The following is a 57,671-nucleotide window of genomic DNA, read 5'->3' as shown; positions in this document are numbered from 1 at the left end:
GTAGCACAAAAAGAATTGCTGTTAAAGGCTTACCGTGCTGCGGGTATCGATCCTAGAGACATTTCATACATAGAAGCGCACGGAACAGGAACACCTTTGGGTGACCCTATAGAAGTCGAAGCGCTCAAGCTGACGTTTAAGGAACTATATAAAGATCATCAATTAGCCATGCCACAACAGCCACATGTTGGTTTGGGCAGTGTAAAAACAAATATTGGTCATTTAGAATCAGCGGCTGGTGTAGCCGGTGTTATGAAGGTGTTATTGGCTATGAAACACCAGACGTTGCCTGGCAATGTGCACCTGAATGAGTCGAATCATTATTTGCAATTAGAGGGTTCGCCATTCTATTTATGTCAAGATACGGCAGCATGGACCAATGAGACAGGAAAATCACGCATAGCAGGTATCAGTAGTTTTGGATTTGGAGGAGCCAATGCCCATGTGATTATTGAAGAATACCAGCCTAAGCCTAAAGCGCAATACACTGGTAATTCTACTATGATTATTCCATTGTCAGCCCGAAATGAAGACCGTCTTAAAGCTTCGGCAAGTCAATTGAAATCATACTTGCAAAAGTATGATGTGAATATTGCTCAGCTGGCTTACACACTACAACAAGGTAGAGAAGCCATGGAAGAACGATTGGCTTTAGTGGTGAGCAGTGTTGATGATTTAATCGAACAATTGACACAATATGTAAGTGGTAATACTTCCGGGTTGTTACTTGGTAATATCAAAAAGGATAAAACCGACTTGCTTTTAGAAGGCGGTGCAGGAAAAGCCTATATCAATTATGCTATCGAAAATAAAGAAAGCAAGTCTCTGGCTCAGCTTTGGGTTAAAGGAGTTTCGTTAGATTGGAATTTGCTATATGAAGGCCAAAAACCTTCAAAAATAAGCATCCCAACTTATCCTTTTGCAAGACAGCGCTATTGGGTTCCTGAGTTTGAAAATGCCAAAGCGATACAAATTCAATCTAAAATACACCCATTGTTGCATACCAATGATTCTGATCTTGAAGAGCAGAAGTATGCTAGTATTTATACCGGAGAAGAGATTTTCTTGCAAGACCATGTGGTGCGTAACGAGAAAATTTTACCAGGTGTAGCTTATCTTGAGTTGGCCAGAGTAGCAGGAGCTACAGCGGCTAAGAAAAAGGTCACTCGACTGAAAGGGGTTAGTTGGTTGGCGCCTATTGTAGCTGAGACAAAACCAGCAGAAATTTTTACTGGCTTATATGCTAATGGTCATGCTATAGACTTTGAGGTTTATAGCCAGCAAGGTGAAGATGAGGTGATCCACAGTAGTGGCGCTATCTATACCGATGAAGTAACAGAACCAGCGCCAATAGATTTAGAGGGCTTAAAGGCTAAGGCTTCTGATACGCTTCAGGGTAGCATTATATATGATACTTTCAAAACGGAAGGGCTTCAGTTAGGAAATACTTATCAAGGAGTGCAAAAGTTATATATGAGCAATGGCACTTCATTGTCGAGGATAGACTTGGCGGGACTGAAAGGTTTCATGTATAGCCCAGGCGTTTTTGATAGTTTACTGCATACACTTAGTGGAGTTAATATTGAGAAGCTTCACAATTATAAGCTGGAGTTGCCTTATTACTTAGGTGAAGTAATTTTCTATCACGATTTAAGCCAAGCCAAAGAAACATGGGGTTATGCACGCAAGAGCGATTCGGGTAAAAACCATGGTGAGAAAGTAGAGAGTTACGATATAGACCTTGTGAATGAAAAAGGTGAAATACTGGTGAGCTTCAAAGATTTTGTGGCACTGCCTTTAGATGGCTTCACCAAATCGAAAAACAAATCTGGAGAAACCTTCATCTATAAAAATGAATGGAAGGCTAAAGCAGCATCTCCTTCATTAGCAGAGAACAGGAGTGTGGTGGTATTAGCTGGTGGAGCAGCAGCACTGGCCGATCAGCTACAGGAGCGTTTGGAAATAGAAGTGATAGCCATTACTGCGGCTGATGAAGAAAGTTTCTTCAATACTTTACTGGAAAACACGAAAGCTATACTTGCTGGAAAAGAAGCCGTACAGCTGATGGTGGTACATAGCCATGCTGATGCACAAGCGTATAACTTCATTAGCGGTTTAATGAAAACGGTTAATCAGGAAAATCCTAAGATGCATGGAAAAGTAATCAGCGTAGAAAGCCTCGGTTTGTCAGAGATAGATCAACTGGCTGAAATACTTGAAAATGAACAACAGGACAAAGAGGCGGAGGTGAAATATGAAGCAGGGGAGAGAACAGTAAAGGCATTAGTAAATACTGTTCTTGATCAGGCCGATGACTTGAGCATTAAGGAAAATGGTGTTTACCTGATTACAGGAGGTGCCGGAGGTTTAGGACAAATATTTGCCGACCATCTGGCAAAAACATCAGGAGTACAACTTGTACTTACCGGTAGAAGTGCGCTGAATGAAGAAAAGGCAGCTTATCTCAAAACTTTACCGCATGCGGTATATGAAGTTTGTGATGTAAGTAATGCTGATGAGGTGAATGTACTCATTGAAAAAATCACGCAGCAATATGGCCAGCTCAATGGAATTATTCACAGTGCAGGCGCTATCCGTGATAGTTTAATCCTGAATAAAACAGCACAAGAAATACATGAAGTGCTTAATGCTAAAATAGAAGGGGTTAAAAACCTGGATACAGCAACGGCACATCTTCAGCTTGATTTCATGGTGCTTTTCTCATCCATTGCAGCGGTGATGGGCAATATGGGACAAGCAGATTATGCTTCGGCCAATAGTTATCTGGATCATTTTGCGGCACAACGAAATGCCACAAAAGCGGGTAAAACGATCAGTATCAACTGGCCATTATGGCAATCTGGAGGTATGCAGGTGGCAGCCGCCAGTGAGCAATATTTAGAAAAGCAATGGGGCTTATTACCTATGCCCACAGCAACAGGGCTTCAGCTTTTTGACGATGCCTTGAAATCAACAGCTGCGCAGGTAATAGTTACTTATGGAAAATATAGCTTGGTAGAAAAGCTACAGCCTAAAAAGAAAGTGCAGGCCGAAACGCAAGCACAACCTCAGGCTGGCGGGTTAGTAGAGAAGGTAGAAGATAAATTGTTGGAAATGGTCGGTCAGTTATTGAAGATCGATACTTCCATCATAGAAAAAGATAGTGAATTTGGTGATTATGGACTAGACTCTATCTTACTCACACGTTTGTCGCAAGCATTAAGTAGTTTTTATAATGTAGACTTAATGCCAACCGTATTCTTTAATTATGCTACGGTAAGTGCATTAGCAGCGTATTTAATAGAAGAGCATCCTTCAGAAATGGCAGCCATGCACGGAGCTGCAAACCCTTCTGCTGAACAGGAGGTAGAGGAAATTGCACCACAGGCCATTGAAGCTTCAACTACTAGAAAAACAAGCAGGTCAAGATTTTCACTATCTAATACTGCCGTGAAAGTACAGCCACAAGCTTTACCACAGCAAGAAGATGCTGTAGCTATTGTGGGGATCAGTGGACGTTTCCCTGGTTCTCCTGATGTAGATAGTTTCTGGAAGAACCTTGAAAGCAATAAAGACCTGATCACGGAAATACCGGCTGATCGTTGGGACTGGAAAGCCTTGTACGGTGATCCTCAGATGGATAAAAATAAGACCAAAGCCAAATGGGGCGGTTTTATTAGTGATATTGATAAATTCGATCCGTTGTTTTTTGGCATCACGCCTCGTGAAGCTGAATTGCTCGATCCGCAACAGCGCATTACCCTTGAAGCCGTACATCAGGCATTAGAAGATGCTGGCATTGGTTCGCATGCGGTAAGAGGTACCGATACAGGAGTATTTATTGGCGTTTCTGGTTTAGATTATTCTTCTTTATTATACAATCACCCGGAAACTGCTGGTCATATTCATAATACTACAGGTTCTGCACATAGCGTATTGGTGAATAGAATATCGTATCTATTAGACCTTCACGGGCCTAGTGAACCTATTGATACGGCATGTTCAAGTTCACTAATAGCCATTCACAGAGCGGTAGAAAATATTAAAAATGGCCATTGTACTATGGCTATTGCAGGAGGTGTTAATGCTATTCTTTCTCCAGAGCTAACCCTTAATTTTAGCCAGGCAGGTATGCTTAGTGATGATGGCCGATGCAAAACTTTCGATCAGGGAGCTAACGGTTATGTACGTGGAGAAGGCGTAGGTATTATAGTGCTGAAGTCATTGGCTGAGGCTGAAAAGGATGGAGATGTGATCTATGGCATTATCCGCAGCACAGCAGAGAATCATGGAGGAAAAGCCAACACCCTGACTTCGCCCAACCCAATGGCGCAGAAAGATCTTTTGGTGAAAGCTTACCGTGCGGCAGGCATTCATCCGCGTGATATTTCTTATATAGAAGCACACGGAACAGGAACTCCACTGGGTGATCCTATAGAAGTGGAGGCATTGAAGTTGGCTTTTAAAGAGCTGTATAAAGCGCATGGTGAAGAGATGCCTACCGATGCCTATTGTGGTTTGGGTAGTGTTAAAACAAATATTGGGCACTTAGAAGCTGCGGCAGGAATTGCCGGAGTCATGAAGTTGATTTTGGCGATACAAAACCAAAAAATACCGGGCAATCCACAACTGAAAACGCCAAATGAGTACCTGAAATTAGATAATACACCATTCTTCTTAATGCAGGAGACGCAAGCATGGCAAAGCAACAAGCCACGTATTGCTGGTGTAAGTAGTTTTGGATTTGGTGGTGCTAATGCCCATGTGGTTATTGAAGAATATAAGCCTAAAACAAAAAATACATACCAAAGTACATCACCTGTAATCATACCTATATCTGCTAAAAAGGCGGACAGGTTGACTGAGCAGGTGCAAAACTTATTGAATTACATATCGGCTGAGCCTGAAGTGAATTTGCATCAAATGGCCTACACGCTGCAAGTGGGAAGAGAAACCATGAAGCAAAAGGTAGCATTTGTGGTGCAGTCAGTAGCGGAGCTCAGTAGATTATTAAAAGAATATAGCAACCATGCTGATAAGCAATTATTCACTACAGGAGTAACGAATAATGCAGATGAAGTAAAGGCGGCTGAACAGTGGCTGGCAGGCGAAAAGGTAGATTGGAAAGCGCTCTATAGCCATGGAACGCCTACAAAAATAAAATTGCCAACTTACCCATTTGCCAGAAACAGGTATTGGTTGCCGGAAATTAAAACGCAGGCGAATACGTCCACTTTTATTGAAGTGGAAGAGGCTCCTGCAGCAGAAGTAAAAGTTTCTCAAGAAAAAGAGGTGGTTCATACACCTCAAGTCAATACAGAAGATTGGTTGGTAGAACAATTAATTGAGATTGCTTCGGAAACCATTAAAATTCCGGCTGAAGAATTTGACACAGAAGAGCAGTTTAAAGATTACGGATTTGATTCTGTAATGGGCAATACGCTAGTGCTAAATATCAATCAGGCATTGAATATTAGCATGAAGGCCACTGACCTTTATAGCTATCCAAATATTGAGCAATTAGCGAAATACATCGCTGCCATGTTTGGAGAAGAGATCAGCAAGCTAGTAGAAGTTAGTGAGCCAGAAGAAGTAGTAATGGCTGATAGTAAATCAACAGTAATCACGCCTTTAAAAGAAGAGGTTGCTGCACCAGTAGCGAAAAGAGAAGCTCCAGCAAGTACTGATATTGCCATTGTAGGTATCAGTGGTCAGTTTGGAAAGGCTAATAACCTGGAAGAATACTGGGAAGCACTGCGCGATGGCAAAAGTTTGATAGAAAAGCTTCCTGCAGACCGCTGGACGGACAGCATTAGCGGAAGTAATTATAAAAGCACCGATAAGGTGGTTGACCGATGGGGAAGTTTCCTCAGAGATATTGATAAATTCGATCCATTGTTTTTCAAACTTTCGGGTAGTGAAGCCGAAATGATGGACCCACAGCAGCGTTTGTTCTTAGAGCATTGCTGGAAGGCTATAGAAGATGCAGCCATCAATCCGGAAAAACTTTCTGATGCCAAGTGTGGTGTTTATGTGGGAGTGGCACAAGGTGATTATTTGGGAAGAACAGAAGGAGAGCAAGCGGCAGCCATGTGGGGTAATTCTAATGCTATTTTAGCCTCTAGAATTTCTTATTTACTGAACCTGAAAGGGCCGGCAGTGTCGCTAGATACCGCTTGTAGCAGTTCTTTAGTAGCCATAGATTTGGCTTGCGCCAGTCTACAGCGAGGAGATACGGATGTGGTACTTACCGGAGGGGTAAATATTATCAACTCATTGTATGTATACACCTTAGCAGAAAGAGCTGGAATGCTTTCACCTGATGGACAGTGTTATACTTTTGATGAGCGCGCCAATGGTTTTGTGCCGGGCGAAGGTGTTGGTGTATTCATGATGAAACGATTGGCAGATGCTGAGCGTGATGGTGATCATATCTATGGTGTTATCAAAGGAAGCATGACTAATCAAGATGGTGCTACCAATGGCATAACCGCGCCAAGCGTGCTTTCACAAAAAGCATTGGAGCAAGAAGTTTATGCCAAGTTTAACATCAATCCGGAGACTATAGGTTATGTAGAAGCGCATGGAACAGGCACCAGTCTTGGTGACCCTATCGAGTTTGAGGCGTTGACCGCTTCATTCCGAGCGCATACTGACAAAAAGCAATTCTGTAGCTTGGGCAGTTCTAAAACTAATTTAGGACATGCGCTGGAGGCGGCAGGTTCTGCCGGGTTAATGAAAATATTGCTTTCGTTTAAGTACGGACAATTGCCTCCTACATTGAATTACAAAAAGACGAATCCTCTAATTGAGTTAGAGAATAGTCCTTTTAGAATACAAACACAATTAGAAAGCTGGCCAGCGTCAGCAGTGCCAAGAAGGGCAGCCATAAGTAGTTTCGGCTTTAGTGGTACCAATGCGCATATTGTGGTAGAAGATTATCAGGCAAAAGCGCAAAAGTCATATGATAATAACGGGCCTGTAGCGGTACCATTATCCGCTAAAAGCCAACAGCAGCTTAAAGATCAGGCGAAAAATTTATTGAACTATTTAACAGTTAGACCTGAAGTAGCACTGCAGGATGTAGCCTATACCTTACAAGTAGGTAGGGCTTCTATGGAAGAGCGTTTAGTGATACTCACGGATGCTGTTGCTGACCTTAAAGCACAACTTAATGCATTTATTGCAGGAAATACTGCTGGCTTACTTACTGGAAGCATCCGGAAAAATAAAGCCAAAGCAAGAAAGACAGCGGGCATCCAAGTGGTCAATGCTACTACTTTGGCAGAGCAATGGGTACAGGGGGCAAAAGTAGACTGGCAACCATTATATGTTAATGGTAGTCCTGCAAAATTATCATTGCCTACTTATCCTTTTGCTCGCGAGAGTTATTGGGTAAAGGTAGATGAAAAGGCATTGGGCGGACGAAAACTACATACGCTCCTACATAACAATGATTCTACACTGCATGAGCAAATTTTTAGCAGCACATATACAGGTAAAGAGTTCTTTTTACATGACCACAAGGTAAATGATGAAAAGATTTTCCCTGGAGCAGCTTATTTGGAATTGGCTCGAATGGCAGGAGACAAATCATTAACAGAGAAAGTAACTGTTATAAAAGATGTAGAGTGGCTTGCTCCACTTCATGTAAATGGAAAAGCACGTACGGTACGTGTGGGAGTATACCAAGAAGGTGCTGATTATGAATTTGAAGTTTTCACAGAAAAAGATGGTGAAGAGGAAATCCATAGTAGCGGTAAAATAAGCACGGCACCTATAGATGCAGCTCCTGCTGTCGATATAGAATCACTTAAAAAAGGACTCCATCAGCAAAAGGATGCGAATGCCTGCTACCGTTTATTCCAAAAAATAGGGTTGCAGTATGGCACAACATTCCAAGGTATTCAGCAGGTGAGTTATAATCAGGATAAGGCACTAGCCAAAATTAAACTGACTTCGCCAGCAAATGACTTAGCGTTACCTCCGGGTATTGTAGATAGTGCTTTACAAACGTGTAATGCCATGTTCTTTGATCATAAAGATTTTGGTCTGTCCATACCTTTTAGTGTGGGAGAAGTTAGTGTCTACCAGCCAGTGCCGGAAACGGTGTGGAGTTATGCGCAGCGAGTGAAGGGTGCTGATGACCAAAAGCTGAAGACATTTGATGTATTTATATACAATGAGCAAGGGGAGCTGTGTGTAAGCTTTAAAGATTTTGTGGCTATTGCTATGGCCACTAAAACCAGCGCGCAAAAGGATGGCTTGTCCACTTATTTATACCAAAATAGCTGGGAGGTACAGCCGGTAACGGCACAAAAAACAACGGAAACTTTAGCAGAGCTTTTATTAGTAGGTGGCACACCAGATGTAGCGGAGCACTTACAAGAATCGCTAGAGATGGAGGTTGAAGTCATTAATCCTAGCCATGAAATAGCACTATTCCTTCACATTAAAGAAAAGCTTACTGCCAAAATGCGCGCTAATGAAGCTTGCAAGCTGGTAGTGGTATTTAAAACAGAGGAATATCAAGAATATGGATTTATCAGTGGTCTGTTGAAATCAGCATCACAAGAGAATCCTAAAATTGAAGGTAAAATCATTGCGGTAGAAGATTTGTCTATCGCACATATAGATCAGCTTTCTTCATGGGTAGAAGCCGAATTGACTACCAATGATGTAGAAGTAAAGCTAACAGAGGGTGAGCGAAAGGTGAAAAAACTCGCTCATTTAGCTGAACCACAACCGGCCATTGCTGTGAAGGAAAATGGAGTTTATCTAATAACCGGTGGTGCAGGAGGTTTAGGGAAACTGTTTGCTGAGTACATCAATGAAACAGCAGGCACACAATTGATCCTGACCGGAAGAAGCCCATTAAATGAAAAACGTAAAAATGATATAGCGCACTTGCGAGCAGCATATGTTGCTTGTGATGTGGCAGATGAGGCATCAGTAAAAACGCTGATTGCTGATATCAAACAAAAATACGGTCAGTTGAATGGCATCATTCATAGTGCCGGAGTGATAAGAGATAGCCTATTGGTGAACAAAGCCAATGAGCAAATGCTGGAAGTACTACAGCCAAAAGTGGAGGGTACCAAACATCTTGATACTGCTACAAAAGAGGAAAACTTAGATTTTATGGTGCTCTTCTCTAGTGTAGCAGGTATCGCAGGTAATGCTGGCCAGGCAGATTATGCTTCTGGTAATGCATTTATGGATAACTACGCGGTGTATAGAAATGAGCTGGTAAGCTCAGTGAAACGTAGCGGTAGAACTATCAGTATGAGTTGGCCACTATGGAAAGATGGCGGCATGCATGTGAATGAAGCTACCGAAGCCTTTATGAAAAGCCAGTTCGGGTTTGTGCCAATGCCTAAAGAAGAAGGTGTGGCCATGTTTGAGCAATTGCTTACTACACACAACGGTCATGCGGTAGTGGTGTATGGTACGGAGCAGGTGCCAGTTACTTTCCAGATGGAAGAAGCGAAAACAGTAGAGGTGCAGCAAGCGGCTCCCCAGCCGGCAGCTATGCCTGCGGAGGATTTATCTGAAGACGCTGCCTACTTGTATTTAAGAGGTGTATTGGCAGAAGAATTGAAAATAGCGGAAGATCGCTTAGAAGGAGATGCTCCATTTGAAGAATACGGCATTGATTCTGTGATGATTATGAAGCTGAACAACAGGCTGCAAGACATCTTTGGAAAAGTACCTAGAACATTATTCTTTGAATGTCAGACGTTCAATGAGTTGCTAGCCTATTTCACTAAAAATCATGCGACAACACTTCAACAGCTGACTGGAGGTACTCAAGAGAAAAAAACAGCGGTAGTTACTGAGCCAATCAACAGCAAGGTTACTAACGCTTCTAGAAGAACTAAAAACCAGAAGACTCAGCCAGTTAATGACAAACCGCAAGGTGCGTTTGAGGATATCGCCATTATAGGAATGAGCGGCAGGTACCCTGGTGCTAGAGACTTGAATGAATTCTGGGAAAACCTGAAAGCTGGCGTAGACAGTATTACAGAAATACCTAAAGATCGTTGGGGATTAGAAGGCTTTTATACCCCTGAAAAAGGAGTAGAAGGAAAGAGCTACAGCAAGTGGGGCGGTTTTATGAGCGATATCGATAAGTTTGATCCATTATTCTTTGGCATTTCGCCATTAGAGGCCGAATTGATGGACCCGCAAGAAAGGATGTTCTTACAAACGGTCTATCATACCATGGAAGATGCCGGCTATACCAAAGAGCAGCTCAAAGGTAATGTAACTGATGAGGAGCTGGGAGGTAAAGTAGGCGTGTATGCCGGGGTAATGTACGAAGAGTATCAACTCTTTGGAGCAGAAGAAACCTTAAAAGGCAACCCTTTCGCTACGCTGGCCAACCCTAGTGGAATTGCTAATCGTGTATCTTATTTCTTTAACTTACACGGACCAAGCATGGCAGTAGATACCATGTGTTCTTCTTCACTTACCGCTATTCATTTGGCGTGTAAAGATATTCAATTGGGAGAAACCGATATGGCCATTGCTGGTGGTGTCAACGTAAGTGTACATCCTAATAAATACCGCTTATTAAGCCAAGGTAGATTTGCCAGTAGCAAAGGAAGATGCGAAAGTTTCGGAGAAGGAGGAGAAGGATATGTACCTGGTGAAGGAGTAGGAGCCGTTTTACTGAAGCGTTTGAGTCAGGCTGAAGCCGATGGAGACAGAATTTACGGAGTCATAAAAGGTACTTCGCTTAATCATGGTGGTAAAACAAATGGCTACACGGTGCCTAACCCTAAAGCACAGGCTGCGGTTATCAAAAAGGCGATGGAAAAAGCCGGTGTCAAGCCGCAAGATTTTAGTTACATAGAAGCACATGGCACAGGTACAAGTCTGGGTGACCCTATAGAAATAGCGGGGCTCAATGCGGTGTTTGGAGATTTAAGTGGTCAAAAATGTAAAATTGGATCAGTTAAATCGAACATCGGACATTGTGAGTCTGCTGCCGGAGTGTCTGGCGTAACGAAGGTACTGCTGCAGATGCAGCATCGCCAATTAGTACCTTCATTACATGCCACTGTACTTAACCCCAACATTGATTTTGAAGATACTGCTTTTGTGATCCAGCAGCAGCTGGAAGACTGGCCAGCCACAAATAACCAACCCAGGTTAGCCGGTATCAGCAGCTTCGGAGCTGGAGGTAGTAATGCCCATGTCATTATTCAGGAGTATGTGCCTAAAGTGGCAACCCCAACGTACCATTCGGATATGCCAGCGGTAGTAGTACTTTCTGCAAAAGAAGACGAGCAGCTAATAGATCAAGTAAAACAGTTAAAAGCCTATTTAGAAGAAACGCAAGAGGTAAACCTGCACAATGTAGCCTATACCCTTCAGGTAGGTAGAGAAATGATGGAAGAACGGGTGGCAATAGTAGCTGCTAGTAAGCAGGAGTTAATTAACCAACTAACGAATTACCTCAATGGGAATACCGATGGCCTTTGGATAGGCAGCGGAAAAAAAGCTTTAGACAGTATGCTGAGAGGCAAGGCTGGAGAGGCGTATGTTCAATCTGCATTGGACAATAAAGAGGCTAAAGTATTAGCCGAATTGTGGACTAAAGGAGTAAATATCAGCTGGGCTTCATTATATGAGGGCGCCAAACCTCAGAAGTTGAGCCTGCCGAATTACCCATTTGCTCAGGAAAGATATTGGGTCAAAATCACCGAAGGAGCCGCTATTCCCCAGGCTTCTGTCAATGGTGTACACCCATTATTGAACCATGAAAATGGCCTTAACGGTCATCATGAGTCAAATGGTAAAAACGGCAAAAATGGGCATAATGGTTCTAATGGCCATCATTCCAGCGATGTGTTACACCCTTTATTACACGCAATAAACTAACCTAAATTACATCAACCGAAGAAAATGAAAGAGCAACAATTTTCGAGTACTTACACAGGTGAAGAATTCTTTTTGTCTGATCATAAAGTCAATGGAGAAAAAGTGCTTCCGGGAGTGGCTTATCTGGAACTAGCCAGAGTAGCCGGGAAATACATTCTTGGAGATAAAATAACTTCTATTAAAAATATAGCATGGCTTAACCCATTGAGAGTGAACGGTACGCCCCGCAAAATGCAGGTTCGTTTATTTAATGGAGATAATGGTCCATCGTTTGAAGCTTATTCTGATGATGCAGGTAAGATGGTGCATAGTCAGGGTAACCTTTCTACCGATGCGCTGACAACGGTAGCTGATGTAAATATTGCAGCCATAAAGGAAAGGCTTACGCATAACATGCAGGGAGATGACTTTTATGCACTATTTCATGAATTGGGATTGCAGTATGGTAGCGCTTTTCGAGGGATAAAAAATTTATATTATTCTGCTGAGGAATCTTTAGCAGAGATAAGTCTCTCTGGGCAACCGGGGTTTGAGTTGAATCCGGGGTTGTTAGATAGTGCTCTGCAGGCAGGTATAGGAATTAATTTAGGTAATGGTAACAAAGGGCTGGCACTGCCTTTTAGCATTGGGGAGATGCAAGTCCATAAAGAATTGCCCGAAAATGTATGGGCATATGTCACTAAGAGTGCCAGAGGTAAAAGTAATGATAAGTTCAATAGCTATGATATTCAGTTGCTCAACCATAGCGGAGAGGTTATTATTAGTATTATCAATTTTGTAGTATTAACAGTTGGTGCTGCTGCATCAGAGGTGGAGAGCACTTATATATTTCAACCAGTTTGGAATAAAAAAGAAATTGGCACTAGCCAAAATGAACAGCAGAAGTTAGTGATTTTGGCCGGAGGCACAGCAGAGTTGGCAGAGCAGTTGCAAGCTTCTTTGGAGGTGCAGGTTGATGCATTACTTCAAGAGGATGAAGTGGTTTACTTTTCTACTGTTTTAGAGCAAGTAAAGGCATATGGAAAAATGCCCGCAAAAGTAGTGGTGGTCACTTCGCATGATAACTATTTACACTACGGTTTTGTAAGTGGGCTTTTCAAATCAGCCCAGCAAGAAATGCCCAAATTTTCGGGTAAAGTGCTTGCCGTGTCATCTTTGTCAATCACCGAACTTGATGAGCTTTCGGAAATAATAGAAGCAGAACTTCAAGATGATGCCTTGGAGGTGAAATATGATGCACAAGAAAGGTTAGTTAAATCTTTCGATGAAGTGCGTTTGCAAGCTGCTACTAACATGCCAGTTAAGGATGGAGGCGTATATCTGGTAACAGGTGGTGCTGGTGGTTTAGGGCTTATTTTTGCTAATTGGCTGAAGCAAAAAGCTAATGTAAAAGTAGTAGTTACGGGAAGAAGAAACGCTGAAGATGAAGCCATAAAAGCTATAATTGCTAAGCACGGAGTCACCTATTATAGTTGCGATGTAAGTGATAAAACTGCGGTTGATCAACTAATAACTACCATAAAAAAAGAGATAGGAGCTATCAACGGTATTATCCACAGTGCTGGAGTGCTCAGAGATAGTTTAATTCATAAAAAAACGAGTGAGGAGATACATCAGGTTTTTGCCCCTAAAATAGCAGGAGCTAAAAATCTGGATGAGGCAACTAAAAATGAAGCCTTAGACTTTATGGTGTTTTTCTCTTCTATTGCTTCTGCTACAGGTAATGTAGCGCAGTCTGATTATGCTGCTGCTAATACATTTTTAGATAATTATGCTGAAGCAAGAAATGTAGAGGTAGCGAACGGCATTAAGAATGGTCATACATTAAGTATCAATTGGCCACTGTGGCAAGAAGGTGGTATGCATGTAGATGCTGCTACTGAAGCGTATGTGAAAAATCAGACCGGGTTATCTTCATTACCAACCGAAGCTGGCGTGGCTGCCTTTGAGCAGTTGCTGATAAGTGGCTTAACGCAAGGTGTTGTAGCTTATGGAAATAGTAAAATTCTTTCGCTTTTTGACGAAACTCAAGTTTCATCTAAGAAAGGAACTTCAACAGAAGGCGTTGCCGATGAAGCGCTTTATCAGGCTTCATTAGCATTTATAAGAAAAGTGTTGGCCGAAGAAATTCGCATTTCAGAAGCTAAGCTTAAAACCGATACGCCTTTCGAGAAGTTTGGTATTGATTCTATCCTGATTATGAAACTGATTACCAGGTTAGAAAAGATTTTTGATGAGGTGCCAAGGACATTGTTTTTTGAATGTCAAACACTGGGCGAGCTTACAGATTATTTTACTGAAGAGCAACCCGATAAACTGAGAGAATTAACAGGTTTAAATCAAAAGGTATCGCCAGTGCAACAAGCACCAGCACCGGTTGTGAATCCTATAAAGGATGCTGTTCCTGCAGAAGAAATTAAAACCGCCCCTGCTAAAAGAACAGTTAATGAAGAAGATATTGCCATCATTGGTTTGGGAGGCAAATACCCGCAGGCCAAAAATCTGTCAGAATTTTGGGAAAACCTGAAATCAGGGAAAGATAGTATCACTGAAATTCCTGCTGATCGATGGGATGTAGAAAGTTTCTTTAGCCCTGAAAAAGGGAAAGCAGGCAAGAGCTATAGCAAGTGGGGCGGATTCCTGTCAGATATTGATAAATTCGATCCATTATTCTTCAATATCTCTCCACGTGAGGCCGAATTGATGGACCCTCAAGAGCGTTTATTTATTCAAACCGTTTGGGAAACTATAGAAGATGCAGGTTATACTCGAAACAGTCTGCAAGGCAGTAAAAAGGATAAGGCAGATTTGGGTGGCCGTGTAGGCGTTTATGCGGGTGTTATGTATGAGGAATACCCCATGTTTGGTGCTGAAGAGCGCATGAAGGGCAATTTCGTTACTCCTGGTTCAAGTATTGCCAGTATTGCTAACCGTGTTTCCTATTTCTTCAATTTCCATGGGCCTAGCATGGCATTGGATACCATGTGTTCTTCATCCCTTACCGCTATCCACTTGGCCTGTGAAGCTATACACAATGGTCATTGTGAGGTCGCTATTGCCGGTGGGGTTAATCTTAGCGTTCATCCCAATAAATACCTCATGCTTAGCCAAGGAAGATTTGTTTCCGCAGCAGGAAAATGTGAGAGTTTTGGCGAAGGAGGAGAAGGTTATGTGCCAGGTGAAGGTGTAGGAGCGGTGCTGCTCAAGCCTTTAAGTCAGGCGGAGGCCGATGGAGACCAAATATATGGTGTGATAAAAGCTACAGCCCTAAATCACGGTGGTAAAACTAACGGTTATACGGTGCCTAATCCTAAAGCGCAGACTTCTGTGATTAAAGCCGCCATTGACAAAGCAGGTATAGATGCTGAAAAAATCAGCTATATAGAAGCACATGGAACAGGTACTAGCTTGGGTGATCCTATAGAAATCACTGGGCTAACTAAGGCTTTCGGCACCGACAAAAAGCAATTTTGCAAAATCGGGTCGGTTAAATCTAACATAGGTCATTGTGAGTCTGCAGCTGGTATTTCTGGAGTTACTAAAGTATTGCTTCAGTTAAAGCATCAGCAATTGGTGCCTTCTTTACATTCGGCCACATTAAACCCGAATATTAAATTTGAAAAGTCTCCGTTTGTTGTTCAGCAAACATTAGAAACGTGGGACACCGAAAATAACGAACCTAGAATTGCAGGTATCAGCGGTTTTGGCGCAGGAGGTAGCAATGCACACATTCTGATTCAGGAATATGTAAAGACTCCGTCTCCTGCTTATTCGCATGATGGTGATGCTATTATACTGCTATCTGCTCAGAATAAAGAAAGACTTCAAGAGCAGGTAAAAAACTTGAAGGTGTTTGTTGACAATACACCAGACCTGAATCTTTTTGATATTGCTTATACACTGCAAGTGGGAAGAGAGGCAATGGATGAGCGTTTAGCATTTGTAGCAGAAAGTAAGGAAGATTTGGTAAGTAAGCTCGAAGCTTATCTTACAGGAAATACGGAAGATGTTTATGTGGGAAATGCTTTTAATGAGCAGTCTGATTTCACCTTAAAAGGTGGAGCAGGGCGCGCCTATATCAACTATGCCATAGAAAATAAGGAGGGAGAATCTTTAATTCAGCTTTGGGTAAAAGGTGTAGATATTGATTGGAGCCTACTGTATACCACAGGAAAACCTCAAAAAATTAGTTTACCTACTTATCCTTTTGCTCAGGAAAGTTACTGGGTGCCTATTGCTGAAGGCAGTGTGGCCAATGGTGTGGCCAAGCTACATCCTTTGGTGCATGTTAATAGCTCCAGCATGCAAGAACAGCAATTTACCAGCACTTTCAATGGTCAGGAGGTTTTCTTAGAAGATCATCAGGTGCAAGGCGTGAAAATGTTGCCAGGAGCAGCCTACGCAGAAATGGCGCGTGCGGCAGCAGCACTGTCATTGCAAGAGCATGTGACTACCATCTCAGATCTTGAATTTATTAATCCGTTAAAGGTCGATGGTGAGCAAAAACTACACATCAGCCTTTTTGAAGATGAAGGTATTGCGTTTGATATTTATACGATACATGGTGGTGAAGAAGTATTGCATAGCCAAGGTAAAGTAGGAACGCAAATCATACAGTCCCCTCAAAAAAGAGATGTGGACAGATTAGTGTCTAGCTTTTCATCTTCTATTTCAGGTGATGAGTGTTACCAAAAATTTGCGCAAGCTGGTCTAAACTATGGCAGCACTTTTAAAGGTATTCAGGAATTATATTATAATACCGAAGAAGCTTTTGCCGCTATTGAATTAGAAAAGGATGCTGCCTATGAGCTCAATCCCGGTATTTTAGATGCTGCTATTCAGGCAAGTGTAGGTATTGGTTTAGCCAATGGCCAACAGCAATTGGCGCTGCCATTTTCTATTGAGCAATTGCAAATATTTGCTCCGCTGTCAGGCAAAGTGTTCAGTTATGTAAGAAAGAGTAGTGCCCCTAAGACTGATGCCTTCAATAGCTACGACATAGAAATATTGAATGAGCAAGGTGAAGTACTAGTACTGTTGAACAATTTCATGGTTGTGCCGGCAGATAACTTCACTACTTCTGTTCCTGAAGTTGCTACGCATTATTATACTGAAAAGTGGGTAGCCCAATCAGCCAATCCATCACAGCAAAGTGCTGAACCTGCTGTAATTCTTGCCGGAGGCTCGGCAGAGTTGGCAGAACAGCTCAGTGAAAAAATCGGTACTGAAGTAACATTCATTAGAAAAGATACCGAAGCAGATTATTTTATATCCTTATTCAATGAGGTAAAACAAAAAATTGAAGCTAAAAAGGCTGCAAATTTTGTAGTCCTTTGTAGTAATGAAGAATATCTAGACCATGGATTTATTTCCGGGCTTCTTAAATCGGCCAATCAGGAAAGTCCGAAGATCACAGGTAAAATAGTAGGAATTGAGCGTTTGTCGGTAAATAAGGTAGAGGAGATTTCCCGTTTGCTACAAACTGAATTACTTACTGCAGATAAAGAAGTGCGATATACTGCTGAAGGTAGAGAAGTAAAATCTTTCAGCCCAATGACGGCCTCTTCAAACCATCCAATTGTTAACAATGGCGTTTACTTAATAACTGGAGGCTTGGGAGGCCTGGGGCTAATCTTTGCAAAATACCTCAGCGAAAATTATAAAGCCACTACTATCCTTACAGGGAGAAGTGCTTTAAATAAGGATAAAAAAGAGCAATTATCAGCCATTAATAATGCTCATTATCACATTTGCGATGTAGCTGATCAAGCTGATGTACAACGCCTAGTAAATGAAGTAACACAGCAATTCGGGCATATCAATGGAATTATCCATAGTGCGGGTGTTATCAAAGACAACCTGATTTCTAAAAAATCTAATGAAGAAATAACGCAGGTTTTGGCTCCTAAAGTTAGCGGAGTGAAGCATCTGGATAAAGCTACTAAAGATCTAGACCTTGATTTTGTCGCTTACTTCTCGTCATTAGCAGGTGTTTCTGGCAATATTGGTCAGGCGGATTATGCTTCTGGAAATGCATATATGGATATGTTTGCTGCCCATAGAAATAACTTGGTGCAGGCAGGAAAACGCAGTGGCGTTACGGTTAGTATCAACTGGCCACTATGGCGAGAGGGAGGCATGCAGGTAGAAGTAGAAAGTGAGCAAATGATGCAAAAGCTTTTTGGCTTGGTGCCTATGCCTGAGCATGAAGGTGTTAAAGCCTTTGAAGCTTCATTAAATGCTGGCAGTAATCAAGTAGTAGTAGCTTATGGAACTGAAAAAGTGGCTTCACTTTTTGAAGCAGAAGAAGCCGAGGCGAAGCATACGGCTGTTGCGACTGAAGTAAATGTTAGTAACGATTTAAAAGAAGCTGCTACTAAATACTTAAAAGCTTTAGTAGCGGATGAACTTAAGATTGCTGAAAATAAAATAGAGCCTAAAGCGCCTTTTGAGAAGTATGGCATTGATTCAGTTTCTATTATGAAGCTGAGTAGCAGGCTAGAGGAGGCGTTTTATAAAATACCAAGAACCTTATTTTTTGAATATCAGACTTTAGCGGAGCTAACGGATTATTTCCTCGCTGAGCATACTGCTCGTTTAGAGGAGTTAACAAATGCAGGCAAGGCTGAGGTGAGAAAAGTAGAAGAGGTGCAGGTGGCTGTACCGGCAAAAAGTGAAAGGAGAAGAAGGTCAAGAAATACTGCCTCTGCTTCGGCTAAAATTTCGGGTTCTAACATACAGTTTGAAGATATTGCCATTGTAGGTGTTAGTGGCCGATACCCTGGCGCTAAAAACCTGAACGAGTTTTGGGAAAACCTCAAAAACGGAAAAGATAGCATTGTAGAAATTCCTAAAGACAGATGGGGCGTAGAAGAATTTTATAGCCCGGAAAAAGGTAAGGAAGGTAAGAGTTATAGCAAATGGGGAGGTTTCTTATCAGATATTGATAAGTTCGATCCTTTGTTTTTCAATATTTCTCCCCGTGAGGCGGAGTTGATGGATCCTCAGGAGCGCTTATTCTTACAGTCAGTATGGGAAACTATAGAGGATGCCGGTTATACCAGAGCAGACTTACAAGGAGACAGAGAAGTAGGTGTACTTGGCGGGAAAGTGGGCATTTATGCAGGGGTGATGTACGAAGAGTATCAGCTCTTTGGTGCAGAAGAAACCATGAAAGGGAATTATGTAAACCCTGCAGGTATATCTAGTAGCATTGCCAACAGAGCTTCTTATTTCTTTAACTTCCACGGGCCTAGCATGGCGGTGGATACCATGTGTTCGTCTTCTTTAACAGCCATACATTTAGCATGTAAAGATATACACTTGGGTGAGGCTGATGCTGCTATTGCCGGAGGTGTAAATATCAGCGTGCATCCTAATAAATATGTAATGCTAAGCCAGGGAAGGTTCGTTTCTGCTGCTGGCCGATGTGAAAGTTTTGGTGAAGGTGGCGAAGGTTATGTGCCTGGTGAAGGTGTGGGTACGGTTATGCTCAAAAGGCTCAGCCAAGCAGAGGCCGATGGAGACAGAATATATGGCGTTATTAAAGGTTCTGCATTAAACCATGGAGGAAAAACCAATGGTTACACAGTGCCTAACCCTAAAGCGCAGGCTGAAGTAATTAAAACAGCCATAGAAAAATCTGGCGTAGCAGTAGAAGATATCAGTTACATAGAAGCGCATGGAACAGGCACTAGCTTGGGCGATCCTATTGAAATAGCAGGGTTAAACAAGGCTTTTGCTACAGGTAAAAAACAATTCTGTAAAATAGGTTCTGTAAAATCTAATATTGGTCATTGTGAATCTGCGGCAGCAGTATCAGGTATCACCAAAGTGCTTTTACAGATGCAGCACAAACAGTTGGTGCCATCGCTACATTCATCTACGCTTAATCCTCATATAGACTTTGAAGACAGCCCGTTTGTAGTACAGCAGCAGTTGGAGCCATGGTCACCACAGGCTGGTAAGCCGCGTATTGCTGGGGTGAGTAGTTTTGGTGCTGGTGGTAGTAATGCACATATTATCATACAAGAATATGTGCCCAAAAATCAGCAAACTTATCAATCTACAGCGCCTGCTTTAATCACTTTGTCTGCTAAAAATATAGACAGGCTACAGCAGCAAGCGACTAATTTACTGGCCTATCTAGAGACTAATGACGCAGCCAGTTTATATGATGTGGCTTATACTTTACAGGTAGGCCGCGAGCCGATGGAAGAGCGTTTGGCCGTAATTGCTGATGACAAACAAAAACTTATTTCTCAATTAAATGCCTATCTAAACGGTGAGAATGAAGGTCTGTTTGTGGGCAACGCTTTAAAAGAAAAGTCAGATTTCGATATTGAAAGTAGTGCAGGCATTGCGTTTATTGCTGATGCAGTTAAGAATGCAGAATATACAGCACTGGCTAACCTTTGGATAAAAGGTGTCGACATTAATTGGAATATACTTTACAAAGCTAATAAGCCAGCAAAAGTGAGCCTTCCTACTTATCCATTTGCGCAAGATAGGTATTGGATTAATATTCAGGAAGGACAGCTTACTTTTAAAGCAGAGCATAAATTGCATCATTTGCTACACAGCAATGAGTCTGATTTAAATGAGCAGAAGTTCACGAGTTTATATACCGGAAAAGAGAGCTTTTTAGCTGACTATAGGGTACAAGAAGAAAAATTGCTTCCTGGAGCAGCTTATTTGGAGCTTGCTCGTGAGGCTGGAGAAAGAAGTACGCGTAAAAAGATTAATGCTATTCAGGATGTATCGTGGGTGAGTCCAATACATGTAAATGGCAAGCCTAAGAAAGTACATATTAGTCTATTTGGAGAAGGCGATGACGTTGGGTACGAAGTGTATACGGAAGGCAATGAAGAAGAAGAAGTGCACAGCTACGGTAGGTTGAGTAGTCAGCCATTGCCAACACCTACACGTTTGGATATTAACGGCATACAAGCCAGACTTACCCATAGTAAAGGGCGGGAGGCTTGTTATGAGGCTTTTCAGCAGATGGGCTTGAGGTATGGAAGAAGTTTCCAAGGTATTGAAAAGGTATCGTTTAGTAGTACAGAAGCACTTTCCAGAATCAATCTTCCTCACGAAGAAGGGTTTGTTTTAAGCCCTGGTGTAGTAGATTGTGCATTGCAAACATGCATGACTATAGACCTGAATGCTCAGAGAGATGCTGCTTTAGCATTGCCATACAGTGTGGGAGAGGTACGCGTTTATCATGAGTTACCCGCTCAGGTTTGGAGTTACGCTCGTAAAAGTGAAAATGGTCCGGGCTATCATGTTGATTTATTAAATGATAGTGGTGAGGTATTGGTCAGCTTCGAAAATTTTGTAACGCTTCCATTGAGTGATCAGGCTAAGCAGCATATCGTGGCTGGTAGTGTTGCTAAGGCAGCAGATAAAGCCCCTGGTATTTACTATGCTCCATCATGGACTAGGCTAAAGCCTGAAACAACACCGCTAAATAAATCAGGAAAACAATTAATAGTAACTGGAGGTGCAGATAATGCATTCATTCAGCAACTTCAGCAAGTCTTAAGTTCTTCTACAGAGGTTGTAGTAGTAGCGTCAATAGAGCAATTGCCTGAAGGTATTTCAGATGTTTACTTTGTGCAAGGTTTGGCAGAAGATGCTATGCCGGGTGCTAGTGAATTGGCCGTGTTTAATGATTTAAAAGCACTACAAACATTAGACTATCAAAATAAAAATATCACCGTAACTGCGTACACGCTAAAAACTCAGAAGGTAATGCCTACAGATGAGGTAGCTCCTTTGGGAAGTGGGATAGCAGGATTACTCGGTGCTATGGTTCAAGAGCAACCTACATGGAGTATAAATAGAATAGATATTGATGATTTATCAATGAGTGAGGAAGTGGTTAAGAAATTACTTGCTGCGCCATTGTTGAAAGAGGCTCCAATCAGTTTTAGAAATGGATTCTTCTATCAAAGAAAGATGAATCCTGTGTCGCTTAATGAATCATTAGCTACCAAATTTAAGCAAGGCGGAGTTTATGTAATTCTTGGTGGTGCCGGTGGTATTGGAAAAACTACTACTGCCTACTTAATTAAAAATTACAATGCACAGGTATTTTGGTTAGGAAGAAGAGCCGCAGATGAAAATATACAAGCAGCACAAAATGAATTAGCTGCTTTAGGCGTAAAACCAATCTATGTTCAGTGCGATGCCAATAATAAAGAAGCATTAGTTGAAGCATATCAAGTAATTAAGCAGCAGGCAAACGAAATTAATGGACTGATCCACTCAGCTATAGTACTTAACGATATGCAGTTAAGAAATATGGACGAGAAAGAGTTCAAAAAATCTTTTGATCCAAAATCAGTGGCCAGCCATAATTTCATAGACGCATTCATCAATGAACCTTTAGATTTTGTATGCTTCTATTCTTCTGCTCAAGGGATATTAAATGCCCCAGGTCAGTCTAATTATGCTGCAGGTTGTACTTATAAAGACAGCTTTGCTAAAAGCCTGAATTCGCATCATGTTAATGCGCATATTATTAACTGGGGGTATTGGGGCGAAGTCGGTATTGTATCTGCTGATGCATACAGACAGCGTATGGAAGCCGCAGGAATCGGTAGTATTTCTGAAGAAGAAGGAATGAAGGTGTTAGAAACTGTTTTGGCCAATGGTCAAGATCAGGTAATGGCTATAAAACTACAAAAGCAAGCCATTGATGCCATAGCTCCAATAGATATAACTTACGAACTTGAGTGGGCGGCAGAAGTTTCTGCTGTAACACCACAAGAGCCAGCTCATGTGCCATTTGAGTTTAATAAAGAAATAGAAACTACCTTCAAGGCACTTTGTGGTAAAGGCATACTACAGGTGTTATTGAACATGGGGCTGGAAACAAAACAGCAGCCTGGTCAAACTATAGCTGATTTACAAAAAGCATTGGGCATTCAGCCTAAGTTCAGTCGATTGTTCGAAACGTTGATTGACTTACTGGAAGAGCTTTCTTACCTGAAAGTAGAAAACGATCAGATTCACGTACCATCTCAGGTACAACAGGCTATAGCTACTTTTGATATGGAAGCTGAAATGCAACAGCTTTCTGTAGATAGTCCGGTATACAAAGCACACACCGCATTGATGCGCGCTTGTTTAGGTTCATTTGCCGACATATTGGTGGGCAAGGTGCGTGGTACAGATATTATGTTCCCTGGTGGTAGCATGGATTTGGTGAGCGGTATATATAAGAATAACCCTGAATCAGATTACTTCAATGCTTTACTAGGCTCTGTAGTCACTAAAAGTGTAGCGGCAGCGGTACCTCATCTTACATCGGGTAAAAAAGTGAGAATACTGGAAGTTGGAGCAGGTACAGGAGGTACCAGTGAAGGGCTTTTCAGGTTACTTACTGCCTATCAAGATCAGGTAGAATATGTTTATACTGACCTCTCTCAAAGTTTCCTTCAGTATGCAGAAACGAATTATCGTGCCATGGCACCATATTTACAAACTGCCATTTTAGATATTGAAAAATGGCCAGGGCATCAGGGTTTTGAAATGGGAAGTTATGACATCGTGTTGGGAGCCAATGTGGTGCATGCTACAAAAAATATGGCCGTAACGGTCGCCAACCTTAAAGGCCTACTGAAAAAGGATGGTTTGTTAATTATGAATGAAATAGCTCGTACTGAGTTATTTACTACACTTTCTTTCGGTCTTTTAGATGGATGGTGGTTATATGAAGATCGTGAAATCAGGCTCAACGGAAGTCCGGGCTTATCAGCAGAAGGATGGAAGCATGTGATGAGCGAAAAAGGTTTCGTTAAAAATGCTTCATTCCCAGAGGGCGATACATTATCTCAGCAAATTATTGTAGGCTATAGCAATGGCTACATTAAAGCGGAGGTAGAACAGGCGGTACCTGAAAAGGCACCATCGGTGGCTGTGAAGCAGGAGACTAAAAAAGCTTCAGGCGCTAGCGAGGCTTGGTTAGTCAATACGCTTAAAAATTTGGCGGCTGATTTGATAAAACTGCCAAAAGCATCATTCGATGTAGATAAGCAGTTTATGGATTATGGCTTCGACTCCATTATGGGTACCAACCTTGTTCAAAAGGTAAACGAGGAATTGAGTATAGAATTGAAACCTATTGATATTTTCAATTATCCAAACATTACTCAGCTGGCAGCTTATGTGCATGAGACATTTGCCGATCAATTAGATATTCCTGTGGAGTCAGATCCGGTAGAGGAGGTGATAGAAGAGAAAATGGTTACACCAACTCCAGCTCCGGTTACGCGCAGGTCAAGATTTGCAAATAGAAATGTAGCCAATGGTTCACCAAATATAAAAGCCAATACCGATACATTAGATATTGCTATTGTGGGTATGAGCGGACAGTTTGGTGCAGCTGATACACTGGATGAATATTGGAAAATACTAAGCGAAGGAAGAAGCCTTATTGAAGATGTACCGGCTGACCGGTGGAATGATGTTGACCCTAACGATGAAAGAAAGGGACAGCCTAAGCGCAGAAGAGGTAGTTTCCTTAACGATATAGATAAGTTTGATCCATTGTTTTTCAAAATTTCAGGTACTGAGGCTGAAATGATGGATCCACAACAACGTTTGTTCTTGCAGCATTGCTGGAAGGCAGTGGAAGACGCGGCTATTAACCCGAGGTCTTTGCGATCATCTAAATGTGGAGTTTACGTAGGGGTAGGGCCAAGTGATTACGATGTGAGAAACAGCAAAGAGCCATCTGCTATGTGGGGTAACTCTATTGCTATTCTAGCTGCTCGTATTTCTTATTTGCTAGACTTAAAAGGGCCGGCAGTTTCATTAGATACTGCATGTTCAAGCTCATTGGTGGCCATGGACCTAGGCTGTACTAGTTTAATTAAAGGTGATACAGACCTTGTAATAACTGGTGGAGTTAACGTAATGACCACTTCTGGTTTTTATACCTTGGCGGGCCGTGCAGGTATGCTTTCACAAACGGGAGAGTGTTATACATTTGATCATCGTGCAGATGGTTTTGTGCCTGGTGAAGGTGTTGGTGTAGTGGTAATGAAACGTTTGGCTGATGCGGAAAGAGATGGAGACCATATTTATGGTGTTATCAAAGCCAGTCTTACCAATCAGGATGGTACTTCAAATGGTATAACAGCACCTAGCGTTATCTCTCAGAAAGAATTAGAAAAAGAAGTTTATAACAAGTTCAAGATCAACCCAGAAACCATCACTATGGTGGAGGCTCATGGTACTGGTACCAGCTTGGGTGATCCTATTGAATTTGATGCGTTAAATAGCTCTTTTGGAGCATTTACACAGAAAAAGCAGTTCTGTAGTTTGGGTAGTAGTAAGACCAACGTTGGTCATACGCTTGCCGCAGCAGGTATTACGGGTATTATTAAAATTATGCTTGCCTTTAAGCATAAGCAATTGCCTCCATCATTAAACTATGAGGAGAATAATGCTCTTATTGATTTTGAAAATAGCCCATTCAAGATACAAAAAGCGTTGGAAGAATGGCCTGCTGGCAGCACGCCAAGAAGAGCAGCAATCAGCAGTTTTGGATTTAGTGGCACCAATTCGCATATGGTATTGGAAGAATATGTGGCTGTCGAGAAAAATCCATTCAACCAACAAGCTCCTGCCATCATACCGGTTTCGGCTAAAAATGCTGATAGACTTAATGATCAGGTAGAAAAATTAGTGGACTATATTGATGCTAATCCTCAAAGCAATGTTTATGACATCGCTTATACCTTGCAAGTTGGTCGTGAGGCCATGGACGAGCGTTTAGCCATTGTAGCCAGTAATATTAATGAGCTTAAAGCCCAATTAAATTCTTTCATCAGTGGTGATGAAAACCACCTAGTGGGTAACATTAAAAAGGATAGAGCCGACTTATTATTAGAGGGAGGCGCAGGGCAAGCATATATTAATTATGCTATCAATAATAAAGAAAGCAAGGCTTTAGCTCAGCTTTGGGTTAAAGGGGTACAGTTTGACTGGAACTTACTTTATGCCAACCAAAAGCCAGCTAAGATCAGCCTGCCAACTTATGCCTTTGCTAAGCACCGATTCTGGTTGCCAGAAGAGCAGCAGGTGACTAAAACTTCTCATGCTGTAAGTTATCTGCATCCTTTATTGCACACTAATACTTCTAACCTTAATGTACAGAAGTTTACCAGTCACTTTAATGGTGATACGGAGGTGCTAAGAGACCACAAGGTGCAAGGAGAGGTAATTATGCCAGGAACTGGATACCTAGAAATGGCCAGAGCTGCAGGTGAATTATCTTTAGAATCAAAAATTACCTCTATTAAAGAAGGTAGCTGGTTGGCACCATTATCTTTTAATGGAGAGCAAAAAGTAGATATAAGTCTGCATGCTGAAGGTGATGATGTTATTTATAGCATTTATTCTGGTGAAGAAAATGATCAGCTGCACAGCCAAGGTAAGCTAAGCACAGAAGTCTTGACAAAACCGGCATTAATGGATGTAGATAATATCAAATCCAGAATGTCAGGGGAGAAAAATGGAGTGGCTTGTTATGAGTTGTTCCAGTCCATGGGGCTAGACTACGGTAAGAGCTTTAGGGGCATTAAGCATATTTATTTCAATGAAAATGAAGCGCTTTCTAAAATTACCATTGAAGATCAGCATGGATATTTATTACATCCTGGTGCCCTTGATAGTGCACTTCAAACTTGTATAGGCTTAGGTTTTGCGCATAATGCTACCACGCTTTCCTTGCCATTTAGTGTTAAAGAAGTTAATATTTATCAGCCTTTAACTGCTAATTTCTGGGCTTATGTAAGAAACAGCGAAGGTAGTAGAGTAGCTGGCGCACACAATAGTTATGATGTAGACCTTATTGATAATAACGGAATCGTACTGGTTCGCTTTGTAGATTTTGTAGTACTTCCTATTGATGGATTTGCTAAATCTACCAAAAAAGATGATCAGCCAACTACCAACATTTTTGATTATGATTGGACACCGGTAGTAGCTGAAAAAACTATGGCTCAAGCAGATGAGACCACCATCGTTTTGGTGAATGGTGGCCCTGCTTTAGCGGAGCAATTAGAAGATAATCTCGAGCTTACCGTAGAGAGCATTTCACCACAAAGTGAATTAGACTACTTCACCACTGTTCAAGAAAAAGTGAAGGCAGCTGTAGAAGCTAATATTTCTACCCAGATAATGGTGGTATACGACCGTCATGATTATCAAGATTATGGTATGATCAGTGGTTTATTAAAAACTGCAGGTCTTGAAAATCCGAAGGTGGTGGGCAAAACCATTGCAGTAGACAGCCTTAATTTGGGAGTTGTAGATGAGCTTGCAGATATTCTTGAAAATGAATTAGAATCAGAAGGTGCTGAAGTAAGGTACTTGGATGGCGCCCGTCAAGTAAAAGATTTTAAATCACATGCAGGAGTAGAAGATCATGTAACTATTAATGCTAATGGCACTTATATAATAACAGGAGGAGCAGGCGGTTTAGGGCTTATTTTCGCAGACTATGTTAGTGAAAAAGGTGCTAAAGCTGTTTTAGTAGGTCGAAGCGAGCTTACACAGGATAAGAAACGAAAGGTACAGACTATAACAGGAGCAGAGTATATTACTTGTGATATTGCTGATAAAACACAAGTAAGTAAGCTGATAGCAGATACGAAGCAGAAATATGGCCATATAAATGGCATCATACACAGCGCTGGTGTTATTAAAGACAGCTGGATTATCAATAAATCAGAAGCTGAGGTAGAAGCAGTTTTTGCCCCTAAAATAGAAGCAATAAAAGTAATTGATGAAGTTACAAAATTAGAAAATCTTGATTTTATAGCTTTATTCTCCTCTATGGCGGGTGTAATGGGTAATGTTGGTCAATCGGACTACGCATTTGCCAATGCTTACCTAGATAATTTTGCTCGTTATAGAAATGCTTTACAGCAAAACGGAAAGAGATTTGGTAAGACCATTAGCATCAACTGGCCACTATGGAAAGATGGTGGTATGTTCCATGCTAATAGTGAAGCAAATATGGCTAATCAAGCAGAAGTGCTTCCTTTACCAACAACAGAAGGTGTTAGTGCATTTGAGCAATTGCTTCAATCAGGAGCCAGTCAGGCAGTAGTGTTGTATGGCAACATACAACAAAAAAGGAAGGAAAAGCCTAAAGCGAAATCGGTAGATAAAGCTTCTTTAGAAGGTATTGATACAATGAGACTTGAGGAAATGGTTACTGCAACCATTCAGGAGATTGCAGGTGAATTGTTGAAAATTCCTGCCGATTCTATAGATCCGGAAGAAGATTTAAGTGAATATGGCTTTGACTCTATTTCTCTTACCAAGTTTAGTATGCAGCTCAATGACTATTATGAGTTAGATATTAAACCAACTGTTTTCTATAACTACCCTACTGTGGAGGAATTGGCCAATTTCCTTGTAGAAGAATATACAGCAGATGTAGCCGCTAAACATAATTTGGTAGCTAACGAAGCTGAAGAGCAGGAAGAAGAAATAGTTACTGTAGTAACACCTGTAACTAAAACAGTGGCATTGGATGCTACAGCATTAAAAACTAAGTTCCTAAGTAGCGTTCAAAATATTGTGGCGGAGTTATTGAAACTGCCAGTAGATCAGATAGATGTCAATGAAGATTTGGCTGATTATGGAGTGGATTCAATTGGCTTGGCTCAGTTTAGTAGATGCTTGAATGAAGATTATGGCTTAGATATTAAAATGTCAGTGCTGTATAACGAACCTACACTTAATGGGCTAGTTGATTTTATTATAGAGGAGCACGAAGAAGTGCTTCAAACTAAGTTTGCAGAGGCTGTGGAGGTAGACGATACGCCATCACAACCTGTTAATGCTGCACCAAAAGTTTTAAATGCTCGTGGCGGGAGGTTCATTACCAAAGCTGAAGAGCAGAAGTCAGTAGGTAGTAGTGTTCAACCACCGGTTGTTCAAAATGCAGATATTGCCATTATTGCTGCAGATGGAATGTTTCCCGGAGCTAATGATGTAGATGAACTGTGGGAGCAAGTAGCTGCCAATAAGAAATTGGGTAAGTCAAATGACGGAACAGGCATACATCAAATAGATGAAAAAGTGGTGTTTGATTATTTGCCAGAAGGATATAAAATACCCGTAATAAGCAAAGCTTATCAACTGACGTTTGGGGTATTCAACCGAATGTTAACTGATAATAATATCAGTAGAAAAGATCTTTCAGGCAGTAAAACAGGCGTATTCATAGCCATTCCTCCTATTGATGTAGAAGGTGGTGGAAGTGCAGAGTTTAGTTCTGAAAATATGGCTACCATGATAGCCGCTAAAATATCTTACGAGTACAATTTACTGGGCCCTTGCGAAGTTTTAGATGCCGCTTGCACAGGTTCTTTACTCGCACTTCATAAAGCAGTTCAGAGCATTCGATTAGGTGAATGCGATCAAGCCATTGTAGGTGGGGTAAATGTAATTGCGGCTTCTCATTCAGACTTTAATGGGTTGAATGATCTGGGCAAATTGATAAGTGCTGATGGAGAAATGAAGAGCTTCTCTGACAATGCCAGTGGCTTTGTGAGAAGTGAAGGTGTTGGTTTAATGATTATCAAACCATTAGCACATGCAAAAGAAGATAAAAATACCATTCAGGCCGTAATCAAAGGTACCAGCTTTGTACATGGAGGTAAAAATATATCTTGGGATGCACCGAGTAGCAAAGGCATTAAAGAGGTAGTAAAACGTAGCCTGGCAGTGAGTGAAATTGATGCGGCTTCTATCGATTATGTAGAGCTACATGGTATTGCTAACCCTACTGCAGATGCGGTGGAACTCTCAGCGGTAAATGCGGCATTGCAAAAGCTAAGCTCTCAGCCCGACAAAAAATGGCATGTGAGCAGCATCAAACCAACCGTTGGTCATTCTGAGTTGGCTTCGGGTATGGCTTCATTGCTCAAAGTGGTGAAGGCATTTCAAAATGAAACCATTCCTGGCATCCCTGGACTTGATAAAGTAAGTTCAGAAATAGCGCCAGGCCATGCTATGATATTAAAGGCTGAGGTACAGCCATGGCCAGCTGACGCACCTAGAAGAGCGGCAGTCAATAGTTACGCCATTGGTGGTATTAGCGGGCATGTGATTTTAGAAGAATACACCGGTGCTGAGGCGCCTGATAAGAACAATAAGAAGGTAAAAACTACCTTGCCTCAGCAAAACGAGGCGAAAACTTTGGTTAATACTGATGCGAAAGTAGAGGCTGTTTCATTCCAGAAAGTGCTTGATAAGATGGTGCAGCACGTATTCAACATCAAGTTGTCTGATCTTGATTTATCACTGACGGCTGTTGACTATGACTTCGATTCTGTAAAGCTTATACAGTTTGTAAGAGAAATTAATGAAACTCTGGAGCTCGATATCAAAATGGGACAAGTTTTGGTAGCGGATACCCTAGGTGAATTTTTCGAAATAGTGGAACAAGCTTGGGTAATAAACCATGCTTCTAGACCAGCACAGGCTAAGCCAGTGGAGGTTGCAAAGAAGGAAGATGGTAGGTTGTTCCCATTATCTGAAGGGCAAAAAGGACTGTATTTTGTCCAGCAGTTAGAGCCTGAAAATACCAATTATAATGTGCCGGTTTCATTCACTCTCGATTGGAACATGAGTGATGAAAAACTGGCTGAGGCCGTTTATGCTGTAATGGATGAGAACCCTACTCTTAAAGCTCGCTTTGTGAGAGATGTGGAGTCAGGCAACATTTTCCATAAAATATATCATGCTCCTGAAGCTTTGTCTATAGAAAGTGGATGGGTAGAAAATGAAAGTGAAGCAAAGGCAGATTTCTGGAGTTTGCTGAGAAGACCTTTCAATCTTGAAAAAGAAGGTTTAATCAGGTTATTTATTAGACACGATAAAAGTCAGGAGAAAACTTATTTACTGTTTGTAATCCATCATATCATTTTTGATGGAATGTCTACTGGTAAGTTTGCTCAGTCATTATCAGAGAAGTGTTATCAAACGGAGATTATTACCGGTCCCGAAGATTTATCGTACTTCAGTTTTGTAGACTGGGAGCAAGCATTTGTTCAAGGAGATAAAGGTAAAGAGGCGTTTAGCTACTGGAAAGATAAGTTATCGGGTTCGTTACCAGATATTTCATTGCCATGTGATGTTACTGCGCCTAAGGACTCAGCCTCAGTAAAGATTGGCAGAGAAATGATTACACTGTCTGAAACAGAAGTTGATGCACTAAAAAAGGCATGCAAAGCATTAAATGTGAATATGTCAGTATTATTATTAGGGGCATTTAACCTGCTAGTGCACAAGCTCACCGGAGAGGAAGATATATTAGTGGTATCACCAACAGCTGGTAGACCTAAAAAGGAACACGAGCAAACGGTTGGTTATTTCGTAAACATGATTACCACACGTACTTCGTTAAGTGGAGATACAGATCTAAGAACGTTGATGAAAGACATTAAGAAGGATTTCATTTATTCTATAGATCATGCGGCATATCCATTTCCTAAACTGATTTCATCACTGAACCTGAACAAGGCAAGTGGTAGAGAGTCCATCTTTAAAATCTGCTATCTGTACCAAAACATTTTTGCAGAAATGGATCGTAGTCAGGAAGAAGGTAGTGTAGAAATGAACAATGAAATCTATCAGGAGACTGATTATGTATATTCATTAGAAGTTCAGGATTTCAAAAAAGAATTGACCTTAGGTATTAAATACGATGAGGCCCTATTCTTTGATGCTACTATTAAAAAGCATTTGGCTTATTATAAAACTTTACTCAATGGTATTATTGAAGATGCAGAACAACCATTGCAAAAGTACAGAATGCTACCAGAGGCTGAAAGACATCATTTATTAGTGGAGAGAAATCAGTCAGCGGTAGATTATCCTAAGGGGAAAACGATGATCCAGCTTTTTGACGAGCAGGTGAAGCGTACGCCTAATAACTTGGCTGTGGTTTGTGGTGAAAGACGAGTAACCTATAAAGAATTAAATGTATTGGCTAATCAGTTGGCTAATCATTTAAAAAAGGCCAACATTCCTGCACAGGCGCCAGTTTGTATAGTGGCTCATAAAGGCCTAGAGCAGGTGTGGGGTGTACTGGGTATTCTTAAGGCAGGTGGTCATTACATTCCTGTAAAAGGTGGACTTCCTGAAAATAGAATGAATGAGCTGATAGAGCAGACTGAAGCTCCAATAGTATTGGCTCAGCCAGAGTATTTAGATAAGATAGAAAATAAAGAAGGGCTACAGGTCATAACGCTAGAAGAAGAAACTTTTGCTAAAGAGCGCAAAACGCATAAGTCAGTAAAAGTAGAGGAGACGGAATTGGCTTATATCATATTCACTTCAGGCTCTACGGGTAAACCTAAAGGAGTAATGATAGATCATAGAGGTGCTGTAAACACTTTATTTGATATTAATGCACGCTATAATATCACTGAAAAAGATAGGGTATTTGGTATCTCTGACCTCAACTTTGACTTGTCAGTTTATGATATTTTTGGTGCCTTTGCTTGCGGTGCAGCATTGATATTGCCTATGGAAGAAGAAAGGCACAGCCCTGAGTTATGGACCAAATATGTAGAGCAAGAAGGTGTAACGGTTTGGAATTCTGTACCTCAGCTGGTGAATTTATTAGTAAACCATCAGGAAGAAACCAATGAAAATAGAATAGCATCACTTAGAGTTTATATGATGAGTGGTGACTGGATTCCGTTGGACTTACCAAATAGAATAAAAGCACTTAACCCTGCTAGCGAAATTTATAGTATGGGGGGAGCCACAGAGGGTTCTATTTGGTCAATTTATTACCCTATAAAAGAAGTAGATCCAGAATGGAAGAGTATTCCTTATGGTTATCCTCTTGGAAATCAATTTATGTATGTGCTCGATGCCAACAAGGAGCCATGCCCTGTTAATATTCCTGGAGATATCTATATTGGAGGTATTGGTGTAGCTAAAGGTTATCACAAAGACCCAGAAAAAACCAATGCGAGCTTTAGCTATAGTGAAGAGCTACAACAAAGCCTTTACAGAACTGGAGACATGGGATATTCGCACCCAGATGGATATATCGTTTTCCTAGGACGATTAGACGGTCAGGTGAAAATAAATGGTTTCAGAGTAGAATTGGGTGAAATAGAAAGTACGCTTCAAAAGTCACCATCTATTCATAAATGTTTGGTAATGACTACTGAAGATGCTAACCGTAATAAAAGGTTAGTAGCATATGTAGTTCCTAAAGGCACATTTGACAAAGAAGATACTCAGGCTTTCCTCAAGGAATATTTACCTGATTACATGGTGCCTTCATTATTTGTAGAAATAGATGAAATACCACTTTCTGCCAATGGTAAGGTGGATAAAAAGGCGTTGCCAGCTATTAGTGCAGAGGCCTTTGCTAATACCGAATATGTAGCTCCATCTTCAGATACTGAGAAGTTGGTAGCTCAAATTTGGCAAGAACAGCTCAATACCGATCAAGTAGGGGTAAGTGACGATTTCTTTGAACTTGGTGGAGATTCTTTGGCCATGATTAAGATTGTGCACAAGCTTAACCTTGCTTTCGATGTGAGAGAAATTCAGTTGATTGATGTGATGCGAAACCCAACGGTAGAATCATTAAGTCAGCTTATAGATGAGGCAAGTGGAGCTTCACAATCTTCAGAAAACTTATCACAATCAGTTATTGATTTAAGAAAGGGCAATGGAAATGACATAACAGTCGTTTTACCAGGAGCAATGGGAACTACAGAAGGTTATGCCAGTATGGCTGTTCAGCTTCCTGGAGACGGACCTGTTTATGGTTTGCAAATGAAAGGTTTGTATGGAGAGGCCAAGCCTTCTACCACCATACCTGAAATGGCAGAACATAACTTGAAGTTGATACAATCACTTGCGCCACAAGGAAAAGTAAACGTTGTAGGGCATAGCTATGCCGGAGTTGTGGTATATGAAATGCTGAAGCAGATGAATACTACTGATTTCGAGCTGGGTAACGTTATATTGCTAGACTGCTTTACTGATCCGTTCTCTGCATTTAAAGAGCAATCATTAACTGACAAGCAAGCTACTTATTTCCGTGCGTTGCTCAACTTTAGTAAAGCCAATGCCACAAATGAGGAGGTAGAAGCTTATGTAGACGAGATGCGCCAGCAAAGTGAGTTGGTAAGAATCAACTACATGCATAAAGTGCTGGAAATAATACCTCAAGAGGTAGTACAGTCTATGTGGGATGTATTCTATGCATCCACATCTGCCAGTTATGAAATGGCGGAGAAGTTAAATGCCAATATACTCTTTGTAGAAGGAGACAACTCCAACCTAGAAGGTGATGATTGGGGAGATGAAGGTTCTTCTACAGGGTGGCATCAGTACTTTGAAAATATACATGTGATTACAACACCAGCAGATCATTTTGCACTTGTTAATGAACCATATAACAAAGAATGGATAGCAGCGTGCAATGATTTAGAGGTGAAATTATAAACTAAAAACGACCTATTAACCACTATAAATATTAAGAGAATGAAGACAATAATGTTTCCCGGTCAGGGATCTCAATACAAAGGAATGGGTAAAGATTTGTTTAAAATTTTTACTAAAGAAACACAACTGGCTTCAGAAATATTGGGGTACGATATTGTAGAGCTTTGTGTAGAAGATCCTAAAAAGCAATTGGGTAAAACTAATTTTACTCAGCCCGCACTATATGTGGTAAATGCTTTTGGCTATATGAAACAGTATGGCAGCACTAACCCTGACTATCTAATAGGCCATAGTTTGGGTGAGTACAATGCATTGCTAGCGGCAGGTGCATTTGATTTTGAAACAGGATTGAGGTTAGTGCAGAAGAGAGGTGAGCTTATGGCTGCAGCCTCTGGTGGAGGTATGGCTGCGGTACTCGGTTTAGAAACAGATGCTTTGAAAGCTAAGCTGAAAGAACCTAAGTATGCAGGTATTGATGTGGCCAATTTTAATACGCCTACTCAAATAGTAATAGCGGGTAAACAAGCAGATATAGATACTATTTTCAATGATTTTAGTGATGAAGGCATTAAGATTATACCATTATTTGTTAGTGCACCATTTCATAGCCGTTATATGAAACCTGCTGCAGATGAATTTGCAGGCTTCTTAGATCAGTTTTCATTTTCTCCTTTAAAGACACCTGTAATTTCTAATGTTACGGCTCGTCCTTATGAAAATGACCGCATCAAACAGTTATTAAGCACTCAAATTGATAGTAGTGTGCAGTGGGTAGATACTGTTCGTTTTCTTATGGGCAAAAATGTATCCGAATTTGAAGAGGTAGGCAGTGCCATATTAACTAAAATGGTCTCTTCTATTAAAGAAACGTGCTCGCCTATTGTAGAAGCTGCGCCTGTGAAGGAGCCAGCTCCAGCTCCGGTAACTCCTACTAATGGCGTAGCTGTGGAAGGTAAATCTGGCCTGAGTACCAAGTTGGGGAGTCATGAATTCAAGAAAGATTATGGAATCAAATATACCTATCTGGCAGGAGCTATGTACCGAGGCATAGCCTCTAAAGAGCTCGTAGTGAAAATGGGGAAAGCAGGTATGTTAGGTTTCTTAGGTACTGGTGGAATGTCCCTTACTCAGATAGAAGAGAATATTAAGCATATACAATCAAGCCTAACGGGCGGAGAAGCTTATGGCATGAACTTGTTACATAACCTCCATGACTCTAATTTTGAAATGGAAACGGCTAAGCTTTTCGTTCAGTATGGAGTGAAAAATATCGAGGCATCAGCATTTATGCAAATAACACCAGCTTTGGTTTACTATAGGCTAAAAGGTTTGGCTAAAGCAGCTGATGGCAGTGTCGTGTGTAATAATAAAATTTTAGCCAAGGTATCACGCCCAGAAGTAGCAGAGGCATTTATGAGACCTGCTCCTGAAAGGTTAGTAAAAAGGCTTTTAGATGATGGTCTTGTTACTCAAGAGCAAGCTGAATTGGCTAAAAAAGTGCCAGTAAGTTACGATATCTGTGTTGAAGCGGACTCAGGAGGGCACACCAATAGAGGTGTAGCTTTTGTGCTATTACCATCCATTCAAAGGTTAAGAAAAGATTTATCAGCAGAGTATAGCTTCCCTAAGCCTATAAGAGTGGGACTTGCGGGCGGAATAGGTACACCACAGGCAGCAAGTTGTGCATATATGATGGGCGCTGATTTTATTTTAACAGGCTCTATTAACCAGTGTACTGTAGAAGCAGGCACTAGCGATGCCGTTAAAGACCTTTTACAAGCCATTAATGTACAAGATACTGATTATGCACCTGCTGGAGATATGTTTGAAATAGGAGCTAAAGTTCAGGTGTTGAAAAAAGGGGTGCTATTCCCTGTTAGGGCTAACAAATTATATGAGTTATATAAACAATATAATTCGTTGGAAGAGTTGCCTGAAAAGACCGTAAAGCAGTTGGAGAAAAATTACTTTAAAAAAACTATTCAGGAAGTTTGGGAAGACACAAAAAAATACTTTAGTAATAATGGAATGCAGGCCGAACTGACCAAGGCTGAGGCTAACCCCAAAGCAAAAATGGGATTAGTTTTTAGGTGGTACTTTGGTTATAGTAATAAACTTGCTTTTGATGGTGCTATGGAAAATAAAGTGGATTTTCAAGTGCATACCGGACCAGCATTAGGGGCATTTAACCAATGGGTGAAAGGTACTGAATTAGAAAATTGGAGAAATAGAAATGTGGATGCCATCGGAATAAAAATGATGGAAGAAACGGCACTTCTGATGGAAGATTCTCTTTCATTGGTGAACGATTAGTGACGCCTAGGCGCCAATTTATGGGTAGATGGAGTGAATTCATTATTGTTTAACACTCCACTACCCTGTTTTTTATTCATAAATATTTATGATCTAAGGCTATAATGAAGTGATTTTTAGGTAAAATAAATATTCTTATATTTATATTTTAAAGCCTAAGCATATGATATCCTTAAAAACCTCCACTTTAGTTTTCCTCACATTTTTATACTCTTCTATCTTGTGGGCTCAGCAAGAGCCAGTAGAGATAATGATAGTGGGCTCAGATCACCTCTCTAACTTATACAAAGAGGGCTACCCAAATACAGACGCACTGTCTACTGAAAATCAGAAGTTACTAGAGGACTTTTCGGCCATGATTAGTGACTTTAAACCCGATATGGTAGGGATAGAAACGCTACCTAAAGATCAACAAGAAGTGGATAGCCTTTACCAACTATATGTTAAAAATAAGTTAGATGTGAGCCAGCTGCAGTATCCTAGAAGTGAAAAATATCAAATCGCTTTTAGGGTAGGTGAAAAGAATAAATTGCATCATATTACGTGTGTAAACTACAAAGGAGGTACTTCTCAAAGTATTTTAGATAATGGTGATAACATTGAAATATATGAAGATAAAACCAAGAAACTCCACCAAAAAGTAGGTGAGGTTTATGGAGCACTTAGAAGTGGTAAAATGAATCTCAAAGAATTTTTAATACTGCTCAACCAGCCAGAAATATACAATTTAGTATATCAACTTAGATATATGACTCCTGCGAGAGTAACCAACGGTACCTTTACTAACCCTGATGAAATGGTAGATAATGAATTTGTAGACCCTAAATATATTGGAGCAGAGTTAATTTCTGTATTCAAAAACAGAGATTATAAAATCTATTCTAACATTGTTACCAATCAACTCCAGCATAATTACAGGCGAATTTTAATCATTATCGGAGCTGGACATATTGGCTCACTAAAAAGTATTTTTAGGGATGATCCAGAGTTTGAATTGGTAGATACTAATACCTATCTAAAGCCAAAAATGATTAAGTAATATATAATTAGAGGCAGGCAAGCCTCTTTTTTATTAACCTTAGCTGATCTGCTTCTCTTCCAAAGGCTGACATCACTTGCATAGATTGTGATTTGGACGATTTTGGCAGGTTATATTTCACAAATGTGGCGCTAGTGCCAGATGGGCCTAAGTCTATATAAAAACAAGGGCCTATACTTTCCATAGTTTCTACTGATTTTTCAAAGTTGGTGTATTGGCTTACTGCATTTTTGAAATGGTCAGTAGCCAGCGTGTTGAGTATAGCACCGTCTACTCCTGAAATAAAAGTGCATTTTGGAGGACATAAATCTTCACTAAGCGCCATATAATAATCGAAGGGTGCAAATGCATCATTTACTAATGGGGAGTGAAAGGGGTGGTTAACATCAAGTCTTAAATAATGTATGCCTTCGTTGGTGAGCTCTTTTTCAAGATTATCTAAGTGCTCAGGTATTCCGCTTACAGTAAAATGTTTATCGAAATTATCAGAAGCTAAATAAATATTATGCTTTTCGTAAATGGACTGAAGATCGTGGCGTTTTCTGTTTAGTACAGCCATCATACCACCCTGTGGGGCATATGTTACTATACTTTTAGCCTGTTCTATGGCTGCTACTATGGCTGTTTCTTCGCCCCACACACCAGCAGAATAGGCTGCAGCAAATTCTCCCAAACTGTTGCCTGATACCATGTCTGGTTGAATACCTTCATTTTTTAATACTTTATCCATAGCTATTTCCATAGCCACAATGGCCGGATGGGTGATAAGTAAGTCATCAAACTTTTCACCTTTCTTATGGTATAATTCATCAATTAGCGAGCGGTGAAGTATCTTCTCTATCAACGCATGGCTATTTTCTATACTGCCTTTAAATACTGGGTTTTCATCATAAAGCTTTTTACCCATACCTCTGTATTGGCTGCCTTGTCCCGAAAAAAGAAATGTTATCTTCATACCCATTTGTATTTGTGCAAAATCTATGACTGGGCTACTGAAAATGTTAGTAACTTGCCATTTTGAAATGCGCCTATCGTTAATTTAAGGCTGCAAAATAACAATAGTTAGCATCAATTTGAAGTCATTGTGCTTTATAATAAGCCTGATAATTGAACATGAGTAATATCACGAAAGGAAAATTTCTTGTTAAAAGGAAAGAAGGCAATTTCAATATTGCTTTTTCCAGAGTACATGGAACACTTCATGAGCTACAAAGCCGATTTTTAAACCATTTACATGTATTAGAAAATCATCAGTTCAATAATTATAAATTTGATAGAAGAAAATTAAGTTTTCTGCAAGGGCGATTAGCAGCTAAGCATGCTTTAAGTGTACTGTTGCCTGAGCAGGCATTTGTTGATTTTTATATCAAATCAGGAGTGTTTCATTTTCCTGTAGTGAAAGGCGTAAAAGACCAAAATATACAGGTTAGTATTAGCCATACAGATAAAAATGGTGTAGCACTGGCATTTGATGAAGAGCATCCTATGGCTATTGACATAGAGGAGATTGATATTGAAAAAATCAGTCATGTGAAAGAGTATATTACCGAGGCGGAAAATGGGTTATTTACATTGGCAGATGCTCAAGCATTTACTCTGCTTTGGACTATAAAAGAAAGCCTGTCAAAAGTGCTGCGCACGGGGCTTACTTTAGACCTTAAGCTGCTAGAGGTGAAAAAGGTAGAAGCAAAAAACGGATTGTATATCTCTTATTTCAAGAATTTTACTCAATATAAAGCAGTCAGTAAAGTGTATGCTGAGCGAGTATGTACCGTAGTGATGCCCAAAAATTCAGAACCAGTTTTTGGTAATTTTTGGGATGTGCTTACCGTTTGATAAATTGCATCCTTCTCTAAATTAGTTAATTAATTACTCTAAAATTTTATGGAAGTAAAAACCTTCAGTGTTTCCAATAAATCTATCATTAATAAATGTTACTTGGTGCAAAACCACAATGCGGGTATTTTAATAGATCCGGCATGGGATTATGCCATGATTGATGCTTTTTTGAAAGACAACAGGATATTTATTGAAGCTATTTTACTTACACATGGGCACGGAGATCATACAGACTTAGCAGATCAGTTTGCTAAGCTGCACAACGTACCTGTTTACATGAGTGAAACTGAAATAAAAATTTCAGGCTTTACTTGTGCTAATCTTGAGGCTTTTAGTGATTGGCAACCTTTGGAAACTGCAAATTTTGAAATTAATACCATACCTACCCCAGGGCATACGCTGGGCAGTGTTTGTTATGAAATAGAAGGTAATTTATTTACAGGAGATACTATTTTTATAGAGGGAGTAGGTATTTGTAGTAGAGAGAATGCCGAAAGATTGTTTGACAGCGTTATTTATTTGAAACAAAATGTAAGTCAAGATACTATCATTTGGCCAGGGCATAAGTTTGGAGATGATGTGGGTAAGCCATTTGGCCATGTGCTGAGAAATAATATTTACTTTCAGTTTGATAAGGTGTCTCATTTTGTGGATTTCCGCATGCGAAAGAGCAGGCCTGACCCATTTCAGTTTAAAGAATAAATAAACCTTGATTCTACCATCTGGGATTTTCATTCTTGGCAGAATCAAGGCTCATTGATTATAAGGTTAGAATATTTCTTTTTTGTCTAATATTTTACCGTTCTCATCAAACTTAATAACGAAAGCCGAAGGGTTGCTATTACTATCATTGTCATCGTCATACTCCTCATCTTCATCATTCATGTACACTTCTTCTGGCTGAAGCTGCACCAGATACACTTTTTGATTTTTAGCGTTGGTTTGTAATTGTATAGAGGTGATCTCTGACCCAAGATAATGTTCCCCAATTTTGTCGGCAATTTTAGCAGGCAAATCCTCTTCTTCTAATGTTGTAGCTGTGTAGAGCCATGCCCCATTTTTATCAAAACTTGCTGTTTGCTCTTGATCATTATAATAGAAATTGGCCACATAGTTTTTGTTATCATCATCTTGCCCCCACTCCACATCTTGAGCTTTGGCAAATTTAGTTTTGAATGTTTGCTGCACTTTAGAGGGTACTTTTGGTCCTTGACCAAACACCGTTAAGGAGGCAAATACTAGTAATGTAATTGATAATATTGATTTCATTATTTTTTCTTTTTTGACTGTTTGGGTGTTATTAGGTTTTTTTCTTCACATATGACTGAAGAGCCATCAACGAGTACATTTTCATTGTTTACTATAGACAAAAACATCTTCTTTGTTTTCTTCATAGCTTCGATATTTTGGATATGACGTGAGGGTAAATACAAAGTCACATCATAAATCTGAAAATATTTTAGTGACGTTTTGGGCACGCTGCGTCATACTTTCAGTAATAAGATTTTTTTTATGATAGAGTTTATGGAATTTACGCTCAAAGCTTACCACTTTAAGCATAATATCGATATTCATAGGTGTCGTAACCTGCTGATAGATATGGAAATAAGTGGAGGTAAAGGAGAGGTGTTTTACCGATTTGAAGAAGGAAAGTACGGCTATATATTAAATTACGGAGTGGTGGTTTTTTATAATCTCACCAATGAGGAAATTAATAGAGAGCTTCATCGGTTGTTTCCTGATGTAAATAAGGAAGATTTGTTGAAAGATAAATTCGCCCTGTTATTGAATGATGACAATGAGATGACTATTCGTTTCAACCACCTTTCTCTAAAGCAAATTAACACAGGGGTGATTAAGATAGTGATGTTAAACCTGGCTCAAAGTCTGGCATTAAATTACTACGATCAGGTTTCGCAAGAAATGCTTATTCAAATAAAAGTGTTTGCCAACCAAATGGAGGATGAAGGCAAATTAAGCATAGGCAGAAAGAATATTATGAAGTTTATCGGTAGGGCACTCAATACGCAAAATAAAATAGCGGAGAACCTATATATTTTTGATGCACCACCCGTTACCTGGGAAGATGAATACCTCGAAAAGGTAAACAAAACGTTGTCAATTCATTTCGATAGCGGACCAAGGTACCGTTCTATTGATAATACATTCAAGATAGTTCAGGCTAACTTAGATGCATTTATGGAACTTTACCACCATAAAGAAAGTAGCAAGTTAGAGTGGATTATTATCATTCTAATTCTGGTAGAAATAATAGATACTTTTGTTACCAAAGCTATTTAGCATGAGATTTACTAAGGTGGACTTTGTATAATTTGTTCACCTTTTCTTTTGCTCTTTTTAGCCTCATTTTCACTGCACTTTCCGATAGCCCCAATGTAGTTTGGATATCTTTTATGTGGTGCTTCTCTTTGTACTTCATCAATATAATGAGCTTTTCTTCAGGGGTGATTTCCTCTAGTAACTCATCTAGTATTTTTATAGACACCTCTTCAGGTATTTCATCTACACCTTCAATCATTTCGGCTATTTCATCAGACATTTTTTCGGTGATCACCTGATGCACACTTTTTTTTCCTTTTCTAAGGTGGTCAATACAAGTATTATGAATGATAGAAAACAGCCAGGTAGAAAAACGTGCTTCGCCTTTAAATGCGTTTATTTTTAAGAATAATTTAATAAGAATCTCTTGGCACAAATCTTCTGCGTCATCTTCATCTTTCACATAAGATTGGCACTTTCTCAATATATGCTTTTCATGCCTTTCTGCTAAAACAGCAAAATAACGACCATCTCCGTTTGTCTGTATTAATTTTATTAGCTCTTCGTCAGGTAATTTTTTGTCAATCATAAAAAAATATCTGTGACTTTTTTTTTGTCCAGCGTCATATACCAAACATGATGAAAATAACACATCATGTATACTAAGTTAACAATTTAAAAATGGTTTTGCTTACCACAAATTTAAAAGCAGAACAGGTAGACTTAGTAAGGCAATTTAATGTATTAGAAATGTTAGTAAAGGTAAAAGAAAAAATATTAGACCTGGACATAGCAGCACAGCCCGATGATGTAACCTGTGGGCCTACTTGTTTGCATAGTGTATATCAGTTTTATAAAGACGATATATCCTTAGAGCAGGTGATAGATGAAGTAAAGCAGCTTTCATCAGGAGGTACCTTGGCGGTGGTTTTGGCTAATCATGCGCTAAAAAGGGGGTATAATGCAAGTATATACACTTATAACCTCAGTACTTTCGATATTTCATGGTTTCAGAAGGGAGTTGATTTAGCAGAGAAATTGCGTAAGCAGGTGGCCATGAAACCCGATGATTTAAGACTGAAAGTAGCCACAGAAGAGTACCTTAAGTTTATTGAAAGGGGAGGGATGTTGTACTTTCAGGAGTTGAACCCGATGCTAATAAGACAGTTTTTGGTAAAAGAAATGCCAATACTAACAGGGCTGAGCGCTACTTATCTATACGAAACGCCTCGCGAAACGGGAGATTTTGTAATGAGGTACGATGATGTGGCTGGTGAGCCGGCAGGGCACTTTGTAGTCATAAATGGCTATAACTTGGATAAAAGGCTGGCATACATTGCTGATCCGCTAGAGGCTAACCCCATTAGCATGAAACAATATTATAAAGTGAGTTTTCAAAAATTAATTAATTCAATAATGCTTGGCGTAATGACATATGACGCCAATTTATTAATCATATATCCTAAGTAATCATGCCTAAACTAATAATTACAGAGTCACCCGAGAAATGGGATTTAAAATTTGAAGGGGTAGCTGTAGTGTCTCCTGCTGAATATTTCGGTAAACCGGAATACCAGAACAGTAAGGCCTATAAAATTATCAACTTGTGTCGTTCGCACCAATATCAAAGCTTGGGATATTATGTGTCTTTATTAGCAGAAGCGAGAGGGCATAAGGTAATACCCGAAATAGCAACATTACAAGAGTTTAGGTTTCCTTCACTTATAAAAAGTGACACAGAGGAGTTTGATACTTTAATACAGAGCAGTTTAAAAAAAGTAGAAGAGCATAAAACCACCATCAATATTTTCTTTGGTCAGGTAGAAAATGCTGCTTATGCGAATATTGGGGTGCTGTTATTCAACTTGTTTCAAATTCCTATTATACAGGCCGTATTTTCAAAAAAGGACAAATGGCAGCTGCAGCATTTAAAGCCGCTTCATTTAAAAGAGCTTGAAGAGGCAGACTTGAAAAAGCTTCAAGAGGCGTTGTTTTATTATGTTACAGGTAAAAAGGTAGTAAGAAAAAAATACAGTCGTAAGAAGTATGACTTGGCATTGTTAGTAAGCCCTGATGATCCTAACCCCCCTTCAAATGCTAAAGCACTTCAAAAGTTTATAGCGGCAGCAGATAAGTTAGGGTTTAGTACCGAAGCTATTACTAAAAATGATTTAGGTAAGCTGGTTCAGTTCGATGCCTTATTTATTAGGGAGACAACAAACGTAAACCATTACACTTACAGGTTTGCCAAAAAGGCCGAAACGGAAGGTTTAGTGGTTTTTGATGATTCAAACTCTATTTTAAAATGTACCAACAAGGTGTATTTACACGAGTTGTTGGTGGCTAATAAAATAGCGGTGCCTAAGTCACACATTATGAGAAAAGATCATCAGCAAGTGCCTGATAACTTTAACTATCCATTGGTAATAAAGCAGCCCGATGGTTCATTTTCAAAAGGGGTGAAAAAGGTGATGGACGAAGGGCAGTTGAAGAGTACATTAAAAGAGCTTTTTCAGAAATCAGAGTTGTTGATTCTGCAAGAGTTTGTGCCTACTTCCTATGATTGGCGAGTGGGTATTATCAATGGTCAGCCTTTGTATGTGTGTAAATACTACATGGCCCAAAACCACTGGCAGATAGTAGACTGGAAAAAGAACGGTGAGCACAGAGAAGGTAAAAGTGAAACGCTAGCAGTGGAAGATGCACCAAAAGCACTTATCGATACGGCTCTTAAAGCTACAGCCCTCATAGGCAATGGCCTTTATGGGGTAGATATAAAAGAGATCAACGGTAAGTTTTATGTAATAGAAATTAACGACAACCCTAATATAGATGCCGGGGTAGAAGACAAAGTCTTAAAAAATGGCCTCTACTTAAAAATAATGGAAACCTTCGTAGAGAGGTTGCAAAAACGATGAGCAATAGATTACACCTTTTTCAGGGCTTTGGTATAGAGCTGGAATATATGATTGTAGACAGAGAGTCATTAGTCACTCGTCCACTTACAGATTTGCTTTTTAAGAAAATTTGTGGCGAGTATGCTAGCGATTTGGAGTTTGGTAAGGTTACATGGAGTAATGAATTAGTGCTACATGTGGTAGAAATAAAGTGTACGGAGCCAGAGGCCGATTTGGTTAATCTATTAAAAGAATTTAATAAAAACGTAGAGCGGTTAAATAAAGAGTTGGCGCATTTTGGTGCGTGCTTAATGCCTACGGCTGCGCACCCCTTAATGAACCCTAAAAAAGATACCTTTTTGTGGCCTCATGATAACAACGAAATTTATGATGCCTATAATAGAATATTTAATTGTAAAGGTCATGGCTGGTCCAATTTGCAGAGTACGCACATTAACTTACCATTTTATGATGATGAGGAGTTTGCACGCTTACATGCAGCAATAAGGGTTTTATTACCTATACTGCCTGCGCTCTCTGCAAGCTCACCCATTCTGGATGGTACTGACACTGGTTTTCTTGATAAACGATTAGATTATTATCAGAAAAACCAAAAGGTAGTGCCAGCATTAACGGGTAAAGTAATTCCTGAAAGAGCTTTTTCTAAGCGTCAGTATCATAAAATGATTTATGATAGAATTGCTTTTGATATAGCTCCACACGATCCTTATCATATTTTGCAACCTGTGTGGCTCAACTCTAGGGGAGCAATAGCTCGTTTTGATAGAGGAGCCATAGAAATTAGAATTTTGGATATTCAAGAGTGCCCACAGGCAGATTTGGCCATAGCTAGTGCTATTATAGCAGTGCTCAAAATGTTGGTAAATGAAGAGATAGCTACATATCATGACCAGCAAAGCTGGGAGGTAGCCCCTCTGCAAGAAATGTTTCTTCAGGTAATAAAAACAGCTGAAGGTACAGAGATTACCAATAGCCAATACCTGTCTATGTGGGGCATGGATGTGCAGCAAGCTACAGCTAGTGAGGTTTGGGCCTATCTAATAAGTAGGGCTAAAACGCACTACCCAGAGCATATAGAGCCATGGGAAGAGCAGCTGAATATAATACTTACTCAAGGAACACTGGCCTCGCGTATAATGAAGTCTTTGGCAGGAGTTTATACCCCTGAAAATCTAAAGCTTATTTACCGCGAGCTGTGTGATTGTCTTTCTTTAAACGAAATGTTTCAATTATGGGTGGAAGAAAAATCGTAATAAGCTGCGAGCACGCAGGTAAATATGTGCCTAAAGATTATAAGTTTATCTTCTATGGGCATGAATCTATTCTTGATACTCACCGGGGCTGGGATCCGGGAGCTTTAAGGGTTGCTAAGTATTTAGGCAGGCAGTTAGATGTTTCTATATACTATCAAAAAATATCTCGTTTACTGTTAGAAACCAATAGGTCTCTACATAGCAAAGAGTTGTTTTCGGAGTATACTAATGTGCTAAGTCATAGTATAAAGAGGTATTTGGTAGAGAAGTATTATAAGCCATATAGGCAAAACATTGAAGATAAAATAAGGTACGAAATAGAACAAGGTAATGACGTGCTTCATTTGTCCGTTCATACATTTACGCCAATACTCAATGGTATTACAAGAAGTGTAGATATTGGTATTTTGTTTGACGATGAGCGGCTGTCGGAGATGGAGTTTAGTAACCTACTGAAAAAACGCTTAGATGAAGCCTGGGCGGGGCAGTACGTTACTATGATGAATGTGCCTTACCATGGTGCGAGCGATGGATTTACCACCTATTTACGCACTAAGTTTCCGATGGATAAATATGTAGGTATAGAGTTAGAAATCAATCAAAAGTATATTGACTTGCCAGATTTAAGAATGATTAAAGATGGGTTGATTTGTGGGCTAAGAGATACAGTGTATACTACTCCCATTTAAAAGCATAAAAAAAGCCCCGAGAGTAATCTCGGGGCTTTTTATTTAAAAACTTATTGTGACACTAATTAGTGCTTAATCACTTTAATAGTTTGTACTTCTTTACCAGTAGAAAGCTTGTAGAAGTAAATTCCTTCAGGTAAGCTTTCAGTAGAGAATTCAATTCTGTGGTTTCCTGAACTTAAAGTTTTAGAAAGTACAGACTTAACTTCTTTACCTAATTGGTTATATAAACTGATAGAAGTGAATGCTTCAGTTGATAATGTAAATTCAATTACACCATTGTCTTTGAATGGGTTAGGGTATACCTTAACTCCTAAAGAACCTTCTTCAGTTGTAGATGTATAAGCTATACGAGCAGAGCAAGCTCCTACTACTTCCCAAGCATCAGTAGGGTTTTCTGCAGGGTTTTCACCTTGAGTCCACCATTTAGCTCTGTATTCAGTGCCGTTATAAGAAACGTGGTCACCACCAACATAAGCAGTACTGCTAGACCATGCTGGCGCATTACAAGAACCTCCGCCACCATTATCACCACCGCCATCGTTGCTTCCACATGGTCCTATTTCTAACCATGCACCAGATGTATTAGTAGCAGGGTTTTCACCTTGAGTCCACCATTTAGCTTGGTACTCTATTCCGTTATAAGAAACGTGGTCACCACCTACATAAACGTTAGTAGATCCCCATGCTGGTACATTACATTCTGTACCATCATTAACAGAAATAGTTACTTGGCTAGTGCTAGTTAAACCAGAGTTATCTGTAGCAGTAGCTTTTACAGTGTAAGAACCTGTAGCGCTAGCGCTCCAAGATGCAGTATAAGTACTACCAGAACCTGTAGCTGTAATGTTTTGACCATTAACATTGAATACAACGCTAGTGATGCTTCCATCGCTATCAGAAGCAGAAGCAACTAAGCTTACAGAACTTCCTACCATGAAACTAGATCCGTTAGAAGGGCTAGTAATGTTTACTGAAGGAGCATTAGGGTCTTGGTTACCGCCACCGTCACAGTCACCTACCACATCGTGAATAGCTGAAAGTAATGAAGTAGCACCTTGAGTATCTTGAGAAATTTCCCAAATCATGATACCTGACGCTCTTTCAAGTGCCAAGTTAGTTTTATCTTGGATAGTATTGATACCGTTATAATAAACACCGTTAAATACATCAGCATTTGGATCAGCACCTTGAGAAATTAAAGCGCTGTAAGTTTGCCATGTAGGTCTTCCGTAGAAAGGTACTCCTAATACAACCTTAGAAGCAGGTAAACCTCTACCTAACCAGTAATCTAAACTAGAAACAGCATAGCTGAATGGAGAGTGAGCAGCTCCGTCACCACCATCATAAGCCATTAAGTTTAAGAAGTCGATGTCATTAAATACACCGTCAAGTACTCCGTCAGCAGTCCATCCAGAAGCTACAACAGCAGCAGATAATTCTTTACCTTGTGCATGTAGAGATGCTCCTAAAGCTTCCATTAAAGCTTCGTAGTTTTGAGGCTCGCTACCTTCTCTTGGATATTCCCAGTCAATATCAACACCATCAAGGTTATACTGACTTACGAAGTTCATTACGTTAGAAACGAATGCGTTTCTTGTAGATGCATTGGCTGCTAATGTAGCAAAACCAGAGTCGTTACCGTCATTCCATCCACCAATAGCTATTTCAACTTTTACGCCTTGAGCGTGAGCCAAAGTTACGATCTGCTGTAATTTAGATGCATTTTCGATAGCTTGGAAAGATCCATCAGCATTAGGTAATAAGAATGAATAAATGATATGAGTTAACTTATCATACTGAATAGCATCAGCGCTACCAGCCCAGCTAGGCATATAACCTACTACTCTGAAGTTAGCATTAGGGCAGTCACCACCACCGTTGTTGTCACCATCGCCATCACCACCACCATTATCGTTACCGCTAACAGATACAGAAACAGAAGAAGAAGCAGAAGCTCCATCATTATCGTAAGCTTTAACAGAAATAGTATAGTTTCCTGCTCCTACACCAGACCAAGAAAGGCTGTAAGGGCTTGTAGCATCTTCACCTAATTTTTCACTTCCGTTATAGAATTCTACTTTAGTAACAGTACCATCGTTATCAGATGCATTAGCAGTGATGTTGATAGTAGAACCTGCATTGAAAGAAGCTCCATTAGCAGGAGATGAAATAGATACGAAAGGAGCAGTGTTAGTAGTACCACCGTCACCACCAGCAGCAAATTCTTGGTTGATTACATTAATTAAAGGAGAGCTAACGCTAGACCATCTCTTTAATTTAGTTCCAAAGCTTGTAGCAGAACCACTGAATTCTAAGTCACCAAATACAGTCCAGATGATAGTACCACCTAAATTTTGATCATTGATATAATCAGCTTTAATAGCAATAGACTCTTCGTCATCATAGCTTAAGAAATACTTTCCTTTAGTCATGTAAGGAACTTTAGCCTGATCATCCCAATGCTTAGTCCATCCAGAACCTGTCTTTTGCTTGATATAGAAATAGTTTGGAGTTCCATCATAAACATCCAAAGGCCAGTTAGTATAGTCAGCACATGTACTGATAGGGCCGTCAGGCTGCACTGTTACACTTGTTTTTTGAGTAGCTGCATTTAAAGCTGCATTACCTTGAGTAATTACTCCTCTTCCGTAGAAAGGAATACCGAAGTTAATCATGTTAGAAGGTACACCCATTGACATTAAGGCATTGTAAGTAGACTGCCAGTTAAATGTAGGCTCTTCAGCACCATCATAAGGGTATACAGGAGCATTGTGACCTGCTATGTTAGACCAACCACCGTTAAAGTCATAAGTCATCATGTTGAAGTAGTTCATCACGTTGGTCATAACACCCCAGTTGAAACCTTGTAATTTCGCAGGATCAGCAGCCATAGCAGCAGTGATAAGCTTGTCTGGTCCAATAGCATTACGTAACTCAGTTACTAAAGTAGCGTAGTTAGCGAAATCAGCTTCAGAACCTGTGAAGTTCATTCCAGAGTATGGTCCAGGATATTCCCAGTCAAGATCGATACCATCAAATCCTGTAGCGATTAATTTCTTACAGTCAGCGATGAATTTAGCTCTTTTTGAAGCATCAGCAGCCATTTCAGGAAAATGCTTACACATACTCCATCCACCAATAGAAGCTACAACTTTTACACCATTGTTGTGAGCCATCTCAAGTAGACCAGGAGCTCCGCCTTCCTTATGCAAAGGTAATGGCAAGCTTCCGCTTAATCCCCAGTTTGTGTTAGTCCAGGTAGTAGCACCTACTTCCACTTGGAAACCTTGCGCTGCAGCACGAGTTTTTACATCCTCGTTAATCCACTGTATAGCTTCAATTTCTCCAAATAGGATGTGCAAGTCCCAGCTACTATACACGTCAGTGTAGAATAAGTCGCCAGGTTCTTGCACTGCTCCTTCCTGATAAATGTTTTTGTTACGTAAATCTCCACTGTGTAGAGATCCATCTTTAGCTACACCAAAGAAAGAATAGTTTAAAATGGTGTACTTTGAATAGTCAATATTCATGTGAGTTAAAGCGCCTGCTGAAGGTACTCCTGCAGCGTTGCTTTTCCAGGCGTCCCAGTTAGTGATATAACCAATCACTTGCTTGTTGTGATTTGCGGTTGTAGCACTTCCTCCAGTGTTTACCTGTGCTTGTAGCATCAATGGGCTAACCACAGATACTACAAAAAGTAACATTCTAAGTGCTAACTTAGATGCCTTTTGCTTTTTAAATCTGTAAAAAGTTTGGTACATGGTTTAGATTGTTAGTATAACATTATTTAATTGGATGATTTTGCAGAGATAATTTTCTTTAGATCGGTGGTGTTGCCGCGCACAGAAAATTACATGCTATCATAGTTTGAAATTAGTCATATGAATAATGTGTATAAAATAATTTAGCTAAATGCACATAATTTGCCGCTGAAACGACAAAATATGTAGCTGATAAACTTTGGAGGTGTTAGGTAAATACATTTAGCAAGCTGCTTTAATAATAATTTCTTAATTTTAAATTGTGTTTAATGTTGATTAGCAATATGTTAAGCAATTTTTGCTAATACACAAACGGTACACCTTAACCGTCAGATTTTGAATACTTTTGATCAAATTTATAATAACCATGATTATTGATTTTAGAAGTGATACTGTGACCAAACCTACCCCCGAAATGCTAGAAGCAATGATGTCAGCTGATGTGGGGGATGATGTGTATGATGAGGATCCTACAGTGAATGCTCTACAGCAAAAATGTATTGAAATGTTTGGTGTAGATGCTGCCCTTTTCTGTCCCTCTGGTACTATGACTAATCAGATAGGGATTAATGTCCTTTCGCAGCCCTATGAGGAGGTAATATGCTATGAAAATGCACATATTTATAAATACGAAGGAGGTGGGGTAGCAGGTACTAGTGGTTTGTCTTTTAAGCTTATTGCTGGCGATAGAGGAAGATTAACAGCTAATGAAGTAGAAAAAGGAATTAATCCTGACGATATACATGCGGCAAAAACTTCAATTGTAGCCTTAGAAAATACGGTGAATAAAGGAGGGGGTAGCTATTATGAGTTTACTGAAATAGAAAAGATATATCAGGTATGCAAGCAGCACGGTTTACGATTTCATATGGATGGAGCTAGGCTTTTTAATGCTTTGATAGAGACCAAAGACGATCCCAAGTTATATGGAAAATACTTCGATACTATTTCAATATGCCTTTCGAAAGGGTTAGGAGCACCAGTAGGTTCCGTTTTGTTAGGTCGGGAGCATTACATTAAGCAGGCCAAACGCGTACGAAAATTCATGGGCGGAGGAATGCGGCAGGCGGGCTATTTGGCTGCAGCAGGTTTATTTGCTTTAGAAAATAATGTAGAAAGGCTTAGGGACGATCATCGAAGAGCGCAACTGTTAGGAGAGGTGCTTCGTCAGCAGGCTTTTGTTAAGGGGGTACTGCCTGTGGATACCAATATTGTCATTTTTGAACTTGCCGATGGTTTTGAAACGCAAGATGTTCTAGCAAAATTTAAAGCACATAATTTATGGGCAGGAGCCTTTGGTCCGCGAGAAATAAGGCTAGTAACGCATCTCGACATTACTGATGAGATGCTGGAAAAAGCCATCGAAATAATAAAACAGGTATAGTATCTACTATACTTGATTTTTTTTATGCACTACGTAATAAACTATTGCTGCTAAGAAGTTTGCAAAAATGGCCAGTATAGTCCATAATACTTTACTTGTTTCGTCTATGCTTCTATTTACTACCCATACGTCATATATGATCCAAATGGCACATAGCAACCCTATTAAATATAAAATTCCACCCATAGTCAACTATTATTTCTCTTAAAATAGGCAATACTTAAATCTTAAACAATTATTTCTTTTGACTAACCAAAAATACTCCACCCATAATCAGCAGTGAATATAGCACTGTGAGTAGGTCTAGTTTATCTCCTCTAAATATTATGGCAATAATTGTGGCAATCATAGGTTGTAGATAAATGTACATACCTATCACAGAAGAATTGACAAATTTTATAGCCCAATTGTTTAACAGGTATACTGTAAATGTTGCCATTAGTATAACAAATAGTATGCTGCCCCATACTGCCATAGGAAATTCAGACCATGGAGTGCTATTAAATGCAGGTAGCCCAAAGGGTAAAATTAATATACTACCGATAAGAAATATCCATTTAGAAATGGTTGCAGATGAATATTTGGCAGCTAAGGGTTTAACCAGTACTAGGTAAATGGCATAAAAAGTACTATTGGCAAGCACTAGTAAATCTCCAAGGAAAGTTCCTTCTTCCAGAGATATTCCATTTTTTGTGAGTAGTAAAAATGCGCCTGTTGCTCCAAGGAGTACACCTGCTATCTTTTTCCAAGTAAGACTTTCTTTACCAAGTAAATAGGCGGTGATAATTACGGTTACAGGTGAGGTGGTCATTATAATGGACCCATGAATAGGGTTGGTCATGCTTAGCCCTTTGAAAAAAAAGAGTTGATTAGCCGCAACACCAAATAAACCGCAGAAAAACAACCTGATATAGTCAGCCCTATCCTTTATTTGCTCTTTGAGAGTGAAATGACTAAAAACCCAAAACAATATAGCCGTGGAGCTTGCTCTTACTAGTATAAAAGCAAAAGGGTCTAGGTTTGCATCCATTGCAATTTTAGCAATGGTATAGTTGGCGCCATAAATAAAGGCTACAACTAATAATATTCCGTGAACTTTAATCTTAGATGGCACAGTTCAAAGCTATAACGAATGAGATTAAAATTGGTACCTTTAAAAAAAATAATATAAGTAAATATGTTTGAGCTGAATTTACCATTAGCAGAACGCATGAGGCCTGTATCTTTAGATGACCTTATAGGGCAGGAACACCTGGTGGGAGAAGGCGGTATTTTGAGAAAAACTATTAAATCCGGAGTAGTTCCTTCTATGATTTTATGGGGGCCTCCGGGTGTTGGAAAAACTACTATTGCCAACATTATTGCTAATGAAGTTAAGTCTCCTTTTTATACACTTAGCGCAGTAAGTGCTGGTGTAAAAGATGTGAGGGAAGTTATAGAAAAAGCGAAGAGACAATCTAAGGCTATTCTTTTTATTGATGAGATACATCGTTTTAACAAATCTCAACAAGATGCGCTGCTGGGGGCTGTAGAAAAAGGCACTATTACATTAATTGGTGCCACCACTGAAAATCCATCATTTGAAGTGAATTCTGCACTTCTGAGTAGGAGTCAGGTTTATACTTTAAAGCACCTGACCAAGGAAGATTTAGTGCATTTGATAGAGCGCGTGTTGAAGGCAGACGAAAAGTTAAAGAAGAAAAAGGTAGATGTTGCAGAGTATGAAGCATTGCTTAGTATATCTGGTGGGGATGGGCGTAAGTTGCTTAATCTTTTTGAATTAGTATTTGACTCTCTTTCAGCCACAGAAGAGGAAATAGTGGTTACTGATGAAAAGGTAATGGATATTGCTCAGCAAAAAGTAGCCATTTATGATAAGAGTGGAGAGCAACATTACGATATTATTTCAGCTTTTATTAAGTCATTAAGAGGTAGTGATCCTAATGCGGCAGTCTATTATTTGGCCAGAATGATAGAAGGTGGCGAAGATGTGAAGTTTATAGCGCGCAGGCTGTTAATAATGGCATCAGAAGACATTGGCAATGCAAACCCTACGGCATTGGTAATTGCAAACAATGCTTTTCAGGCTGTAAATGTAATTGGATACCCAGAAGCTGAAATTATACTATCTCAATGCGCTACATATTTGGCATGCTCACCTAAGAGTAATGCTAGCTATATGGCCATAAAAAAGGCCAAAGGCTTAGTGAGAGCTACAGGAGATTTGCAAGTACCCATGGCTATAAGAAATGCTCCAACAAAGCTTATGAAAGATTCAGGGTATGGCAAAGGTTATCAATATGCTCATGATTATCCTAATAGTTTTGCGCATATGGAGTTTTTGCCAGATGAAATAAAGAATACTAAACTTTATGAACCGGGGAACAACGCAAGAGAAGCTGAGTTGAGAAAGCGTCTTCAAGCCCTTTGGAAAGATAAATATGGATATTAAAAAAGAGCTCTGGCAAGAGCTCTTTTTTTCTCATTTGTAACACTGCGATATTGCAATCGTTTTCTGAATACATTAGTTAACGATATAATAATATGTATAATTCATAAAAAAATCAAGAAATAGGTTATATATAAAATATTATTTTGTTTAAATAGAAATGTCAAAATAATATTTTATCATACATAGGTTAATCAAAACTTAATTAACCTAACTCTATTAACCTATGAAAAGATTTCTCTCACCTTTTGTCTGGGTTGTATTGCTATGTATTTATAGTACTGCATCGGGGCAAAATGAAATCGTAGTTACGGGTAAAGTAACTGCAAAAAATGACATGGCACCCATTCCTGGTGTCAATATTATGATTCAAGGTACTGGCACAGGTACACTTACAGATCATAATGGAGCATATAGTTTGAAGGCTCCTAATGATGCTACCTTAATTTTCTCTTTTATCGGCTATACTACCCAAGAAGTAAAAGTAAATGGGGCTAAAGAGCTCAATGTTTCGCTTCCTGAAGCTACTCAACAATTGGCAGAAGTGGTGGTGGTAGGTAGTCGTGCTCAAGGGCGCACAAAACTAGAAACTCCTGCTCCTGTAGATATTATTAACGTGGAGCAAATGAGTGCAAATATGCCACAACAGGGGCTCGCAGAAATGTTAGTTGCTACAGCTCCTTCATTTAGTGCAGTGCGCTCTCAGGGCTCAGACCTTTCTTCTCATGTAGATCCGCCCACATTAAGAGGGTTAGCTCCCAATCAAATGTTAGTGCTGATAAATGGAAAAAGGAGGCACTCTTCAGCACTGCTTAATGCATCTCAAACGGGGTCTTATGCTAATGCTGTGGATATGAGTTTTATTCCTACTGCAGGGGTGCAGCGGGTGGAGATTTTACGCGATGGAGCTGCCGCTCAATACGGCTCTGACGCTATTGCAGGGGTTATGAATGTTATCTTGAAAAAGGGTACGGGCGTTTTTTCTGGTAGTTTTACTGCTGGCGGGTTCCCTAATATGGCGCCTGATTTAAGTGATACTGACCTTACTGATGATGAGAAACAGTTATCACGAGAAACCGATCCCGATGGTTTTAGCTATCAATTTCAGGCCAATTACGGATTTGAATTTGATAATGGAGGGTACTTAAGTGTAACAGGAACCATCAGGCAAGACAAAAGAACGGTTAGGCCTACTGTACTTTCGTTAGATAGGGCGCCTCTCTATGACGAAAATTATTTGAATAATGAAAGAACGGACACTAATGGAAAACCTATAATTACTAACCCTGAGCTGATCGATGCCTTAGCCAATGGTAATATGGAATTGGCTAACGAGCTTAAAACTGTAGATGGCTTAATGAAGGCCAGAGGAATAGAACAGCTTGACGTAGCTACTTATGCAGGTCAGCCTGCTATCAACTTGGGCTCAATGGCTTATAACTTGGGCTTGCCTATTGGAGATGACTTGGAGTTTTATTCTTTTGGTGATATTGGGTTTAAATACGTTGAAGGTTTTAGTTGCTTTTACAGAAGAGCTGCACAAGCAGATAGATCAAATTTTGACCTGTATCCTAATGGATTTAGGCCTCAGGTGTATTCAAATCAAAGCAATTTTTATACTTCAAATGGAGTGCAAGGTAAGCTTGGAGATTTCCAAATTGATGTGAGTAATACTTTTGGCGGTAATGTAATGAGCTTTGGTATGTTCAATACTTACAATGCAAGCCTAGGCTCTAACTCTCCAGTAGATATGGATTTAGGCAAGCATGCGTTTTATCAAAACACCACTAATATTGATGTTTCCCGATATTATGATGACGTGCTTCAGGGGCTTAACATCGCTGTTGGTACAGAAATGCGGATCGAGAATTACAAGATTGAAGCAGGGCAGGAAGAAAGTTATACGGCTGGCCGTTTCGGTATAGTCACAGCCAATCAGGATGATGATTTGTTGGTGGGGCCGGATGGAAAACCTCTGGAAGATCTTAATGCTAACCCTATTGTTGATGCTGATGGAAACCCTATTGTATTGCCATATGCGGGATATAGCCAAGAGATAGTGAAAAATTATGCATTAAATTGTCAGTGCTTCAGGGGTTTTGGTCCTGAAAATGAAGGGAATGAATTTAGAACCGTGATGGCTGCCTACTTAGATATAGAATTAGATGTAACTAAAAAGTTTATGCTAGGAGGTGCTGCAAGGGCTGAAAATTATCTTGATTTTGGGAGTGTAATCACTGGAAAAGTGGCCAGTAGGTATTCTATTACTAATGATTTTGCCCTTAGGGGTTCATTTAGTACCGGTTTTAGGGCTCCCTCACTTCAAGAACTGAATTACTCACATACCTACACATTTTTTGTTGGGTTAACTCCTTATGATGGTACCATTTACCCTAATAATAGTACTGCTGCCAGAGTTTTAGGCATAGGAGACTTATCAGAAGAGCGATCTACAAATGTAAGTATTGGTTTTGCAGCGCAAATAATGAAGAAACTGTCGTTAACGATAGATGCCTATAAGATTGATATTAAAGACAGAATATTTGCTACCAACGATTTTGATGCCACCGATGCCCCTGTTTTAGCGCCAGTAATTGGTGAGGGCTTGGGGAGTTTTCGGATTAACGGGGGAGATGTTAGCACAAAAGGAGTGGAGCTAGTGGCTAATTATTCTACTAATTTGGGTAAGGGTAATCTGGCGCTTACATTATCAGGTACTTTAAGAGAAAATAAGTTTGAAGGCGCTAATGTTCCTAGCTTAAATGTAGCCTTATCAGAGCAGGAGCTGGAGCAAATGTATGTTGATCGAGAAGATATTGGTCAGTTTGAAACAGGCACGCCAAGTACTACTTTTATTGCATCTGCCACCTATTCTTTAGGTCGAATTTCTGGCATGATTCGAGGTCATTATTATGGTGAAATTACCAGTAGAGACGGGCAGCAGCGAGAGCTCCTTTCGGGAGAAACCGGATATGCTGATCAGACTTATTCAGCTCAAACTACATTCGATTTTGGAATTACATATGAGTTGACTTCTAACTTGTCACTCACAGCAGGAGGTAATAATGTGTTCAATGCATACCCTGATATTATGAGGTATGAGTTACGCACCTTTTACATGTACTCCAACTATCAACAAGGTTCTGCTGGTGCTTATTACTTCGGTAGGCTAAGCTTCAAATTCTAACTATAATCTTTTAAATAATGAAATTAATAGCTAAATTATATACTATTCTAGCCCTGTTTGTGATTCTTGTAGGTTGTTTTTCTTGTGAACAGGAAAAAATAGATCCTGTTGGTACCGTGGCAGCAGGGGGAGGCACGGTCAATTATTATTCT

General features: G+C 40.0%; 22 protein-coding genes (2 of these 22 cut by a window edge). 15 read left to right on the top strand and 7 right to left on the bottom strand.

Features of this window, described 5'->3' with window-relative positions; genetic code table 11:
• The 4 genes from ACXACQ_RS02295 to ACXACQ_RS02280 all read left to right on the top strand — a co-directional run.
• Positions 1-11,889: the final stretch of an SDR family NAD(P)-dependent oxidoreductase gene (locus tag ACXACQ_RS02295; protein WP_474974303.1), read on the top strand. The gene continues 19,506 nt to the left of window position 1, outside the view; only the last 11,889 of its 31,395 coding nucleotides appear in the window; its start codon lies off the left edge, out of view; the stop codon is at positions 11,887-11,889.
• A gap of 24 nt (positions 11,890-11,913) precedes the next feature.
• Positions 11,914-34,404 (top strand): amino acid adenylation domain-containing protein, encoded by a 22,491-nt coding sequence (locus tag ACXACQ_RS02290; RefSeq protein ID WP_474974302.1) that lies wholly within the window; start codon positions 11,914-11,916, stop codon positions 34,402-34,404.
• A gap of 39 nt (positions 34,405-34,443) precedes the next feature.
• Positions 34,444-36,717 (top strand): ACP S-malonyltransferase, encoded by a 2,274-nt coding sequence (gene fabD, locus ACXACQ_RS02285; protein ID WP_474974301.1) that lies wholly within the window; start codon positions 34,444-34,446, stop codon positions 36,715-36,717.
• A gap of 163 nt (positions 36,718-36,880) precedes the next feature.
• Entirely contained in the window at positions 36,881-37,756 is an 876-nt protein-coding gene (locus ACXACQ_RS02280) for a DUF5694 domain-containing protein (protein WP_474974300.1), read from the top strand.
• Between the two features lie 7 nt (positions 37,757-37,763).
• Here ACXACQ_RS02280 and ACXACQ_RS02275 read toward each other — a convergent pair whose 3' ends face one another.
• On the bottom strand, positions 37,764-38,711 hold the full coding sequence (locus ACXACQ_RS02275; protein WP_474974299.1) for an acyltransferase domain-containing protein: 948 nt from the start codon (positions 38,709-38,711) through the stop codon (positions 37,764-37,766).
• Between the two features lie 158 nt (positions 38,712-38,869).
• On the opposite strand from ACXACQ_RS02275, the gene ACXACQ_RS02270 reads away from it, so the two are divergent.
• Together ACXACQ_RS02270 and ACXACQ_RS02265 are read left to right on the top strand one after the other, a co-directional pair.
• Positions 38,870-39,592 carry a 4'-phosphopantetheinyl transferase family protein gene (locus ACXACQ_RS02270; RefSeq protein WP_474974298.1) on the top strand — a complete coding sequence of 241 codons (723 nt, stop codon included), beginning with the start codon at positions 38,870-38,872 and terminating at the stop codon, positions 39,590-39,592.
• 48 nt (positions 39,593-39,640) lie between these two features.
• Positions 39,641-40,297 (top strand): MBL fold metallo-hydrolase, encoded by a 657-nt coding sequence (locus ACXACQ_RS02265; protein WP_474974297.1) that lies wholly within the window; start codon positions 39,641-39,643, stop codon positions 40,295-40,297.
• A gap of 66 nt (positions 40,298-40,363) precedes the next feature.
• On the opposite strand, the gene ACXACQ_RS02260 is transcribed toward ACXACQ_RS02265, so the two are convergent.
• Positions 40,364-40,864: a PepSY-like domain-containing protein gene (locus ACXACQ_RS02260; RefSeq protein ID WP_474974296.1), complete on the bottom strand. Its 501-nt coding sequence runs from the start codon at positions 40,862-40,864 to the stop codon at positions 40,364-40,366.
• Positions 40,864-40,989: a hypothetical protein gene (locus tag ACXACQ_RS02255; RefSeq protein ID WP_474974295.1), complete on the bottom strand. Its 126-nt coding sequence runs from the start codon at positions 40,987-40,989 to the stop codon at positions 40,864-40,866. Before ACXACQ_RS02255 ends, ACXACQ_RS02260 begins: the two co-directional genes overlap by 1 nt.
• Positions 40,990-41,107: 118 nt before the next feature.
• On the opposite strand from ACXACQ_RS02255, the gene ACXACQ_RS02250 reads away from it, so the two are divergent.
• On the top strand, positions 41,108-41,896 hold the full coding sequence (locus ACXACQ_RS02250) for an RMD1 family protein (protein WP_474974294.1): 789 nt from the start codon (positions 41,108-41,110) through the stop codon (positions 41,894-41,896).
• On the opposite strand, the gene ACXACQ_RS02245 is transcribed toward ACXACQ_RS02250, so the two are convergent.
• Positions 41,889-42,464, bottom strand: coding sequence for an RNA polymerase sigma factor (locus tag ACXACQ_RS02245; protein WP_474974293.1), 576 nt, complete (start codon positions 42,462-42,464; stop codon positions 41,889-41,891). The two genes, ACXACQ_RS02250 and ACXACQ_RS02245, sit on opposite strands and share 8 nt — an antisense overlap.
• Positions 42,465-42,556: 92 nt before the next feature.
• Here ACXACQ_RS02245 and ACXACQ_RS02240 point away from each other — a divergent pair, with 92 nt between their 5' ends.
• Genes ACXACQ_RS02240 through ACXACQ_RS02225 form a run of 4 tightly spaced genes read left to right on the top strand, consistent with a single transcriptional unit; the run spans position 42,557 to position 46,735 of the window.
• Positions 42,557-43,345 carry a peptidase-C39 like family protein gene (locus ACXACQ_RS02240; RefSeq protein ID WP_474974292.1) on the top strand — a complete coding sequence of 263 codons (789 nt, stop codon included), beginning with the start codon at positions 42,557-42,559 and terminating at the stop codon, positions 43,343-43,345.
• Between the two features lie 2 nt (positions 43,346-43,347).
• A complete protein-coding gene (locus tag ACXACQ_RS02235) occupies positions 43,348-44,793 on the top strand; it encodes a RimK family protein (protein ID WP_474974291.1) in 1,446 nt (481 codons plus the stop codon).
• On the top strand, positions 44,790-46,046 hold the full coding sequence (locus ACXACQ_RS02230) for a carboxylate-amine ligase (RefSeq protein ID WP_474974290.1): 1,257 nt from the start codon (positions 44,790-44,792) through the stop codon (positions 46,044-46,046). The genes ACXACQ_RS02235 and ACXACQ_RS02230 overlap by 4 nt, the downstream gene beginning before the upstream one ends.
• The gene (locus ACXACQ_RS02225) at positions 46,025-46,735 is read left to right on the top strand and encodes an N-formylglutamate amidohydrolase (RefSeq protein ID WP_474974289.1); all 711 of its coding nucleotides are present in this window, start codon (positions 46,025-46,027) and stop codon (positions 46,733-46,735) included. The genes ACXACQ_RS02230 and ACXACQ_RS02225 overlap by 22 nt, the downstream gene beginning before the upstream one ends.
• 65 nt (positions 46,736-46,800) lie before the next feature.
• Here ACXACQ_RS02225 and ACXACQ_RS02220 read toward each other — a convergent pair whose 3' ends face one another.
• Positions 46,801-50,499, bottom strand: coding sequence for a glycosyl hydrolase family 18 protein (locus ACXACQ_RS02220; RefSeq protein ID WP_474974288.1), 3,699 nt, complete (start codon positions 50,497-50,499; stop codon positions 46,801-46,803).
• 367 nt (positions 50,500-50,866) lie between these two features.
• Here ACXACQ_RS02220 and ACXACQ_RS02215 point away from each other — a divergent pair, with 367 nt between their 5' ends.
• Positions 50,867-51,883, top strand: coding sequence for a threonine aldolase family protein (locus ACXACQ_RS02215; RefSeq protein WP_474974287.1), 1,017 nt, complete (start codon positions 50,867-50,869; stop codon positions 51,881-51,883).
• Positions 51,884-51,889: 6 nt separating this feature from the next.
• Here ACXACQ_RS02215 and ACXACQ_RS02210 read toward each other — a convergent pair whose 3' ends face one another.
• The gene (locus ACXACQ_RS02210) at positions 51,890-52,069 is read right to left on the bottom strand and encodes a hypothetical protein (protein ID WP_474974286.1); all 180 of its coding nucleotides are present in this window, start codon (positions 52,067-52,069) and stop codon (positions 51,890-51,892) included.
• A gap of 49 nt (positions 52,070-52,118) precedes the next feature.
• The gene (locus ACXACQ_RS02205; protein WP_474974285.1) at positions 52,119-52,997 is read right to left on the bottom strand and encodes a DMT family transporter; all 879 of its coding nucleotides are present in this window, start codon (positions 52,995-52,997) and stop codon (positions 52,119-52,121) included.
• Positions 52,998-53,060: 63 nt separating this feature from the next.
• Between ACXACQ_RS02205 and ACXACQ_RS02200 the strand changes: the two genes are divergently transcribed.
• From ACXACQ_RS02200 to ACXACQ_RS02190, 3 genes are all read left to right on the top strand, one after another.
• On the top strand, positions 53,061-54,335 hold the full coding sequence (locus ACXACQ_RS02200; RefSeq protein WP_474974284.1) for a replication-associated recombination protein A: 1,275 nt from the start codon (positions 53,061-53,063) through the stop codon (positions 54,333-54,335).
• Between the two features lie 223 nt (positions 54,336-54,558).
• Complete coding sequence (locus ACXACQ_RS02195; RefSeq protein WP_474974283.1) at positions 54,559-57,519, top strand: TonB-dependent receptor; 2,961 nt, start codon at positions 54,559-54,561, stop codon at positions 57,517-57,519.
• Between the two features lie 17 nt (positions 57,520-57,536).
• On the top strand, positions 57,537-57,671 hold the start of the coding sequence (locus ACXACQ_RS02190; RefSeq protein ID WP_474974282.1) for a hypothetical protein. Its footprint extends 378 nt past the window's final position; 135 of the gene's 513 nt are visible here — the first part of the coding sequence; the start codon lies at positions 57,537-57,539; its stop codon lies off the right edge, out of view.

Source organism: Fulvivirga sp. AWR4_260 (assembly GCF_056158185.1).
Note: the sequence above shows the minus strand (reverse complement) of the source record. Positions and strands in the feature narration are given on the sequence as shown.

What these genes read in the sequence shown, in the direction of transcription:
- ACXACQ_RS02290 (WP_474974302.1), top strand. Translation starts at nt 11,914, where the DNA reads ATGAAAGAGCAACAATTTTCGAGTACTTACACAGGTGAAGAATTCTTT.
- fabD (WP_474974301.1), top strand. Translation starts at nt 34,444, where the DNA reads ATGAAGACAATAATGTTTCCCGGTCAGGGATCTCAATACAAAGGAATG.
- ACXACQ_RS02280 (WP_474974300.1), top strand. Translation starts at nt 36,881, where the DNA reads ATGATATCCTTAAAAACCTCCACTTTAGTTTTCCTCACATTTTTATAC.
- ACXACQ_RS02275 (WP_474974299.1), bottom strand. Translation starts at nt 38,711, where the DNA reads ATGAAGATAACATTTCTTTTTTCGGGACAAGGCAGCCAATACAGAGGT.
- ACXACQ_RS02270 (WP_474974298.1), top strand. Translation starts at nt 38,870, where the DNA reads ATGAGTAATATCACGAAAGGAAAATTTCTTGTTAAAAGGAAAGAAGGC.
- ACXACQ_RS02265 (WP_474974297.1), top strand. Translation starts at nt 39,641, where the DNA reads ATGGAAGTAAAAACCTTCAGTGTTTCCAATAAATCTATCATTAATAAA.
- ACXACQ_RS02260 (WP_474974296.1), bottom strand. Translation starts at nt 40,864, where the DNA reads ATGAAATCAATATTATCAATTACATTACTAGTATTTGCCTCCTTAACG.
- ACXACQ_RS02255 (WP_474974295.1), bottom strand. Translation starts at nt 40,989, where the DNA reads ATGAAGAAAACAAAGAAGATGTTTTTGTCTATAGTAAACAATGAAAAT.
- ACXACQ_RS02250 (WP_474974294.1), top strand. Translation starts at nt 41,108, where the DNA reads ATGATAGAGTTTATGGAATTTACGCTCAAAGCTTACCACTTTAAGCAT.
- ACXACQ_RS02245 (WP_474974293.1), bottom strand. Translation starts at nt 42,464, where the DNA reads ATGATTGACAAAAAATTACCTGACGAAGAGCTAATAAAATTAATACAG.
- ACXACQ_RS02240 (WP_474974292.1), top strand. Translation starts at nt 42,557, where the DNA reads ATGGTTTTGCTTACCACAAATTTAAAAGCAGAACAGGTAGACTTAGTA.
- ACXACQ_RS02235 (WP_474974291.1), top strand. Translation starts at nt 43,348, where the DNA reads ATGCCTAAACTAATAATTACAGAGTCACCCGAGAAATGGGATTTAAAA.
- ACXACQ_RS02230 (WP_474974290.1), top strand. Translation starts at nt 44,790, where the DNA reads ATGAGCAATAGATTACACCTTTTTCAGGGCTTTGGTATAGAGCTGGAA.
- ACXACQ_RS02225 (WP_474974289.1), top strand. Translation starts at nt 46,025, where the DNA reads ATGGGTGGAAGAAAAATCGTAATAAGCTGCGAGCACGCAGGTAAATAT.
- ACXACQ_RS02220 (WP_474974288.1), bottom strand. Translation starts at nt 50,499, where the DNA reads ATGTACCAAACTTTTTACAGATTTAAAAAGCAAAAGGCATCTAAGTTA.
- ACXACQ_RS02215 (WP_474974287.1), top strand. Translation starts at nt 50,867, where the DNA reads ATGATTATTGATTTTAGAAGTGATACTGTGACCAAACCTACCCCCGAA.
- ACXACQ_RS02210 (WP_474974286.1), bottom strand. Translation starts at nt 52,069, where the DNA reads ATGGGTGGAATTTTATATTTAATAGGGTTGCTATGTGCCATTTGGATC.
- ACXACQ_RS02200 (WP_474974284.1), top strand. Translation starts at nt 53,061, where the DNA reads ATGTTTGAGCTGAATTTACCATTAGCAGAACGCATGAGGCCTGTATCT.
- ACXACQ_RS02195 (WP_474974283.1), top strand. Translation starts at nt 54,559, where the DNA reads ATGAAAAGATTTCTCTCACCTTTTGTCTGGGTTGTATTGCTATGTATT.